The organism is Modestobacter caceresii, assembly GCF_000761485.1.
GTDB classification, from domain to species: domain Bacteria; phylum Actinomycetota; class Actinomycetes; order Mycobacteriales; family Geodermatophilaceae; genus Modestobacter; species Modestobacter caceresii.
In genome coordinates this window covers 1-57671 of record NZ_JPMX01000006.1, presented here as the reverse complement: position 1 = coordinate 57671, position 57671 = coordinate 1, and the positions used below count along the sequence as shown (strand labels likewise).

The 57671-nt window shown below is 74.4% G+C and carries 51 protein-coding genes and 1 riboswitch (1 of these 52 running past the window's edge); of the genes, 26 read left to right on the top strand and 25 right to left on the bottom strand.

Translation table 11 applies throughout. The features are described 5' to 3' along the window. From IN07_RS01930 to IN07_RS01915, 4 genes are all read right to left on the bottom strand, one after another. Nucleotides 1–675: the beginning of a protein kinase family protein gene (locus tag IN07_RS01930; protein WP_036333051.1), read on the bottom strand. Its footprint begins 957 nt before the window's first position; only the first 675 of its 1632 coding nucleotides appear in the window; it begins with the start codon at nt 673–675; its stop codon lies beyond the left edge, outside the window. Between the two features lie 70 nt (nt 676–745). Next, nucleotides 746–2773: a murein biosynthesis integral membrane protein MurJ gene (gene murJ / locus IN07_RS01925; RefSeq protein ID WP_231557941.1), complete on the bottom strand. Its 2028-nt coding sequence runs from the start codon at nt 2771–2773 to the stop codon at nt 746–748. Further along, complete coding sequence (locus IN07_RS01920) at nt 2770–5052, bottom strand: DUF6049 family protein (RefSeq protein WP_036333050.1); 2283 nt, start codon at nt 5050–5052, stop codon at nt 2770–2772. The genes murJ and IN07_RS01920 overlap by 4 nt, the downstream gene beginning before the upstream one ends. Further along, on the bottom strand, nt 5049–5525 hold the full coding sequence (locus IN07_RS01915; RefSeq protein WP_036333049.1) for an NUDIX hydrolase: 477 nt from the start codon (nt 5523–5525) through the stop codon (nt 5049–5051). Before IN07_RS01915 ends, IN07_RS01920 begins: the two co-directional genes overlap by 4 nt. Before the next feature lie 123 nt (nt 5526–5648). Here IN07_RS01915 and IN07_RS01910 point away from each other — a divergent pair, with 123 nt between their 5' ends. Beyond that, nucleotides 5649–7079: a CCA tRNA nucleotidyltransferase gene (locus tag IN07_RS01910; RefSeq protein ID WP_081975110.1), complete on the top strand. Its 1431-nt coding sequence runs from the start codon at nt 5649–5651 to the stop codon at nt 7077–7079. On the opposite strand, the gene IN07_RS01905 is transcribed toward IN07_RS01910, so the two are convergent. After that, nucleotides 7080–8405 carry an MFS transporter gene (locus IN07_RS01905; RefSeq protein WP_036333047.1) on the bottom strand — a complete coding sequence of 442 codons (1326 nt, stop codon included), beginning with the start codon at nt 8403–8405 and terminating at the stop codon, nt 7080–7082. It lies immediately after the preceding gene. Between the two features lie 109 nt (nt 8406–8514). Here IN07_RS01905 and IN07_RS01900 point away from each other — a divergent pair, with 109 nt between their 5' ends. Next, complete coding sequence (locus tag IN07_RS01900; RefSeq protein WP_081975108.1) at nt 8515–9186, top strand: YqgE/AlgH family protein; 672 nt, start codon at nt 8515–8517, stop codon at nt 9184–9186. Between the two features lie 132 nt (nt 9187–9318). On the opposite strand, the gene IN07_RS01895 is transcribed toward IN07_RS01900, so the two are convergent. The 3 genes from IN07_RS01895 to IN07_RS01885 all read right to left on the bottom strand — a co-directional run bounded on the left by IN07_RS01895 (nt 9319) and on the right by IN07_RS01885 (nt 11977). After that, the gene (locus tag IN07_RS01895; RefSeq protein WP_036333046.1) at nt 9319–10083 is read right to left on the bottom strand and encodes a hypothetical protein; all 765 of its coding nucleotides are present in this window, start codon (nt 10081–10083) and stop codon (nt 9319–9321) included. Nucleotides 10084–10175: 92 nt separating this feature from the next. Then, nucleotides 10176–11255, bottom strand: a complete 1080-nt coding sequence (locus IN07_RS01890) for an inositol-3-phosphate synthase (protein WP_036333045.1) — start codon at nt 11253–11255, stop codon at nt 10176–10178. A 74-nt stretch (nt 11256–11329) separates the two neighbouring features. Continuing rightward, nucleotides 11330–11977 carry a PadR family transcriptional regulator gene (locus tag IN07_RS01885; protein ID WP_052090537.1) on the bottom strand — a complete coding sequence of 216 codons (648 nt, stop codon included), beginning with the start codon at nt 11975–11977 and terminating at the stop codon, nt 11330–11332. A 374-nt stretch (nt 11978–12351) separates the two neighbouring features. On the opposite strand from IN07_RS01885, the gene IN07_RS01880 reads away from it, so the two are divergent. After that, the gene (locus IN07_RS01880) at nt 12352–14820 is read left to right on the top strand and encodes a transglycosylase domain-containing protein (protein WP_036333044.1); all 2469 of its coding nucleotides are present in this window, start codon (nt 12352–12354) and stop codon (nt 14818–14820) included. Between the two features lie 115 nt (nt 14821–14935). Then, nucleotides 14936–16363, top strand: coding sequence for a glycosyltransferase family 87 protein (locus tag IN07_RS01875; RefSeq protein WP_231557940.1), 1428 nt, complete (start codon nt 14936–14938; stop codon nt 16361–16363). Here IN07_RS01875 and IN07_RS01870 read toward each other — a convergent pair. After that, nucleotides 16318–17133: a deoxyribonuclease IV gene (locus IN07_RS01870; protein ID WP_197058310.1), complete on the bottom strand. Its 816-nt coding sequence runs from the start codon at nt 17131–17133 to the stop codon at nt 16318–16320. The two genes, IN07_RS01875 and IN07_RS01870, sit on opposite strands and share 46 nt — an antisense overlap. A 171-nt stretch (nt 17134–17304) precedes the next feature. On the opposite strand from IN07_RS01870, the gene rpsF reads away from it, so the two are divergent. The 7 genes from rpsF to IN07_RS01835 all read left to right on the top strand — a co-directional run bounded on the left by rpsF (nt 17305) and on the right by IN07_RS01835 (nt 22434). Further along, the gene (rpsF, locus tag IN07_RS01865) at nt 17305–17592 is read left to right on the top strand and encodes a 30S ribosomal protein S6 (protein WP_036333081.1); all 288 of its coding nucleotides are present in this window, start codon (nt 17305–17307) and stop codon (nt 17590–17592) included. 2 nt (nt 17593–17594) lie between these two features. Next, nucleotides 17595–18101 carry a single-stranded DNA-binding protein gene (locus IN07_RS01860; protein WP_036333042.1) on the top strand — a complete coding sequence of 169 codons (507 nt, stop codon included), beginning with the start codon at nt 17595–17597 and terminating at the stop codon, nt 18099–18101. 32 nt (nt 18102–18133) lie between these two features. Beyond that, nucleotides 18134–18370 carry a 30S ribosomal protein S18 gene (rpsR, locus tag IN07_RS01855; RefSeq protein ID WP_036333041.1) on the top strand — a complete coding sequence of 79 codons (237 nt, stop codon included), beginning with the start codon at nt 18134–18136 and terminating at the stop codon, nt 18368–18370. An 11-nt stretch (nt 18371–18381) separates the two neighbouring features. After that, complete coding sequence (rplI, locus tag IN07_RS01850) at nt 18382–18828, top strand: 50S ribosomal protein L9 (RefSeq protein ID WP_036333039.1); 447 nt, start codon at nt 18382–18384, stop codon at nt 18826–18828. A gap of 554 nt (nt 18829–19382) precedes the next feature. After that, nucleotides 19383–20753 (top strand): replicative DNA helicase, encoded by a 1371-nt coding sequence (gene dnaB, locus IN07_RS01845; protein ID WP_036333037.1) that lies wholly within the window; start codon nt 19383–19385, stop codon nt 20751–20753. Nucleotides 20754–20857: 104 nt separating this feature from the next. After that, the gene (locus IN07_RS23715; protein WP_052090535.1) at nt 20858–21454 is read left to right on the top strand and encodes a hypothetical protein; all 597 of its coding nucleotides are present in this window, start codon (nt 20858–20860) and stop codon (nt 21452–21454) included. 104 nt (nt 21455–21558) lie between these two features. After that, a complete protein-coding gene (locus tag IN07_RS01835; RefSeq protein ID WP_036333033.1) occupies nt 21559–22434 on the top strand; it encodes a GmrSD restriction endonuclease domain-containing protein in 876 nt (291 codons plus the stop codon). A 1-nt stretch (nt 22435) separates the two neighbouring features. On the opposite strand, the gene IN07_RS01830 is transcribed toward IN07_RS01835, so the two are convergent. Genes IN07_RS01830 through IN07_RS01820 form a run of 3 tightly spaced genes read right to left on the bottom strand, consistent with a single transcriptional unit; the run spans nt 22436 to nt 24029 of the window. Next, nucleotides 22436–22960 carry a DUF488 domain-containing protein gene (locus IN07_RS01830; protein WP_036333031.1) on the bottom strand — a complete coding sequence of 175 codons (525 nt, stop codon included), beginning with the start codon at nt 22958–22960 and terminating at the stop codon, nt 22436–22438. A gap of 8 nt (nt 22961–22968) precedes the next feature. After that, nucleotides 22969–23427 carry a cupin domain-containing protein gene (locus IN07_RS01825; RefSeq protein WP_052090533.1) on the bottom strand — a complete coding sequence of 153 codons (459 nt, stop codon included), beginning with the start codon at nt 23425–23427 and terminating at the stop codon, nt 22969–22971. Beyond that, on the bottom strand, nt 23424–24029 hold the full coding sequence (locus IN07_RS01820) for a class I SAM-dependent methyltransferase (RefSeq protein WP_036333029.1): 606 nt from the start codon (nt 24027–24029) through the stop codon (nt 23424–23426). Before IN07_RS01820 ends, IN07_RS01825 begins: the two co-directional genes overlap by 4 nt. A gap of 125 nt (nt 24030–24154) precedes the next feature. On the opposite strand from IN07_RS01820, the gene IN07_RS23710 reads away from it, so the two are divergent. The 3 genes from IN07_RS23710 (at nt 24155) to IN07_RS01805 (ending at nt 27430) form a co-directional block, all read left to right on the top strand. Further along, the gene (locus tag IN07_RS23710) at nt 24155–25060 is read left to right on the top strand and encodes a right-handed parallel beta-helix repeat-containing protein (RefSeq protein WP_052090532.1); all 906 of its coding nucleotides are present in this window, start codon (nt 24155–24157) and stop codon (nt 25058–25060) included. A gap of 35 nt (nt 25061–25095) precedes the next feature. Next, the gene (locus IN07_RS01810; protein ID WP_036333027.1) at nt 25096–26430 is read left to right on the top strand and encodes a DNA polymerase IV; all 1335 of its coding nucleotides are present in this window, start codon (nt 25096–25098) and stop codon (nt 26428–26430) included. Nucleotides 26431–26491: 61 nt separating this feature from the next. Further along, complete coding sequence (locus IN07_RS01805; protein ID WP_036333025.1) at nt 26492–27430, top strand: tetratricopeptide repeat protein; 939 nt, start codon at nt 26492–26494, stop codon at nt 27428–27430. A gap of 15 nt (nt 27431–27445) precedes the next feature. Here the strand turns inward: IN07_RS01805 and thiD are convergent, their stop codons facing one another. From thiD to thiM, 3 genes are all read right to left on the bottom strand, one after another. Beyond that, nucleotides 27446–28264, bottom strand: a complete 819-nt coding sequence (thiD, locus tag IN07_RS01800) for a bifunctional hydroxymethylpyrimidine kinase/phosphomethylpyrimidine kinase (RefSeq protein WP_036333023.1) — start codon at nt 28262–28264, stop codon at nt 27446–27448. Continuing rightward, nucleotides 28261–28926 carry a thiamine phosphate synthase gene (thiE, locus tag IN07_RS01795; RefSeq protein ID WP_036333021.1) on the bottom strand — a complete coding sequence of 222 codons (666 nt, stop codon included), beginning with the start codon at nt 28924–28926 and terminating at the stop codon, nt 28261–28263. The genes thiD and thiE overlap by 4 nt, the downstream gene beginning before the upstream one ends. After that, entirely contained in the window at nt 28923–29717 is a 795-nt protein-coding gene (gene thiM / locus IN07_RS01790; protein WP_036333019.1) for a hydroxyethylthiazole kinase, read from the bottom strand. Before thiM ends, thiE begins: the two co-directional genes overlap by 4 nt. After that, nucleotides 29711–29804, bottom strand: a riboswitch (TPP riboswitch). (Overlaps the previous gene by 7 nt.) A gap of 85 nt (nt 29805–29889) precedes the next feature. Between thiM and IN07_RS01785 the strand changes: the two genes are divergently transcribed. After that, nucleotides 29890–31302 carry an HNH endonuclease signature motif containing protein gene (locus IN07_RS01785; protein ID WP_052090529.1) on the top strand — a complete coding sequence of 471 codons (1413 nt, stop codon included), beginning with the start codon at nt 29890–29892 and terminating at the stop codon, nt 31300–31302. A gap of 20 nt (nt 31303–31322) precedes the next feature. Then, complete coding sequence (locus IN07_RS01780) at nt 31323–31769, top strand: GNAT family N-acetyltransferase (protein WP_036333017.1); 447 nt, start codon at nt 31323–31325, stop codon at nt 31767–31769. Here the strand turns inward: IN07_RS01780 and IN07_RS01775 are convergent. Next, nucleotides 31766–33562 carry a DEAD/DEAH box helicase family protein gene (locus IN07_RS01775; protein WP_036333015.1) on the bottom strand — a complete coding sequence of 599 codons (1797 nt, stop codon included), beginning with the start codon at nt 33560–33562 and terminating at the stop codon, nt 31766–31768. The two genes, IN07_RS01780 and IN07_RS01775, sit on opposite strands and share 4 nt — an antisense overlap. Nucleotides 33563–33653: 91 nt before the next feature. Between IN07_RS01775 and IN07_RS01770 the strand changes: the two genes are divergently transcribed. Both IN07_RS01770 and bluB read left to right on the top strand, forming a co-directional pair. Further along, nucleotides 33654–34496 carry an alpha/beta fold hydrolase gene (locus tag IN07_RS01770; protein ID WP_036333013.1) on the top strand — a complete coding sequence of 281 codons (843 nt, stop codon included), beginning with the start codon at nt 33654–33656 and terminating at the stop codon, nt 34494–34496. Beyond that, on the top strand, nt 34493–36220 hold the full coding sequence (gene bluB, locus IN07_RS01765) for a 5,6-dimethylbenzimidazole synthase (RefSeq protein WP_036333012.1): 1728 nt from the start codon (nt 34493–34495) through the stop codon (nt 36218–36220). The genes IN07_RS01770 and bluB overlap by 4 nt, the downstream gene beginning before the upstream one ends. Before the next feature lie 5 nt (nt 36221–36225). On the opposite strand, the gene IN07_RS01760 is transcribed toward bluB, so the two are convergent. Further along, entirely contained in the window at nt 36226–37998 is a 1773-nt protein-coding gene (locus IN07_RS01760; RefSeq protein WP_052090528.1) for a GAF domain-containing SpoIIE family protein phosphatase, read from the bottom strand. A gap of 163 nt (nt 37999–38161) precedes the next feature. Here IN07_RS01760 and IN07_RS01755 point away from each other — a divergent pair, with 163 nt between their 5' ends. Beyond that, nucleotides 38162–39007 (top strand): helix-turn-helix domain-containing protein, encoded by an 846-nt coding sequence (locus IN07_RS01755; protein ID WP_036333010.1) that lies wholly within the window; start codon nt 38162–38164, stop codon nt 39005–39007. Between the two features lie 4 nt (nt 39008–39011). Next, entirely contained in the window at nt 39012–39434 is a 423-nt protein-coding gene (locus IN07_RS01750) for a VOC family protein (RefSeq protein WP_036333008.1), read from the top strand. On the opposite strand, the gene IN07_RS01745 is transcribed toward IN07_RS01750, so the two are convergent. Further along, nucleotides 39427–42687: a DEAD/DEAH box helicase gene (locus tag IN07_RS01745; protein ID WP_036333006.1), complete on the bottom strand. Its 3261-nt coding sequence runs from the start codon at nt 42685–42687 to the stop codon at nt 39427–39429. The genes IN07_RS01750 and IN07_RS01745 overlap by 8 nt on opposite strands. 76 nt (nt 42688–42763) lie before the next feature. Here IN07_RS01745 and pgm point away from each other — a divergent pair, with 76 nt between their 5' ends. Next, entirely contained in the window at nt 42764–44398 is a 1635-nt protein-coding gene (gene pgm / locus IN07_RS01740; protein ID WP_036333003.1) for a phosphoglucomutase (alpha-D-glucose-1,6-bisphosphate-dependent), read from the top strand. A 40-nt stretch (nt 44399–44438) separates the two neighbouring features. Here the strand turns inward: pgm and IN07_RS01735 are convergent, their stop codons facing one another. From IN07_RS01735 to IN07_RS01705, 7 genes are all read right to left on the bottom strand, one after another. Beyond that, entirely contained in the window at nt 44439–45302 is an 864-nt protein-coding gene (locus IN07_RS01735; RefSeq protein ID WP_156118999.1) for a DUF559 domain-containing protein, read from the bottom strand. A 101-nt stretch (nt 45303–45403) separates the two neighbouring features. Further along, complete coding sequence (locus IN07_RS01730) at nt 45404–45955, bottom strand: HAAS signaling domain-containing protein (RefSeq protein WP_036332999.1); 552 nt, start codon at nt 45953–45955, stop codon at nt 45404–45406. Then, the gene (locus IN07_RS01725) at nt 45952–46305 is read right to left on the bottom strand and encodes a PadR family transcriptional regulator (RefSeq protein WP_197058309.1); all 354 of its coding nucleotides are present in this window, start codon (nt 46303–46305) and stop codon (nt 45952–45954) included. The genes IN07_RS01730 and IN07_RS01725 overlap by 4 nt, the downstream gene beginning before the upstream one ends. Before the next feature lie 123 nt (nt 46306–46428). Beyond that, nucleotides 46429–47946, bottom strand: coding sequence for a glycerol kinase GlpK (gene glpK, locus IN07_RS01720; RefSeq protein ID WP_036332995.1), 1518 nt, complete (start codon nt 47944–47946; stop codon nt 46429–46431). 60 nt (nt 47947–48006) lie between these two features. Further along, nucleotides 48007–48744, bottom strand: a complete 738-nt coding sequence (locus IN07_RS01715) for an MIP/aquaporin family protein (RefSeq protein ID WP_231557939.1) — start codon at nt 48742–48744, stop codon at nt 48007–48009. A 159-nt stretch (nt 48745–48903) separates the two neighbouring features. Further along, entirely contained in the window at nt 48904–50406 is a 1503-nt protein-coding gene (glpK, locus tag IN07_RS01710) for a glycerol kinase GlpK (protein WP_036332993.1), read from the bottom strand. Next, nucleotides 50399–51094: an IclR family transcriptional regulator gene (locus IN07_RS01705; protein WP_036333068.1), complete on the bottom strand. Its 696-nt coding sequence runs from the start codon at nt 51092–51094 to the stop codon at nt 50399–50401. The genes glpK (IN07_RS01710) and IN07_RS01705 overlap by 8 nt, the downstream gene beginning before the upstream one ends. A 160-nt stretch (nt 51095–51254) precedes the next feature. Between IN07_RS01705 and IN07_RS01700 the strand changes: the two genes are divergently transcribed. The 5 genes from IN07_RS01700 to IN07_RS01680 all read left to right on the top strand — a co-directional run bounded on the left by IN07_RS01700 (nt 51255) and on the right by IN07_RS01680 (nt 57619). Beyond that, on the top strand, nt 51255–52982 hold the full coding sequence (locus IN07_RS01700; protein ID WP_052090527.1) for a glycerol-3-phosphate dehydrogenase/oxidase: 1728 nt from the start codon (nt 51255–51257) through the stop codon (nt 52980–52982). A 158-nt stretch (nt 52983–53140) separates the two neighbouring features. Beyond that, entirely contained in the window at nt 53141–53767 is a 627-nt protein-coding gene (locus IN07_RS01695) for a TetR/AcrR family transcriptional regulator (protein ID WP_052090525.1), read from the top strand. Nucleotides 53768–53789: 22 nt separating this feature from the next. Then, complete coding sequence (locus IN07_RS01690; protein WP_036332989.1) at nt 53790–56030, top strand: MMPL family transporter; 2241 nt, start codon at nt 53790–53792, stop codon at nt 56028–56030. A gap of 75 nt (nt 56031–56105) precedes the next feature. After that, a complete protein-coding gene (locus IN07_RS01685) occupies nt 56106–57047 on the top strand; it encodes a hydroxymethylglutaryl-CoA lyase (RefSeq protein ID WP_156118998.1) in 942 nt (313 codons plus the stop codon). Between the two features lie 47 nt (nt 57048–57094). Further along, nucleotides 57095–57619 (top strand): flavin reductase family protein, encoded by a 525-nt coding sequence (locus IN07_RS01680; RefSeq protein WP_231557938.1) that lies wholly within the window; start codon nt 57095–57097, stop codon nt 57617–57619. The last annotated feature ends 52 nt before the right edge of the window (nt 57620–57671 follow it).

Here is a 57671-nt window from a genome sequence, read left to right as displayed (position 1 = left end):
GAGCAGCGAGACCATCGTGGTCACGCTCGACAGCCCGGTGGCCGGGTCGGTGGACCGGGCCCGGCGCACCAGCGCGGCGAGGTCGGGCGAGGAGATCTCGGCGGGCTGGGCGCCGGGCAGGCCGGTCAGGCACAGCTCCAGCAGCGCCCCCAGGGCGGTGATGTCGCCCTTCTCGGTGCCGCTGGCCGCCGGCACCGAGAGCAGGCCGACCAGGCCGCCGGGACGCAGCACGACGTGCTCGGGCGTGAGGCCGCCGACGGCCAGGCCCACCCGATGGGCCTCCGCGACCCCCTCGGCCAGCCGGCGGACCACCGCGCGCGCCTCGCGCTCGGACAGCGGGCCCTCGGTGGCGAGCCGGTCGGAGAGCCGGATGCCCTCGATCCACTCGTTGACGACGTAGGCGGCGCCGCCGGGCTCGGTGCGGCCGGTGCCCTCGGCGGCGTCGTAGACCATCGCCAGCGCGGGGGTGGCCAGCCCACCGGCGGTCAGCGCGCGGTTGATCCACTCCCGCGCGGCCGGGCCGCCGGGGGTGTGCACCCGCAACGCCACGTCACGGTTGAGCACCCGGTCACGGGCGCGCCAGGTGCGGATGACGCCGGTGGGCGTCTCCTCGTCGGGCGCCACCTGGTCCAGCGGGCGGTAGCGGTCGGGCAGGCCGGTTGTCGTCGACGTCACGGACGCTGCCGACCCCCTGCTCGTTCACGGCCGGGAACGGCGCCCCCGGTTCTGGCCCGAGATCGTCTGGTCACCGTGAGCGGCCGAGTCGAGCCCGGACCCCGGCCAGCACCCCACGGAGCTCCGGGACACCGGCCATCACGGCACCCGCGACGACCGCGCTGCCGATGACCACGGTACCGAGGACGACCGTCCCGAGCGAGCCCGGTACCGAGGTGCCCAGTGACCTGCCCGCGAGCGACACGGCGGCCCAGCCGAGGGCCCCGGCGACGGCCGAGACCGCGGTCATCCGCAGCACCGTGGTGCCTGCCTCGGCGCTGGCCCGCACCCCGAGCTTGCGCTCCAGGGCGATCGCGCCCACCACCCAGCCGGCCACGTAGGTGGCGCTGGTCGCGATCATCAGCCCGGCCACGACGTGCTCCGGGTCGACCAGCACCGGCACGAGCAGCAGCAGCGGCACCCGGACGGCGACCATCGCCACCTGGATGAGCGTCGGGGTCCGGGCGTCCTTCATGGCGTAGAACACCCGCAGCTGGAGCAGCGTCACCGCCATCGGCAGCAGCCCGAACGCGCCGAGCGCGAGGGCGACGCCCACCCCGCGGGCATCGGCGACGTCGGCGTTCCCCCGGGCGAAGGCCACGATGCCCACGGCGGGGCCCAGCACCATCAGCAGGGCGGTCACCGGCAGCAGGCCGGTCGCCGACAGGCGGGTGCCCAGCGAGAGGTCGGAGACGACGCCGTCCATGTCGCGGCGCGCTGCCGCCCGGCTCATCCGGGGCAGGAGTGCGGTGAGCAGTGCGACGCCGATGATCCCGTAGGGCATCTGGAACAGCAGGCTGGCGTTGGCGAACGCCATCGGCCCGAGGCCGCCGGCGTCGGCTGCGGCGTTGGCCACGATGCTGGCGACGACGACCCCGATCTGGCTGACCAGTACGTAACCGATCACCCAGAGCCCGAGCGTGCCGGCCTCGCCCAGGCCGGTGCCCCGCAGCCCCCAGCTGGGCCGCAGCGGCACGCCGTTGCGGCCCAGCAGCGGCAGCAGCACGAACGCCTGCACGGCGATGCCCAGGGTGGTGCCGATGCCGAGCAGCCAGACCTGGAAGGCGCTGATGGTGACCGGCGTCAGGTCACCCGGCCCGGACGCCAGGAGGAACACCGCGCCGGTGGCGATGACCACGACGTTGTTGAGCACCGGTGCCCAGGCGGGCGGCCCGAACACCTGCCGGGAGTTGAGCACCGCCGTCGCCAGCGCACCGATCCCGTAGAAGACGATCTCGACCAGCAGGATCCGGGCCAGCCAGTTGGCCAGCTCCACCTGCCCCGGGTCCTCCCGGATGCCCATCAGCCAGGTCAGCGCGGGGGCCGCGAGCACGGCGACGACGGTGAGCGCGGCCAGGCCGACGGTGGCCAGGGTGAGCAGCCGCTGGGTGTACCGCACGCCGCCGTCGGCGTCCCGTTCCTGGGCGCTGACCAGCAAGGGGACGACGACAGACGTCAGCACCCCGCCGAGCAGCAGCTCGTAGACGATGTTGGGCAGCGTGTTCGCCACGGTGTAGGCGTTGCCGACCAGCCCGAAGCCCAGCGCGGCGGTGAGCACCACGGTGCGCAGGAAGCCGGTCAGCCGGGAGACCAGGCTCGCCACGGCCATCGTCCCGGCCGCGCGCAGGATGCCGCCGCTGCCACCGGAGCGACCCTGGCGGACCTCGGGGTCCTCCGGCTCGTCCTCGAGGTAGCGCGGCACCGCCGGGATGACCGGGATGAGCTGGGTGTCGTCCGGGCCGGGCACGAAGCGCCGGGGCCGCGCCGGTGGCGGCACCGGGGGCAGCACGGCACGCCGGCGGGCGGCGTCGGCCGAGCGGTCCCCCGTCGGCCGCGCCGCCGGGTAGCCGGCGGGTGGCGGTGGCAACGGTCGCGGGGAGAGCGAGGGGGCCAGCGTCTCGGGCTGGTTGCCGACCACCGGCGCCGGGACGGCGGTGGGCGGCGGACCGGGCTGTGCCCCGCGGTACGGAGGCGGGGGCAGCGGTGCGGGCGTCCGGGGCCGGGCGTCGGGTGACCCGCTGCGCTGGTCCTCCGACCCGGCCGGTGGGCCGCCGCTCACACCGGGCTCCGGGTGGGCGGCAGGCCGGCCGCCCCGTCGGCGGTGGGGACCGGCTCACCGCGCCGGCGGCGCAGCACGAAGCGCACCGCCCGGCGGAGGAAGAGCAGGGCCAGCAGCGCGGCGGCGCCGAGGGTGATCGCCAGGGTGATCGGGCCGTACGCGGTGCTCCGCACCTGCAGCTGCACCGGCTCGCCCAGCGGGCCACCGGCCGGCGTGGTCAGCCGTGCGGTGACGGTGAACCCCCCGGACTGCTGGACGTCGGCGGGCACCTCGACCGTGGTGAGCGACTCCGGCCCCAGCGTCTGCACGCCGATGTCCTCGGTGGCGAGACCGACGTTGCTGCGGGTCTGCAGGTCCAGCCGCACGTCGACGGCGAAGGGCAGGTCGTTGCGCACGGTGAGCACCAGCGGGGCGTCGCTGGAGGCGAGGGTGTAGGTGCCATCGGCCGGGGAGACCAGGGTGACCTGCTCGCGGAGCCGGGCGACGGTGCCCTGCAGGTCGGTGACCACGGACGGGAACACCTCCGGCTCCCGCCGCCACTGCGCGGACGCCGCCCGGGCGATCGCCGCGTCGTACCCGGCGAGCGCCTCGTCGGCGTCGCCGACCACGGCGGCGGCGAAGTCGTCCCGCACCCGCGAGGTCTCCACGATCCCGGCCACCGTCGCGGCCGGCAGCCGGACGTCCGGGTCGGTGCCGGTCAGCTCCCCGACGTCGGCGGCCGGGCCGTCGGCCGCTGCGGCCACCGAGAGCGGGACCAGCCACGGTTGGGTGTACGTGTCGGTCATCATCGCGGCCACGGTGTCCGGGTCCGGGTCGACCCAGCGGGGTGGGGCGACGAGCACGGTGGAGCCGACGCCGTCGGCCTGCTGGGCGTGCAGCGCCGCGAGCTCGGCCAGGTAGCGCTGTTCGACCAGTCGGCTCGCCCCCGGCTGGAGGGCCGCGGCCTCGACGGCCTCGGCCAGTTCCCCGTCGGCGACCAGCGCGGTGACCGGCCCGCCGTCGGTCGTCAGGTCGCCGCGGGCGGCGGCCGGGTCACCGTCGTCCCCCACCGCCCGGCTGCCGTCGGTCAGCGCGTCCTCGGCCAGCACCGCGGCGCGGATCCCGCCGGCGACCAGGGTGGCGAGGGTGGTCTCGTCGACGGTGCCACCGGCCGGCCAGACCAGGTCGGTGCGCGGCTCCACCCCGAGCACCTCCTCCACGATCGCGGCCCCGGCGCCGGTCTCCCCGGCCGGACCGGCCGCCGCGGGCGCCGGGACCAGGGCGCCGTCTGCGGTGCTGGGCTGACGGGCGGTGCCCTCACCGGGCAACGTGCGGAGGAGTGCATCCGGCCGGCCGGCCGCGACCAGGGCGTCGGCGTCGGCGTCGGCGTACGGGAGGGCCACCACGTCGTGGTCGGCGGCCAGCCGGCGCAGTCGCTCCAGCAGTCCGGCCGCGTCGGCGGTGCCCGTGCCCTCCTGGCCGGTCACCAGGTAGGGGCCGGCGGCCATGGCCGACAGCTCCTCGAGCAGCGCCGGGTCGACGGCGAGGGTCACCGGCACGACGGGCTCGGTCTCCGCCGGCGTCGGGGCCGTGGTGCGCGGCAGCTGCTCGACGGTCTCCAGGACCCGGTCCAGCCGGCCGCCCTCGGCCACCTGGGCGGCCAGCGCGTCGTCGGTGAAGGCGCCGGTGGCGTCCCGGTGCGGGCGGTCGGTGATCGGCCAGAGCCACGCCACGCCCGTCCGGGTGGCCGGCACCGCAGGCTGGACGACGAGGTGGGTGGACAGCTCGGCCACCCGCTCGGTGACCCCGTCGGACCGGGTGCCGTTGACGTTGACCAGGAGCGGGTACACGCCGTCGGCGGTGAGCTGCAGGGCGTCGGCGGTGCTGGGGTAGGTGAACGAGACCTCCTCCCCTGGCTCGAGCTCGTCCGGGGACACCCCGAGGAAGGGCGTGGTCGCCGCGGTGTGGTCACCGGGCCGGGCGAGGTCGGCGGCGAGCCGGCCGCGCGAGGTCAGCACCTCTCCCCGCTGCAGCCGCACCTCCAGGTCCTCGTAGGTCTCGGTGCTCTCGTTGCGCAGGGTGGCGGTGACCTCGACGGCGGCACCGGGGGTGACGGCGCGCGGCTCCAGCCGGTCCAGGGTCAGCTCCAGGGGCCGGTCGGCCGACGAGCCGGTCGCGCGGCCGGTGTCGCCGGGCGCGGCGGACGCGGCCGGGACGCCCAGCAGCCCGCCGACCACGGTCACGAGGGCGCCGAGCAGCACTTGCCGGCCGCCGGCGCGGCCGGCGGCCCGCCGGGTCACGCGCTGTCGGCCAGGAGGCCGGGCGCGCGCTCGACCAGCGCACGCTCGTCGGCGTAGGCCAGACGCCCGCCGAGCTCGGTCAGCGGCACCCAGGCGACCTCGGTGACCTCGACGTCGGCGTCGGACAGGGCGCCGCCGGTGGCCCGGAGCAGGAAGTGGTGGACCGTCTTGTGCACGCGGCGGCCGTCGGCGACGAACCAGAAGTCGATGATGCCCAGCGGGGCGACGACCTGGCCGATGATGCCGGTCTCCTCCGCGACCTCGCGGACGGCGGTGTCCTCCGGGGTCTCGCCCTGCTCGATGTGCCCCTTGGGCAGCGACCAGAGCAGGCGCCCGCGGCGGTCGGTGCGGCCGATCAGCGCGGCGCGCGGCCCGGTGACCTCGTCGTCTGCGACCACCAGCCCCCCCGCCGAGGTCTCGTCGACCCGACGCAGCCGGCGGCCGGGGCGCTGCCGCCCGCCCGTCCCAGCCATGTCAGCAGGGTAGCGCGCGACACGGCACTACCCTCGACCGTCGTGTCAACCGAGCCGTCGCGTCGCGCCCCCTCCGGCCCGACCCAACCACCCCCGCCCGTCCCCGCGGCGGTGCAGCAGACGGTGCGCGAGCTCGTCGAGGTCTCCCCCGTGCTGGTCGCTCTCGGCGAACGGTTCACCGCAGCCGGCCACAAGGTGCACCTCGTGGGCGGTTCGGTGCGCGACGCCCTGCTGGCGGCCGGGACGGGACGGCCGCTGCCCACCGGCGACCTGGACCTGACCACCGACGCGCGGCCGGAGCAGACCCTCGAGGTGCTCCGGGGCTGGGCCAGTTCCACGTGGAACACCGGCATCGCCTTCGGCACCGTCGGCGCCGAGGTGCGCGGCGAGCGGGTGGAGATCACCACGTTCCGCGCCGACCGCTACGACCGGGAGTCCCGCAACCCGGAGGTCGCCTGGGGCACCTCGCTCACCGACGACCTGGCCCGGCGCGACTTCACCGTCAACGCGATGGCGGTCTCGCTGGGCCCCGACCGGACGGTCACCGACCCCTTCGGTGGGCTGGGCGACCTGCTGGCGCGGCGGCTGCGCACCCCGGGGCGGGCGGTCGACTCCTTCGCCGACGACCCGCTCCGGATGCTGCGTGCCGTCCGGTTCGTCGCCCAGCTGGGGCTGACCCCGGACGACGAGGTGGTCGAGGCGATGACCGCCCTCGCCCCCGAGCTCGGCCGGATCACCGCCGAGCGGGTGCAGCACGAGTTCTCCCGCACGCTGCTCAACGACGCCCCCGGCCCGGCGCTGGACCTCTTCGTCTCCACCGGGCTGGCCGACGTCGTCCTGCCCGAGCTGTCCGCGCTGCGGATGGAGATCGACGAGCACCACCAGCACAAGGACGTCTACGTCCACTCGCTGACCGTGCTGGACCAGGCGATCGCGCTGGAGAAGGCCGACCCTGCTGCGGGGTCCCCCGACCTGGTGCTGCGGCTGGCGGCGCTGCTGCACGACGTCGGCAAGCCGGCCACCCGCCGGCACGAGTCCCGGGGCCGGGTCTCCTTCCACCACCACGAGGTGGTCGGCGCGAAGCTGGTGCGCAAGCGGCTGCTGGCGTTGAAGTACCCGAAGGACGTCGTCGAGGCGGTGTCCCGGCTGACCTTCCTGCACCTGCGCTTCCACGGGTACGGCCGCGGCGAGTGGACCGACTCCGCCGTCCGCCGGTACGTCACCGACGCCGGTGACCTGCTGTCGCGACTGCACAAGCTGGTCCGGTCCGACTGCACCACCCGCAACCGGAAGCGGGCGGCGGCGCTGTCGGCGACGTACGACTCGCTGGAGCAGCGGATCCAGGAGCTCTCGGAGCTGGAGGACCTGGCCCGGGTGCGGCCGGACCTGGACGGCAACCGGATCATGGAGCTGCTGGAGATCCCGCCGGGTCGCGAGGTCGGGGAGGCCTGGCGCTTCCTCAAGGACCTGCGCCTGGAGCGCGGGCCGCTGGAGCCGGAGGAGGCCGAGGCGGAGCTGCTCGCCTGGTGGCGGGGCCGCGACCAGGTCAGCTGACTACGGGGTGAGCGACACCCGCAGGGCGAGCGGGGCGTCGTCGGTGCGCCGGGCCTCGGCGCGGGCCCAGCGGCTGAACACCACGGCGGTGAGCAGGTAGCCGGCGGCGATGCCGACCAGCAGCACCCAGCTGACCCCCGACGCCGGCATCAGGAACGCCCCGGCCAGCAGCGCCACCACGAACGTGGCGTTGAACAGGGTGTCGTACACGGAGAAGACCCGGCCGCGGAAGTCGTCGTCCACCGCCTCCTGGAGCGTGGTGTCGACGCAGATCTTGATGCCCTGGGCGACGAACCCCAGGACGAGGACGGCGGCCACGATCGCCACCGGCCGGAACAGCCCGCCCAGCACCAGCTGGCCGGTGCCGCCGACCACCAGCAGCCCGACCACCCAGGCCGCCTTGCCCCACCGGCGCACCGCCCACGGCGTCACCGCGGCCGCCAGGAGGGTGCCGCCGGCGCCCGCCGCGAGCACCTGCCCCAGCCCGGCCAGCCCGCCCGGGAAGAGCCCGGTGACGTCGGCGAAGGAGTTGCGGTAGAGCAGCAGCGTCATAAGGGTGAGCAGCCCGTACATGAGCCGGTGCACCGCCATCACCGACAGGATGGCCGTCGCCGGGGGGTGCGCCAGCATGTGCCGGGCGCCGGCCACCATCCCGTGCAGCACGTCACGGGCGCTGACCGTGGCGGCCAGGCTGAGGTGGTCGGGGCCGAGGTGGCCGCGCGGGAAGCGGGAGACGACGGCGGAGGCCACCAGGTAGGGCACCGCCGAGGCCAGGGCCAGGCCGGCGTAGCCGCCGCTGCCGGAGCCGACGAGCGCGGTCGCGCCGATGGCGACCCCACCGCCCAGCACGCCGGCCACCGCCCCGGACGTCGTGGACAGCGCGTTCGCCGAGACCAGCGAGGGTGCGTCGGTGACGTGCGGCAGCCCGGCGGAGAGCGCGGAGAGCACGAAGCGGTTGACCGAGAACACCAGCAGCCCGGCGACGTAGAACCCGATCCCCTGGATCCCGGCCAGCACGAGCGCAGCGACCGCCACCACGAGGACCGCGCGCACCACGTTGGCGACCAGCAGCACCTGCCGGCGGCTCCAGCGGTCCAGCCACACCCCGGCGAACGGACCGACCAGCGAGTACGGCAGCAGCAGCACGGCGAAGCCGGCCGCGACGTCGATGGGGTTCGTGGCCTGCTGGGGGTTGAACAGCACCGTGCCGGCCAGCGCGGCCTGGAAGACGCCGTCACCGAACTGCGAGGACAGCCGGGTGGCCAGCAGCCGGCGGAAGTCGGCGCGCAGCAGCAGGTGCCGCACGGTGGTGGGCGCCTGCTGCATCCCAGCCACACTACGTCGCCCGTGGCCGGGCGGCAGCCGAGGTCGGGCGGTCAGGAGGCGGGCGGATCGGCCACCCCTCCGGGTCCTCCCTGATGCACACTGGGAGGCGATGAACCCGGTGCCCTCGTCACCCGACCCCGAACGTCGTCCCGCAGCTGATCAGGCTGCGGGGCCGGGCCGGCGTGCCGGCGTACCGGCCCTGTCGGTCGGCTCGCTGGACGACGTCCGGCCGGGCTCCCTGCTGGTCGCGATGCCGGCCCTGACCGATCCCACCTTCGCCGGGGCGGTCGTCTACGTCCTGGACCACGCCGACACCGGCACCATCGGCGTCGTGCTCGGCCGGCCGAGCGAGGTCCGGATCGGCGACGTCCTGCCGGGGTGGTCGGAGCTGGCCGTCGAGCCGGGTGTCTTCCACGTGGGCGGGCCCTGCGAGGCCGACACCGCCCTGTGCCTGGCCACCCGCCGGGGCAGCACGCCGCTGCCGGACGACAGCGGGCTCCGTGAGGTCGCCGGCGCGGTGCACCTGGTCGACCTGGACAGCGACCCGGCGGAGCTGGACGGCGAGATCGGTGGCCTGCGGGTGTTCGCCGGCTACGCCGGGTGGTCGGCCGGGCAGCTGGCCGGCGAGCTGGCCGAGGGCGCCTGGGCCTGCGTCACCGGGATCCCCGCCGACGTGCTGACCGGCGCGTCCGGGCCCGAGCTGTGGCGGTCGGTGCTGCGCCGCCAGTCGGGCCGGCTGGCCGTGCTCTCCACCGCCCCGGCGGACCCCTCCGCCAACTGAACCCACTCCCGGGCAGCCATGACCGCGTGTCGACTCCCGGATCCGGTCGCGGGCTGGTAGGAAGGGGACCGCAGGAGGGGGCGACCTGGGGAAGAGGCCGCCCCCTCCTGCTCTGTCTCCAGCCGGTCGTGGCTACAGGCCCAGCGCCGCCGCGAGGTCCGGGTGCTCGACGAGGCTCACCGTGTCGCTGTCGGCCGGGAGCGTGATCTCCCGCTCGCCGTGGTCGGCCAGGGTGATGGTGACCGGGACGTCCTGCAGCGTGGTGGAGTACTGGACCAGCAGCTCGCTGTCGGCGGCCACGGCGATCGTCGTCCCCGTCGGGTTCTGGAAGACCGAGGCCAGCTCCCCGTTGATCGACTGGCTGCCCGCCCAGGTGTAGCCCGCGAAGGACCGCGGGTCGTCGGCCGTCGGGGCGGCGAGCTTGGGCACCATCTGGACCAGCACGTCCAGCAGCGAGGCCGTGCCGCCGGCCTGCGTGGTGGCGATCGGGCGGCGCACGTACGTGGCGGGCGGGAGGCCGGCCTCCTCGAGCGCCTCGGTCAGCCCGGGGACGTCGCCCTGCCACAGGTCCTCACCGGTGAAGAAGAGGGTGCGGGTGTCCTCGGGGCGCCCGTCGGCGTAGCTGGTGACGGCCTGCGCCCGCCCGATCCCCTCGGCGAAGTCGATCTCGCCGGTGAGCGTGAGGACGGCGCCCTCGGCATAGGGGGCGGTCACCTCGAAGTCGGCGCCGCCCTCCTCGAGGTCGGCGGCGAGCACCTGACCGAGGACCTCGGCCTCCTGGGTGGTCACGGGGTCGCCGGGCACGCGCTCGGCGGTCTCGTCGTCCCCGCACCCGGCCAGCAGGGCCAGTGCCACCAGCAGGGAGGGCACGACCAGGGGCGGGCGACGCAGCGGCATGCCCCAACACTAGGAGCCGGGCCGGGGCCCGGACGCGGAACGGCCCGCACCCCCCGAGGGGGCACGGGCCGTCCGCTGACCGTGGTGCTTCGTCAGCGCTCGACGTCCCCGCGGATGAAGGCCTCGACGGCGTCCCGGGCCTCGCTGTCGCTGTACTGCTCCGGCGGGCTCTTCATGAAGTAGGACGACGCGGACAGGATCGGCCCGCCGATGCCCCGGTCCTTGGCGATCTTCGCGGCCCGGACGGCGTCGATGATGATGCCGGCCGAGTTCGGGGAGTCCCAGACCTCGAGCTTGTACTCCAGGTTCAGCGGGACGTCGCCGAACGCGCGCCCCTCCAGGCGGACGTAGGCCCACTTGCGGTCCGAGAGCCACGGCACGTGGTCCGACGGGCCGATGTGCACGTTGCCCTTGCCCATGTCCCGGTCGACCTGGCTGGTGACCGACTGGGTCTTGGAGATCTTCTTGGACTCCAGGCGCTCCCGCTCGAGCATGTTCTTGAAGTCCATGTTGCCGCCGACGTTGAGCTGCATCGTGCGGTCCAGCTGCACGCCGCGGTCCTCGAACAGCTTGGCCAGCACCCGGTGGGTGATGGTGGCGCCGACCTGGCTCTTGATGTCGTCACCGACGATCGGCACCCCGGCGGCGGTGAACTTGTCCGCCCACTCCTTGGTGCCGGCGAGGAAGACCGGCAGCGCGTTGACGAAGGCGACGCCGGCGTCGATCGCGGCCTGGGCGTAGAACTCCGCGGCCAGCTGGGAGCCGACCGGGAGGTAGCAGACGACGACGTCGGCGCCGGACTCCCGCAGCGCGGTGACCATGTCGACCGGCTGGTCGTCGGACTCCTCGACGATCTCGCGGTAGTACTTGCCCAGCCCGTCGAGGGTGGTGCCGCGCTGCACGGTGACGCCCAGCGGCGGCACGTCGGCGATCTTGATGGTGTTGTTCTCGCTGGCGACGATCGCCTCGGAGAGGTCGCGGCCGACCTTCTTGGCGTCGACGTCGAACGCGGCGACGAACTCGACGTCGGAGACGTGGTAGTCGCCGAACCGGACGTGCATGAGGCCGGGGACCGACGCGGTCTCGTCGGCGTCCCGGTAGTACTCGACGCCCTGGACGAGCGACGCGGCGCAGTTGCCGACGCCGACGATGGCGACCTTGACCGATGCCATGGACTGACTCCCTCCGACGGACCCGACCCGGGCCCGGACGATGTGCGTGGACGTGGTGCTGGCGGTGCGGTGGTTCAGGTGGTGCCGTCGTTCGGTGGTGGAGGCGGGGTGGGCGTCTGCGCTGGGGGGGTACGGGTGGGCGACTGCTCAGCCCGGGCTGCTTCGGCGCGTGCGTCGTCGCGTTCGCTGTCGATGAGCTCGGTGAGCCAGCGGACCTCGCGGTCGACCGAGTCCAGACCGTGCCGCTGCAGCTCGAGGGTGTAGCGGTCGAGCTTCTCCTGGGTGCGGCGCAGGGAGTCCATGAGCCGGTCGCGCTGGCGCTCGACGGTGCGCCGGCGGCCCTCCAGGATGCGCAGCCGCACGTCGGCGGCGGTGTGCCGGAAGAAGGCGAGGTGGACGCCGAACCGGCCCTCGTCGTCGTAGGCCTCGGGACCGGTCTGGCTGACCAGGTCGGCGAAGCGCTCCTTGCCCTCGGCGGTGATCGCGTAGACGACCTTCCCGCGACGACCGGTGAGCGCCGGGGCGTCGGCAGGCAGCAGGGACCGCGGGGTCGGGTCGTCGCTGGCGATCAGGCCGGCCGCCTGCAGGCGCTTGAGCGCCGGGTAGAGCGAGCCGTAGGAGATCGAGCGGAGCCCACCGAGGACGGCGGCCAGTTCCTTGCGGAGCTCGTAGCCGTGCATGGGCGACTGCTGCAACAGGCCCAGGATGGCGAACTCGAGCACGGCGCCACCTCCTGGTCTGCCGGCGTTCACCGGATCGATGTATCGGCACGATACATCCGAGCGCTGCACTGCACGCAAGTCGGACAGCCAGTTGACGGGTGTCCCACCCGTCCCATGTCGACCTGTGGAGGAGGTCGTGAACCGCTGGTCAGTGCGTACATTGGCGGCCGTGCCCGGACGTCGTTCGGTGGTGGACCACGCACTGGGTCGCCGGGACGCGCACCACGTGAGGACCGCCGCAAGGCGTCGTCCCGCCCGGCTGAGCTGACGTGCTCCCAGCCGACACACAGCTGAAGACGCCACCCTGGGCGCGCAGGCACCGCGAGCAGTCCGGCGCCTGAGCACCCCACGACCTGCAGGAAGGGGCCCACCGCGTGCCTCCCCACGACGAGACCGCCCGCGTCACCCCCGGTGGCGGCGCGGTCCGCCGTCCCCCGCCGGCCCGGGGCCGCGCCGGCTCCGGCGGCAGTGGTGCCGGCGGTGTCCGCCGCCCGCCGCCCGCCCGGGCCCGGACGACGGCGTCCCGTGACGGTGGTGGGCGTCCGGCGGCCCGGTCCGGTGGCGGCGGTGGCGGTGGCCGTCCCCCGGTGAAGCCGCCGACGGGCGGTCGACGGCCCGGGGGCAGCAGCCGGCCGCCCGGTGGTGGGAAGAAGAAGGGTGCGAAGCAGAAGCGCCGGCGCTGGCCGAAGGTGCTCGCCGGGGCGTTCCTGAGCATGCTGGTGCTGCTGGGCGTCTTCGTCGGCGTCGTCTACGCCACGACCGAGGTGCCCACGCCGGAGTCGGTGCAGAACGACCAGACGACGGTCGTGTACTACGCCGACGGCGTCACCGAGATGGCCCGGCTGGGCAACGAGAACCGGACGAACGTCACCCTCGGGCAGGTCTCCGAGCCGGCCCAGAACGCCATCCTGGCCGCGGAGAACCGCGCTTTCTACACCGACCCGGGCATCTCCTTCACCGGCATCGTGCGGGCGGCGTGGAACAACCTGACCGGTGGCTCGACCCAGGGTGGCTCCACCATCACCCAGCAGTACGTGAAGAACGCCTTCCTGACCTCCGACCAGACGTTCAGCCGGAAGTTCAAGGAGCTCTTCCTCGCCGTCAAGCTGGACAACGAGTACTCGAAGGAGCAGATCCTCGAGAACTACCTCAACACGATCTACTTCGGCCGCGGGGCGTACGGCATCGAGGCGGCGGCCAACACCTACTTCGGGGTGTCCGCCGCGCAGCTCACCCCCGAGCAGGGCGCGGTGCTCGCCGTCCTCATCCGGAACCCCAGCGCCAACGACCCGGAGACCAACCCGGAGGGTGCCCAGCAGCGCTGGGGCCCGGTGCTGGACGCGATGGTCGAGCAGGGCTGGCTGGACGCCGCGGCACGCGAGGCCGCCGTCTACCCGGCGGTGCTGCCCAACACCGGCAGCAGCTCCGGCATCCCGGAGGGCCCCGAGGGGCTGATCGTGCGCCAGGTCCTCGACGAGCTGCAGCGGCAGCCGTTCAGCTACTCGCGCGACGACATCTACTCCGCCGGCCTGCGGATCACCACGACCGTGGACAAGGCCAAGCAGGACGCCGCGGTCGCCGCGGTGAACGACGTGATGGCCGGTGAACCGCAGAACCTGCAGGAGGCACTGGTCGCGGTCGACCCGGCGACCGGCGGCGTGCTCGCCTACTACGGCAACGCGTTGAGCAGCAGCGAGGACCCGGCGGTCGACACCACCGACTACGCGCAGGCGCTCAAGCCGCCGGGCTCGTCGTTCAAGCCGTACACCCTCGCGGCCGCGCTGGAGAACGGCTACAGCGTCAGCACCCGTCGCGACGGCAGCTCGCCGCAGGAGTTCGAGGACCGGCCCGGGCTGCCGGTGGTCAACTCCGGCAACGCGCAGTGCGGAAACTGCACGCTCAAGGAGGCGATGACCAGGTCGCTGAACACCACGTACTACGGGCTCGCCTACGAGGTCGGCCCCGAGGTGGTCGCCGAGACGGCCCGGGAGATCGCCGGTCTCCCGGCGACGTGGGACCCGAACCGGGACGACCCGACCGTGCCCACGGACCTGACCGGGTTCGAGACGCTCAGCATCCCGACGACCAACACCACCGGTGGCTCGATCGGCATCGGGGAGTACGCGGTCCGGCCGATCCAGCAGGCCGCCGGCTTCGCCACCTTCGCCGCCGGCGGGGTGCACCACGCGACGCACTTCGTCGCCTCGGTCGCCGACAGCGCCGGGACGGTGCTGGGCACGGGGACGACCGCCTCCACGCAGGCGATCTCGCCCGAGGTGGCCAACGACGTCACCTTCGCGCTGACCGACGTGGCCGCGAGCTCGAAGCTCGCGCTGGACGGCAACCGGCCGGTCGCGGCGAAGACCGGCACCCAGGGCCTGGACCGCACCGACAACTCCGACGCCTGGATGGTGGGGTACACGCCGTCGATCTCCACCGCGGTGTGGATCGGGGCGAAGGGCACCGAGGCCATCACGAACGCCCGGGGCAACATCATCTACGGGTCAGGGCTGCCGGGGGAGATCTGGCAGCAGTTCATGAACACCGTGCTCGAGGGCACGCCGGAGCAGCCCCTCCCGTCGAAGGCGCTGATCCAGGGCGACCCGGACCGGAGCATCCCGGAGCCGACGACGGAGACCCCGGCCCCGACCACGAGCGAGGCGCCGGCGCCGGAGCCGGCACCGGTCACCAGGCAGGCTCCGGCCCCCACCAGGGCACCGAGCAGCAGTTCGGCTCCGGTCACCAGTCAGGCGCCCGAGGTGGAGGAGACGGTCGCACCGGCGCCGTCGGTCACCCCGGTCCCGTCGACGACGGCACCGTCCCCCACGGGTCCGAACGGCTGACCGGGGCAGCAGGCAGACTGACCCGGTGAGTGCGACACCGACGGGCCCGTCCGTCCCGGCCGACCGGCCGGGGGGCGGGCCCGAGGTGTCTGCACCGCCGGGACCGGACCGCATCGTGCCGTCCTGGACCGACCCGGTGGCGATCCAGGCCAGCGAGGCAGTGGGCGGTCCCTGGGGTCGGCACGCCGTCACCGGGGGCGCCCGCTTCTGGACGCCGCTGCGGGTGTGCCTGCTGTTCACCGTGGTGGTGCTCGGGCTGGCCTGGGCCAAGCAGGCGCCGTGCGCCACCGGCAACTGGACGGGCAGCAAGCAGTACACCCACTTCTGCTACAACGACGCCGTCCCGCTGTTCTTCACCCACGGGATCGACGACGGGCAGGTGCCCTACCTCGACTCCGCCGTCGAGTACCCGGTGCTCACCGGTGCGCTGATGCAGCTCGCCGCGGTGGTCGCACGGGGCTGGGACGGGCTCGCGGCGGGCATCTCCACCGTGCCGGTGGCGAGCTTCTACGTCGTCACCTGTCTGCTGCTGTCGTCACTGGCGCTCCTGGTGACCCGCGGCGTCCTGGGTCTGGCCGGCCGCCGACCCTGGGACGCCGCGATGGTCGCGCTGTCGCCGCTGCTGCTGGTGCACGCCTTCACCAACTGGGACCTGCTCGCCATCGCCCTGACCACCCTCGGCATGTGGGCCTGGGCGCGCCGGCACCCGGTGCTGGCCGGCGTGCTGATCGGGCTGGGGATCGCGGCGAAGCTCTACCCGGTGATCGTCCTCGGCGTGCTCTTCGTGCTGTGCCTGCGCGCCGGCCGGCTGCGGGCGTGGCTGTCGGCGATCGTCGCCGCCGGGCTGGCCTGGCTGGCGGTGAACCTGCCCGTCGCCCTCGCCGCGCCGGAGAACTGGGCCCGGTTCTTCACCTTCAGCGACGTCCGGCCGGCGAACCCGGAGAGCGTCTGGGCGATCGCCCTGGACCTGACCGGTGACCGGATCCTGGACGGTCCGCTGGCCGAGGGGCAGACGCCGTCGGTGCTCAACACGACCGTCGCGGTCGTGCTCCTGCTGTCGGCCGCTGCCGTGGCCTGGCTGGCCCTGGCGGCCCCGCTGCGGCCACGGCTGCCCCAGCTGGCGTTCCTGCTGGTGGCGGCCTTCCTGCTGCTGAACAAGGTGTGGAGCCCGCAGTTCTCGCTGTGGCTGCTGCCGCTGGCCGTGCTGGCCCGTCCGCGGTGGCGTGCGCTGCTGCTCTGGCAGGCGACCGAGGTGCTGGTCTGGATGACGACCATGCTCTATTACCTCGGGGCGGACGAGAACGGCCTGGACGTGGAGTGGTTCTACCTCGCCGTGGTGGTGCGCGACGTCGCCGTCCTCGTCCTGATGGCGCTGGTCGTGCGGGAGGTGTGGTCCCCGGACCGGGACCTGGTGCGGCGCAGCTGGCCGGGCACCGACGACCCCGCCGGCGGCGTCCTGGACCAGGCCCCCGACCGGTTCACGTTGCGCCGCAGGCCTCAGCCGGCGAGCGCTCCGCGCAGCAGGGTGATCTCCTCGGCGTGACCCGCGGTGTCCCCAGGGGTCTCCAGGACGACGGGGGCGCCGGCGGAGCGCGCCACGCCCACCAGCAGCTCCAGCGGGATCTCCCCGGCGGTCAGCGGTGCATGCCGGTCGCGACCGGAGCCGGCGGGGTCGCGGCTGTTGTTCAGGTGCACCAGGTCGATCCGGCCGGTGATCGCCCGGACGTCGTCCACGACCCGGGTCAGGTCCCAGCCCGCGGCCCAGGCGTGGCAGGTGTCCAGCACGAACCCCGCGCCGAACTCGCCCACGGCCTCCCACAGCCGGGCGACGGCGTCGAGCTCGCGGGCCATCGCGTTGTCCCCGCCGGCGGTGTTCTCGATGAGCACCGGGAGGCCGAAGCCGCCCTCGTCGGCCTGCCGGGCGAAGGTCTTCCGCCAGTTGTCGACCCCGGCCGACGGGTCGTCCTTCGCCAGCACGTGCCCGCCGTGCACCACCATGCCCCGGGCCCCGACGGCGGCCGACGCCTGGGCGTGCTGGCCGAGCAGCTTGCGGCTGGGGATCCGGATCCGGTTGTTCGTCGAGGCGACGTTGAGCACGTACGGGGCGTGCACGAACACGGCGACGTCGGAGTCGAGCAGCGCCTCGGCGTCCGGGCGCGGCTTGGGTGCCTTCCAGCCCTGGGGATCGGCGAGGAACACCTGCACCGCGTCGGCGTCCAGCTCGGCGGCGCGGGCCAGCGGGCCGCCGTCGGCCAGCTCGTTGTCCTCGCTCAGGCCCGGTCCGACGTGTACGCCGATCAGCTGTTCGGTCACCCGGGGAGCGTAGATCGCCGGTCCGACGCATACGTCCTGTCGAGGGCGCTGGTATCGTGGCCGGTGCGCGTCCTCTCCTGCTCCGAAGCAGGTCCGGGCGCGCGACGCATGTACGACCCTCCTGCTGCAGACACCCTGCGGCCGCTGAGACCAGAGGAGGTGGGGTTCTCCGTGCGTAACTACGAACTGATGATCATCCTCGACCCTGAGCTCGAGGAGCGGACCATCGCTCCCAGCCTGGATCGTTTCCTGACCGTCGTCACGAACTCCGGTGGCACCGTCAAGACGGAGATCTGGGGCCGCCGTCGGCTGGCCTACGAGATCGACAAGAAGGCCGAGGGCATCTACGCCATCGTCGACATCCAGGCCGAGCCGGCCGCCGTCGCCGAGCTGGACCGTCAGCTGAACCTCAACGAGTCCATCCTGCGCACCAAGCTGATGCGCCCCGAGGCTCACTGACCATGGCCGGCGAGACCGTCATCACCGTCATCGGGAACCTGACGGCCGACCCGGAGCTGCGGTTCACCCCGTCCGGTGCCGCCGTCGCCAACTTCACCGTCGCCTCGACGCCCCGCACCTTCGACCGTCAGTCGCAGGAGTGGAAGGACGGCGAAGCGCTGTTCCTCCGCTGCAACGTCTGGCGCCAGGCGGCGGAGAACGTCGCCGAGTCGCTCACCCGCGGTTCGCGGGTCATCGTGTCGGGCCGGCTGAAGCAGCGGTCCTTCGACACGAAGGAAGGCGAGAAGCGCACCGTCATCGAGCTGGAGGTCGACGAGATCGGCCCCTCCCTGCGGTACGCCACCGCCAAGGTCACCCGCGCTGCGCGCAGCGAGGGTGGCGGCGGCGGGTTCGGCGGCGGCGGCGGCAACAGCGGTGGCGGCAGTGGCGGTGGCGGTGGCTTCTCCGGTGGCGGAGCCAGCGACCCCTGGTCCACCCCGCCGGCGTCCTCCGACGAACCGCCTTTTTGATCCCCCCTCTGTACTGATCTCTGGAGAACCCAGTGCCCAAGCCTCCCCCCCGCAAGATCAAGAAGAAGGTCTGCCAGTTCTGCAAGGACAAGGCGACCTACATCGACTACAAGGACACGACCCTGCTGCGGAAGTTCATCTCCGACCGCGGCAAGATCCGTGCCCGCCGCGTCAGCGGCAACTGCAGCCAGCACCAGCGTGACGTCGCCGTGGCCGTGAAGAACAGCCGCGAGATGGCACTGCTGCCCTACACCTCCACGGCGCGCTGATCATGAGCACCATGAAGCTGATCCTCACGCAGGAGGTCACCGGTCTCGGGTCCTCCGGCGACACTGTCGAGGTCAAGGGCGGGTACGCCCGCAACTACCTCCTGCCCCGCGGGCTGGCCATGCTGGCCACCCGAGGTGCCGAGAAGCAGGTCAACAGCCTGCGCCGGGCGCGCGCTGCGCGCGACGTGCGTTCGCTCGAGGAGGCCCAGGCGGTCGCCGGTCAGCTCGCGCAGCTGACCGTCACGCTGCCGGCCCGCTCCGGTGACGGTGGCCGGCTCTTCGGCCGCATCACCACCGCCGACGTCGCCGCCGCGGTGACCTCGGCCGGTGGCCCGGAGCTCGACCGTCGCCGGATCGAGCTGCCCAGCAGCATCAAGAGCCTCGGCACCCACACCGTCACGGTGCGGGTCCACCCCGAGGTCTCCGTGCCGGTGACCGTGGACGTCGTCGCCGGCTGATCCACAGCACTGTCCCCACGAGGGGCGTCGGACTCCGGTCCGGCGCCCCTCGTGGCGTTCCCGGGGTCTCCTGGGCGTCCTCCCGTGTCGACACGGGCGCCGTCCCTCCGTGGACGGCAGGTGAACGGCGCCCCCGACCCGGGTGGCACCGCGCAGCGCCGCCGAGCCTCGGGGACGACGCCCCTACCACCGACCCGTTACGCGTGTGACCTGCGGGGATCCGCCGACACGCCCGGGCGGCGAGTTCTGCGACGAGTTCCCGGATTTCTCCTGTCCACACCCCGGGAGAGGCTCCGGCGCAGGTGACGAGGGGATGGCGGGGACGCGACGTCCGCGGGTCCACCACGGTCTCCACACGGTGACCGCCTCTGTCCACCGACTTGTCCACAAGTTGTGCAGATCGGCGTGCACAGCGGTGTTGGACGCGCCCCCTCCCGGGTTCCTAACGTCACCCCCAGCTACCGCCGGGCACGAACTGTCGGCGCCCGGTGGTAGCTGTTGTCCGAACGCACGTTCGAACGGCAGCAAGAGCAGGGGACGAGGAGAACATCAGCGTGGCGGTCGTCGACGACATCAGCAGGCCGAGGGTCACGGCTCCGGAGTACGACCGGCAGCCCCCTCAGGACGTCGCTGCCGAGCAGTCGGTCCTGGGCGGCATGCTGATGAGCAAGGACGCGATCGCCGACGTGGTCGAGGTCCTGGCGGGCCCGGACTTCTACCGCCCGGCCCACCAGGTCGTCTTCGACGTCATCCTCGACCTGTACGGCCGGGGTGAGCCCGCCGACGCGATCACCGTCGCCGCGGAGCTGAACCGCACCGACCAGCTGTCGAAGATGGGCGGCGCGGTCTACCTGCACACGCTCATCGCCTCCACCCCGACCGCGGCGAACGCCGGGTACTACGCGGCGATCGTCGCGGAGCAGGCGGTGCTGCGGCGGCTGGTCGAGGCCGGCACCCGGGTCGTGCAGCTCGGTTACGGCGCGGCCGGCGGGAAGGGCGACGTCGACGACATCGTCGACCGTGCCCAGCAGGAGATCTACGACGTCACCGAGAAGCGGATGAGCGAGGACTACTCCCGCCTCGCCGACGTCTTGCAGCCGACGATGGACGAGCTCGACGCGATCGCCTCCCGTGGCGGGACGGCGCGGGGTGTCCCCACCGGCATCCGTGACCTCGACGAGCTCACCAACGGCCTGCAGTCCGGCCAGATGGTGGTCATCGCCGCCCGTCCCGGTGTCGGCAAGAGCACGCTGGGGCTGGACATCGCCCGCTCGGCCACGGTGAAGCACCACATGCCGGCGGCGATCTTCTCGCTCGAGATGAGCAAGCACGAGATCACCATGCGTCTGCTGTCGGCCGAGGCGAAGGTGCCGCTGCACCACATGCGCGCCGGCACGCTGTCGGACGAGGACTGGTCGAAGCTGGCCCGCCGGATGGGCGAGATCGCCGACGCCCCGCTCTACATCGACGACTCACCGAACATGACGATGATGGAGATCCGGGCCAAGGCGCGGCGGCTCAAGCAGCGCAACGACCTCAAGCTCATCGTCATCGACTACCTGCAGCTGATGACGTCGGGCAAGAAGGTGGAGAGCCGCCAGCAGGAGGTCTCGGAGTTCTCCCGTGCGCTGAAGCTGCTGGCCAAGGAGCTCGAGCTGCCGGTGATCGCGATGAGCCAGCTGAACCGTGGCTCGGAGCAGCGTCAGGACAAGAAGCCGATGCTCTCCGACCTCCGTGAGTCCGGCTCGATCGAGCAGGACGCCGACATGGTGATGATGATCCACCGCGAGGACATGTACGAGAAGGAGTCCCCGCGGGCCGGCGAGGCCGACATCATGCTGGTCAAGCACCGCAACGGCCCCACCGCGAACGTCACCGTCGCCTTCCAGGGCCACTACAGCCGCTTCGTCGACATGGCCAACTGACCGGCGTTCACTCGATCGGGGATACGAGACCCGGGCGACTCAACCTGCGGCGCCCTGCTGCCGATGCTCCAGGCAACGCTCCATCCACGACCTGGAGGTCACCTGTGTTCTCGCTCCTCTCCGGCCTGCTCGCCAAGGCCCTCTCCGCCTCATTGGCCGCCAAGGTGGCCGCCGGCGCGACGGCCGTCGTCGTGGCCGGTGGCGGCGCTGCTGTGACCACCCAGGTGGTCACCGCCGCCGCCGAGCCGACGACGTCGGAGGTCAGCACCACGGAGGACACCGACGTCACCGACCCCACGGACGTCGGTGACCCGACCGTGACCCCGGAGACCACGGAGCCGACCGCCACCCCCGAGGCGCCGGAGACCGAGGAGCCCACGGCCGACCCGGTCACCGAGCCGGCGCCCGAGCCGGAGCCGGAGGGGACCGAGGAGCCCACGGCCCCCGAGGTGCCGGCCGAGCCGTCGGCCCCGGCCAACCACGGGCAGGCCGTCTCGTCGGTCGCCAAGTCCAGCTTCGCCACGGGCCGGGAGCACGGCGAGGCCGTCTCCTCCGCAGCGCGCAACAAGGCGAGCAAGAACGAGCCCGCTCCTGCCCCCGTGCCCGCCCCCGAGGCCGACACTGCCGAGGCCGTCGAGGTCGCCAGCACCGCTGACGCAACCGGCAACGGCAACGGCAACGGTCGGGGTGGTCGGGGCTGATCGCCCAGCGCCGGGCGACACGTCGCCCGGCGCGCCCGGCAGGTCCGCCGATCCGGGCCGCACGGAACCTACCGTCGGGGCTGGCCGACTCCCGGGGGCTCCACGTGAAACACCGCATCACCGCGCTGGCCGCGCTCGCCGTCGTCGGCACCGCCGCCTGCGCGCCGGCCGACACCCCAGCGACCCCGGCCGCGGACGCCGTCTCCGAGGCCGCCCAGCAGTCGACATCCGGCGCCCCCACGGCCGGGCAGCCCGCCGCCGACGTGCTGGCCACCCTCCCGGTCAAGGGCCGCGCGGTGAAGACCGGTTACGACCGTGACGAGTTCGGCGCCACCTGGGCCGACGTCGACCGCAACGGCTGCGACACCCGCAACGACGTACTGGCCCGCGACCTGACGCAGGAGCAGTTCCGGCCGGGCACCCAGGACTGCGTGGTGGTCAGCGGCACCCTGGTCGACCCGTACACCGCACAGACCATCGCGTTCGAGAAGGGTGATGGCAGCAGCGTCGACATCGACCACGTCGTCGCGCTCAGCAACGGCTGGCAGACCGGCGCGTTCGGCTGGGACGAGACCCGGCGCACCGCCTTCGCCAACGACCCGCTCAACCTGCTGGCCGTCGACTACGCGGCGAACCGGCAGAAGGGCGACGGCGACGCCGCCACCTGGCTGCCGGCCCACCGCGGCTACCGCTGCGCCTACGTCGCCCGCCAGGTCGCGGTGAAGGCCACCTACGGGCTGTGGGTCACCCAGGCCGAGCACGACGCCATCGCCCGGGTGCTGGACACCTGCCCGGGCGAGCCGGTCCCGACGTCGACCGCGCCGGTCCCGGTGGACGTTCCCGCGGGAACGTCCACCGCGGTCGAGCCCTTCGCCAACTGCGACGCCGCCCGGTCAGCCGGCGCGGCACCCCTGCACCGCGGCGACCCGGGGTGGTCCGACCGGATGGACGGCGACGGGGACGGCACCGCCTGCGAGTGACTCACCCCGGCCAGCGCACCGACCCGTCGGCTCCGCGCACGGCGCCCTCGGCCGGGCGGTGGAGGGTCAGCCGTCCGTCGGGCATCAGGTGGTCCACCGGCAGCTCCCGGCCCAGCACGACGACGTCCGCGATGAGCCGTCGGTGGCAGCGCCACCACACGCTCTCGCTGCACATCACCGCCACCGTGCGGTCGGCCGCGGCGGCCAGCACCTCGTCCAGGGCGTCGGCGAACTCGGCGGTGCGGGTGTGCGCGGCGTACGCGGCGAACTGGGCCACCGTCCACCAGCCGTCGGCGACCGGCTCGTCCGCGGGCAGCCGGCGCCGACCGCCCAGCCGCTCCTCCCAGCGGTAGGCGACGCCCGCCGCCGGGAGCCACTCGCTGAGCGCCTCGCGCCGGACGTCGGGGTTGACCCGGCTGCCCGGGAACCGCCGGACGTCGACGAGCTGCTCCACCCCCGCGCCGGCGAGCCGGGCGAGCAGGCGGGCCTGGTCCCCGGGCCCGTGGCCGACGGTCAGCAGCGGCACGATCGGGTTCAGTCCCGCAGGTTGAGCTGGTCGTGCCGGAGCGCGAACGCGTCGATCTCCGCAGGGGTCGGGGTCCGCCCGTTCGCGTGCAGCTCCAGCAGCCCGGTGAAGTACTCCTCCCGCGGGATGCCGGGGGTGAAGAGGATGAGGAAGCGGGCTCCGACCTCCGGGCCCACCGACCGGAAGCCGTGCACCCCGGAACGGGGGACGTAGACCAGGTCGCCGGCGTGCGCCGTCGTCCACTCGCCGTTCGCCAGCACCGCCAGCGACCCCTCCAGCACGTGGAAGGACTCGCTGAACGTGCGGTGCAGGTGCGGCCCGGGGCCGCTGCCGCCCGGGGCCATGGTCACCTCGAACAGCCCGAAGTCCCCGCGGGTCTGCGCGCCGGTGGCGACGAACCGGGTCCGGCCCGCCGCGCGCTGGGCGTCGCGCCGGGAGAAGGTCGCCGGGTCCGGCAGCAGGGTCATGCCGGACGCAGGACGGCGACCAGGAAGTCGGCGTCCGGGGAGTAGGGCCGCAGGTCCCAGGTGGACAGCAGGACGTCGGGGGTCAGCCCGGCGGCGTCGGCGTCGGCCAGGAACTCCTCGAAGGCGTAGCCGCGCCCGGCACCGAAGCCGATCGCCGCCCGCCCGTCCGGGCGCAGGTGGGTGCGCAGCCGGCGGAGCACCTCGCCGCGGGTGCTCGGTGCGAGGAAGGCCATCACGTTGCCGGCGCAGACGATCCCGTCGAACCGGTCCGTGATGCCCAGGGAGGGGAGGTCGAGCTCGGCGAGGTCACCGACGAGCCAGCGGGGCCCGGGGTGGTCGGCCTCGGCGGCGGCGATCAGCACCGGGTCGGCGTCCACCCCGACCACCTCGTGCCCGGCGTCGAACAGGACGGCGCCGACCCGGCCGGGACCGCAGCCGGCGTCCAGCACCCGGGCGCCGCGAGGCAGCAGCGCATCGACCAGCCGCGCCTCCCCCGCCAGGTCGGTGCCCTGGGCGGCCAGCCGGCGGAACCGCTCGACGTAGGCGGTGGAGTGCGCCGGGTCCTCCTGGGACATCCGGCTCCAGCTGCTCTGCTCGACCATGCGGATCTGGACTCCTCTGTTCGGGTGCGGGCCGGTCGTTGACGGTTGCACCGGTCCCCCGTAGCTTCCTCCCACCCCGGCTGCCGGCGAAACGGTGTCCAGGTCCCCCGATGACTGGAGTCCCCGTGTCCAAGCGCGTTCTCGCCGGGGCGGTCGTCACCGCCGCCGCCGTCCTCGGGACCCCCTCGGTGGCCTCCGCGGCCGAGGAGCTCACCGTCTGCACCGCCGGCTGCGACCACCCGACCCTCGCGGCCGCCGTGTCGGCGGCGTCCGCCGGCGACACGATCCGGGTCACCGAGGACCTGACGGTCGCCGGTGCCACCACGGTCGGCAAGGCGGTCACGATCACCGCCGACGCCGGGGTGACGGTCACTCAGACCGGCACCAACGCCCGCACCTTCACCGTCACCCCGGCCGGCAGCGGGGCGACGATCTCCGGTCTCGAGCTGACCAGCGCCGACCTGGTCCGCGGGGAGTTCATCGGGGTCAACGGCGCCGACGACGTGACGATCTCCGGCAACACGGTCCACGGCCCGGTCCAGCAGGGGCCGATGAGCGGCTGGGTCACCAACCGCGCCTGGACCAACAACGACGTCGACGGGCTCACCGTCACCGGCAACACCCTGCACACCCTGCGCACCGGCGGGTACGTCGACGGCGGCTCCGGGGTGATCGCCGGCAACGTCACCTGGAACACCAAGGGCGACTACCTCCTCGGCGAGCAGGCCGACTTCGAGATCGCCGGCAACAGCGCGGGCGACCCGAGCCTGCCCAGCGAGTGGGGCATCGTCGTCTTCGCGGTGAACGAGACGCCCTACGACGTCCAGGCGCTCGGCGCGGCCAACGACTGCCTCACCGTCTGGGACCAGGCGACCGGTGAGACCTTCATCGACGGCGACTGCGACGGCACCGCCGACACCGCACCCCCGGCCGGCAAGGACGAGTGCAAGCAGGGCGGCTGGGCCGGCTTCAACAACCCGTCGTTCCGCAACCAGGGGCAGTGCGTGAGCTGGGTGGTCGCGCGCGGCTGACCCCGCCCCCGTGCACGGCGCGGCATCATGGAGGCGTGCGTCGGGAGCCCAGCATCCTGCACCTGGACCTCGATGCGTTCTTCGCCGCCGTCGAGCAGCGGGACAAGCCCTCGCTGCGCGGCCGCCCGGTCGTCGTCGGGGGAACGGGCGGCCGCGGCGTCGTCTCCACCGCCTCCTACGAGGCCCGGGCGTTCGGCGCCCGCAGCGCCATGCCCACCGCCGAGGCACGCCGGCTCTGCCCGCCGGGCACCGCCTTCCTCGGCGGCCGCTTCGCCGCCTACCGGCGGACGTCGGAGGTGGTGATGGCGCTGCTGCGCGAGCTCTCCCCGCTGGTCGAGCCGGTCTCCATCGACGAGGCCTACGTCGACCTGGCCGCCGGTGACCACGACCTGTCGGTCCCCGGCGTCACCGCGCTGGCGGCCGACCTCAAGGCCCGGATCGCCGTCGCGACCGGCGGCGTCACCGGGTCGGTCGGGATCGGCACCTCCAAGGCGGTGGCGAAGATCGGCTCGGAGCTGGACAAGCCGGACGGGCTGACCGTCGTCCCGCCCGGGGAGGAGCTCGCCGTCCTGCACCCCCTGCCGGTGCGCGCGCTGGGCGGCGTCGGGCCGGCGACGGCCGAGCGGCTGGCCCAGATCGGGGTGAAGACGATCGGCGACCTGCACCGGCTGTCGCTGGTCGACCTGACCAGCCTGGTCGGCCAGGCGCACGGCGCCGGGCTCTACCGGCTGGCCCGCGCGGACGACGACCGGCCGGTCGTCACCGACCGGGAGGCCAAGTCGGTCAGCGCCGAGGAGACCTTCGCCCGCGACCTGACCGACCCGGCCCGGCTGGCCACCGAGATCGAGGCGCTGGCGATCCGGGTGGGCAGCCGGCTGCAGCGCTCGGGGACCTCGGGGCGCACCGTGACGCTGAAGGTCCGCCGCTACGACTTCAGCACCCTCACCCGGTCGCAAACGCTGGCCCACGCCGTCGACGACCCGCGGCAGATCGCCGAGATCGCCCACCGGCTGCTCGGCGCCGTGGACCGCAGCGGTGGCCTGCGGCTGCTCGGCGTCGGCGTCTCGGGGCTGTCGCCGTACGCGCAGGGCGACCTGTTCGCCGAGCCCACCGAGGTGGTCGAGCCCGTCGAGGTGGTCGAGCCCGCGGAGCTGCCGGCCGACCCGGAGCCGGGTCCCGCCGTCGTCGCCTGGTACCCGGGGCAGGACGTCGTCCACCCCGACCTCGGCTCCGGCTGGGTGTGGGGCAGCGGGCTCAACCGGGTGACCGTCCGGTTCGAGGGCCCGCGCACGACGCCCGGTCCGGTGCGCACGCTGGCCGCCGACGACCCGGACCTCCAGCCGGCCGACCCACCGGACTGGACCCCCTGAACGGGTGGACCCGCCCCTTCGGGGCATGCGCCGGACCCGATGATCACGACAGACTGCCGACGTGCCCCTGGACCCCGAGAACGGCCCCGACGTCGACGCCCTCGTCGACCGGGGCTGCGCGCTCGCCGACCTGGGCGACCACGAGCAGGCGGTCGAGCTCCTCGGGACGGCGGCAGCACACGGCGACCCGGTCGCCCTCCGCCACCTGGCCGGCTGCCTGGGCGTCCTCGGACGCTGGGCGGAGGCCGCCGTGGCGTACCGCCGGGCGGCCGACGCCGGACAGGACGACGCCTGGCTGGACCTGGCGCGGGCGCTGCTGCGGCTGGGGTGCTGGTCGGAGGCGGAGACCGCCGCCCGCACCGCGGTGGACCGGGGGGAGCCGGGAGGCTGGGCTGCGCTGAGCGTGGCGCTGCAGGGCCAGGACCGGTCGGCCGAGGCCGAGCGGACGTTCCGGGTGGCTGCCGAGCGCGGCGCGCACCCGGCGGCGCTGGAGCTGGCGTACCTGCTGCGGTCGTCCGGGCGGCAACTGGCGGCCTGGCACTGGGCGCAGGTCGCTGCGGACGCCGGCAACCCGGTGGCCCGCGCCACCCTGGCCTGCTGGCGCTGGCAGGAGAGCCACGACCGGGCTCTGGAGCCGGAGCTGCGGGCGGGCGCCGACCACCACCAGCACGCCCGTACCGGCCTGGCCGACCTGCTGCGGAGCACCGGACGGGTCGAGGAGGCCCGGGCTGTCCTGGAGCGGGGCGCGGCCCGTGGTGAGGTCGCCACCTGGCTCCCGTTGGGCAACCTGTACCGCGACGAGCTGGACGACGCCGTCGCCGCCGAGGCCGCCTACCGGGCCGGGGTCGAGGGCGGTGACCTGCACGCCCACCACAACCTGGCCGTGCTGCTGCTGGAGACCGGCGACGTCGACTCCGCCGTCGAGCACTTCTCCATCGCCGCCGCCGGCGGCGACGAGCTGGCCGCCCGGGTGCTGCGCGAGGTCCTCGGCGACAGCTGAGTCAGCGGGTTCGGCTCACCACCGGCCGGCGAAGTGGTGCACCGGACCGTGCCCGGAGCCGACGCCGAGGGACTCGCCGGCCTCGAGCGCGGCCTGCAGGTAGTCCCGGGCCCCGTCGACCAGCGGCGCCCAGTCCAGGTCGTCCCCCGCGAGCCGTGCGCGGGCGGCCAGCGCCGCGAGCGCCGAGGACAGCGTGCAGCCGGTGCCGTGGGTCGACGTCGTCGCCACCCGCGGCCGCCGGGTCTCCAGCACCCCGGCCGCCGTCGCCAGCACGTCGACGCTCTCGTCCCCGCCCAGGTGCCCGCCCTTGAGCAGCACCGCCGCCGGCCCCATCTCCAGCAGCGCGCGGGCCTGCGGGGCCAGCTCCTCGACCGTCGTCGCGGGCGCGACGTCCAGCAGGGCCGCGGCCTCGGGCACGTTCGGGGTGAGCAGGTCCGTGACCGGCAGCAGGTCGGTGCGGACGGCGTCCACCGCCTCCACCGAGATCAGCCGGTCACCGCTGGTCGCCACCATCACCGGATCGCAGACCACGGGACCGCCCGGGCGGTCGGCCAGCGCGGCGGCGACCGTCCGCACGACGTCGGCGGTGCCCAGCATGCCGAGCTTGGTGGCGTGCACGGTCACGTCGTCCAGCAGGGTGGCCAGCTGCGCGCCGACGAAGTCGGCCGGCACCGGGTGCACCCCGGTCACCCCGCGGGTGTTCTGTGCGGTGAGTGCGGTGAGCACTGCGGTGCCGTAGACGCCGAGCGCGCTGAAGGTCTTCAGGTCGGCCTGGATGCCGGCGCCGCCGCTGGGGTCACTGCCGGCCACGGTCAGCGCCACTGCTGCGTTCATCGGGCCACCAGCTCCCCGGCCATCGCGGCGCGCAGCGTGCGGGCGGCGGCCGCCGGGTCGGCGGCGGCGCAGATGTCGGAGACCACGCAGATGCCGTCGACCCCGGTGCCGGCCACCGCGGCGGCCGTGGCGGCGGAGATGCCGCCGATGGCCACCGACAGCAGGCCCCCGGCGCGGGCGCGGGAGGCCAGTGCTCGGGTGCCGTCGAGCTCCAGGGCGGCGCCGGCGTCCGGCTTGGTGGGGGTCGACCAGACCGGGCTGAGGCCGACCAGGTCGGCGGTGCCGGCTGGGAGGGCGAGCACCTCGTCCAGCTCGGCCGGGCTGCCGACGGAGACGCCGATCAGGGCGTCGGGGCCCAGCAGCGTCCGGACGTCGGTGGCCGGCAGGTCGTCCTGGCCCACGTGCACGCCGTCGGCCCCGGTGAGCAGCGCGACGTCGACGGCGTCGTTGACGACCAGCCGCACGTGCGGGGTGGGCCGGAGCACCTCCTGCACCGCGCGGGTGAGGGCCAGCAGGTCGCGCCGGCCGGCGGTCTTGTCCCGCACCTGGACGGCGGTCACCCCACCGGAGACGGCGGCGGCGACCACCTCGGGCACCGACCGGGGCGCGCAGAGCAGCGTGTCGGTGACGAGGTAGAGCCGCGGGTCGAAGCCGGCCCTCATGCGCTGCGGACGTCGGCGCGGGCGAGCGCGTCGCCGTCGACCGCGTCCAGCGCGTCCAGCCACAGCGCGGCGAACGTGCCCGGCCCGGCGGCGAGCCCGGCGGCGGCCTCGGCGGCCAGCGCCACGTGCGCGTGGGCGGCGACCACGGCGGTGAGCGGGTCACCGGTGGTGGCGGCGTAGGCGGCGACGATGCCGCCCAGCGCGCAGCCGGCGCCGGTGGTGCGGGTGAGCAGCGGGGAGCCGCCGCCCACCCGGACGACCCGCTCCCCGTCGGTGACGACGTCGACCGGGCCGCTGACCGCGACGACGCCGCCGGTCCGGCGGGCCAGCTCCTGCGCCGTCTCCAGCGCGGCCTCCGGGGAGTCGGTGCTCTCCACGCCACGGCCGCCCTTGCCGGCGCCGGCCAGGGCCAGCACCTCCGAGGCGTTGCCCCGGACGACGGTCGGGCGCAGCTCGACCAGGTCGGCGGCGAGCTCGGTGCGGAAGGTGAGCCCGCCGACGGCCACCGGGTCCAGCACCCACGGGGTGCCCACCTCGCCGGCGGTGCGGGCGGCGAGCCGCATCGCCTCGGCGGTGCGCTGCTGCACCGTGCCCACGTTGACCAGCACCGCGGAGGCGACGGCGGCGAACTCGCCGGCCTCGGCGGGGTCGTCGACCATGGCCGGTGCAGCGCCGATCGCCAGCAGCGCGTTGGCGGTGATCGTCTGCACGACCGTGTTGGTCAGGCAGTGCACCAGGGGTGCGGAGTCGCGCAGCGCCGTGCCGGCGGCACGCAGATCGATGGCGTCCATCGCCGTGACATCCCTTCGCCAGTACCAACTGGAGCAGGTTCGACGGGTGTGCTCTCAGTCCCCGGTGGGACACCCCGTGTCAGCTCCCGACGCTAACACCGCTCCCGGCGGCCCTTCCACCGACGGGTCGCTGAGCTGCGGTTCTGTCGTACCCGGGTGCCAGCGTCGCGGCATGGGTGCAGCCGTGGCGGTGCAGGACGTGTCTGGGTTCGACGTGACGGAGCTCGACCTGACGGGTCAGCGGTCGGTCGAGGAGCTGGCCCGGGAGATCCGGTCGGGGGCGGTGCGGCTGGCGGCGGCGACCGCGGCCTGGCTGCATCTGGTCGCGGAGTTCGACGCCCGCGAGGGCTGGGGCGAGGTCGGCGTGCAGAGCTGTGCGCACTGGCTGGCCTGGCAGTGCGGGATGAGCCCGGGCGCCGCGCGGGAGCACGTGCGGGTCGCCCGGGCACTGGGCTCGCTGCCGGTGACGGCGGAGGCGTTCGCCGCGGGGCGGTTGTCGTACTCCAAGGTGCGGGCGATCAGCCGGGTGGCCGACGCCGGCACCGAGGTCGAGCTGGTCGAGCTGGCGCGGCACGCCACGGCGTCCCAGGTGGAGCGGGTGGTGCGCGCATGGCGCCGGTCGGACGCCGTCGACGAGGAGCTGGTCGCGGAGAAGCGGTCCTTCCAGTGGCACTGGGACGCCGACGGGATGCTCGTGCTGCAGGTCCGGATGGACGGCGAGGCCGGTGCGGCGCTGCTGGCGTCGGTCGAGTCGCTGGCCGAGCGCGACGCCCGCCGGGAACGCGACGCCCGCCGGGAACGCGCCGCCACGACCCGGGCCGCTGCCGCCGCCGACTGCCCGGCGGACCCGGAGACGTTCCCGCGGGAACGGATGAGCGCGCGTCGCTGCCGGGCGCTGGCCCAGCTGGCCGAGGTCGCCGCCGACACTGGGCGACGGGCGGGCGACCCGCCGCGCCGGGAGGTGGTGGTGCACGTGGACGCCGACGTCCTGGCCGACGACGCCGCCGCGGGGCGGGCGCACCTGGAGGGCGGCCCGGCGCTCACCCCGGCGCAGGTGCGGCGGATGGCCTGCGAGGCGGCGCTGACGGTGATCGTCGAGCGGAACGGTCAGCCGCTCGCGCTCGGACGGCGCCGGCGGCTGGCCACCGTGACGCAGCGACGGGCGCTGCTGGCCTGGGACGGCGGCTGTGCCCGGCCGGGCTGCACCGAGACCCGGATCGAGCGGCTGCACGCCCACCACCTGACGCCGTGGCGGCTGGGTGGTCGCACCGACGTGTCGGCGATGGTGCTGCTCTGCGACGTCGACCACGGCCTGGTGCACGACGAGGACCTGGTGCTGGACCGCCGGAGCCGGGAGCTCGTGGCCCACGACCGGGCCGGGCAGCGGGTCTGGGGTCCGGCCGACCCGGCCTTCGCCGTCGGTCTGCCCGCGAGGGAGGCCACGTCGCCGCGGCCGCTGCTGACCCTGGTGCCGGACGCCGCGCTACCGGGCGCCTGGCCGGCCGGCGGGGAGCGGATGGACCTCGGGCACGTCGTCTGGGCGCTGCTGGCCCACCGCGAGCACCTGCGGCGGGCGGCGTCCTGACCGCTTGCGACGATGCACCGGTGACCGATGCACCCGCCCTGCGCGAGGCGGCCTTCGCCGAGCTGACCCCGGCCGAGCTCTACGGGATCCTGCGGCTCCGGGTCGACGTCTTCGTCGTGGAGCAGGCCTGCCCGTACCCGGAGCTGGACGGCCGGGATGCCGAGCCGACCACCGTGCACCTCTGGCACGAGGCGGACGACGGCACGGTGCTGTCCACGATCCGGGTGCTGAGCAACGGCGAGGACCGCGCGATCGGCCGGGTCGCGACGGCGGAGGGCGCCCGGGGTCGGGGCCTGTCGGCCCAGCTCGTCGCTCGCGGCATCGAGCTGTGCGAGGGCCGCACCGTCGACATCGGCGCCCAGGCGTACCTGGAGTCCTGGTACGAGCGGTTCGGGTTCCGCCGCTCGGGGCCGGACTACGTCGAGGACGGCATCCCGCACCTGCCGATGCGGCTCGCTCCCCGCTAGTCGGCTCCGGTCAGCGAGGTGGTGGGCAGCCAGTCGGCGTCGAGCAGTTCGGCGATCTGCTGCAGCCCGGCGGTGTCGCCGCCGGCGGTCGAGCCGGTGACGGCCAGCCGCTCGACCATCACCCGGGCGACGTCCTCCTCCACGGTGTCCTGCGCGAACGCGACCCGCCACGGTGAGACCTGGTGGTCGCGGTGCGTGCGGCCGGTGACCTGGCGGGCGGCGATCCCGGAGAACCGCGGCTGGTGGAACAGCCCGACCCGCGGCGTGGTCGACGCGGTGTGCCCGCCGGGCAGCACCTCCCCGGCGTGCAGGCTGATCGACGCGGTCACCGTGAACACGCAGACCGGCGCCTCCCCCGTCTGGAAGCGGAGCCGCTCGGCCTCCACGTCGAAGCGGTCCCGACCGTAGATCGAGGCGACGGCCACCCCGCCGTCCAGCAGCGCCTCGCGGATCGGGTCGGCTGCGGTCTCGACGAACTCCACCGACACCGCGACCTGCCGGTCGGCCTCCACCTGAGCCTTCGCCCAGTCGACCGTGGCCTGCGCGCGGATCAGCCCGGCCTTCTGCCGGAACCGCAGCAGCGCGGCGCGGCCGCGGGCGGTCTCCCGCTTCCGGCGGGCCAGCTGCATCTCCGCGCGGAACTCCGACCACTCCGCCTCGTACTGCGCGCGCTCGGCCGGGGTCAGCTCGACCGGGGTGCCGGTGACCGAGACCGGCCCCCACGGAGCGGGGCGGTGCAGCGTGGCGGGCGGGTCGGTGTCGGCCAGCCAGCTGCGCAGTCGGGTCAGGTCGGCCCGCCGCTCCTCGGCGTCCTCGGTCCAGCTCCAGCCGTACCGGGCACGTTCCACGTGGAACCCGTGCGCCGCGAGCCGGCTGGGCAGGTCGTTCCAGTCCTTCAGGGGCTCGCCGTGCACCGCGGCGAAGTGCGGCGCGAGGTAGGGCAGCTCCAGCGGGGTGTGCGCCGGGGTCGCGGTCGCCAGCAGCACGTAGGGGGCGTCCTTGACCCGGCCGGCGCCGGACACCGACCGCCAGTGCTTCCACCGCTGCGTGGTGGTGTGCCGGACCATGTGCGCCTCGTCGGCGACCACGACGTCGAACCGCTGCCCGGTGGCCTTCGTCAGCCCGGCGACCTTGCCCAGCCGGTCCCAGGTGGTCACGCACCAGCGCAGGCCCTGCCCCTCAGCTGCGGTGCCCCCGAAGGCCGCGATCGAGCGGGCCCAGTGCGGCACCGTGATGGCGGCCGGCCGGTCGGCGACCACGAGCACGGTGCGCACCGGCCGTCGGGCGGCGATCTGCTGGATCGCGAGGACGGCGGTGCCGGTCTTGCCCACGCCCGGGTCGTCGCCGAGCAGGAACATCCGCCCGCCCGCGGCCTCGTGCGCGGCGATGACCGCCGCACCGGTGACCTGCTCCGGCCGCGGGGACATGGGGCGGCCGGTCGGCACCGGGCGGGGCTCGGCGTTCAGCTCGTCCTCGAGGAACCGCTCCAGGCTGTACGGCGGCGGGTCGTAGGGCGCCAGCGCCGCGGGCAGGGTTGCGCCCACGTACACGTGCGCGGACAGGCCGGCGTGCCAGCTGGCCCCCGGTGCCGGGGCGCGGAACGGGACGGCGAGCACCCAGACCCGCTCCCCCGGCCCGGCGACCGGCAGCTCGCTCCCGGCCTTCTGTGCGGTCTTCGGGGCAGCCTTCCGGGGGGCAGCCTTCTTCGCGGCTGCCTTCCGCGGCGCCGCCGTCCGGGTGGTCGTCGTGGTGCTGCGGGTCGAGCTGGTGGAGCGCCGTCGGCGTCCGGGCACGGGTGTTCTCCTGGGGGTCGACGACCGGTCCACCCGACGCTACGGGCGCCCACCGACAGCCAGGCGCAGCGACATGTGCTGCGATCAGCGCATGACCGAGGACATCCGCCTGTCGGCCCGCACGCTCGGCGACACCGGGCCCCGCGTGGTCTTCGTGCACGGACTGTTCGGCCAGGGCCGCAACTGGACGACGATCGCCAAGGCGCTGGCCGCCGACGGACACCGGGTCACCCTGCTCGACCTGCCCAACCACGGGCACTCCCCGTGGACCGACCGGGTCGACTACGTCGACATGGCCGAGTTCGTCGCCGCCGAGCTGGCCCAGCTGGGCGAGCCGGTGACGCTGGTCGGGCACTCGATGGGCGGCAAGGTGGCGATGCAGCTGGCGCTGCGCCGTCCCGAGCTGCTGCGCGCCCTCGTCGTCGTCGACATCGCCCCGACCGACTACCCCGAGTCCGGCGGCCGAACCGAGGACCCCGACGAGGAGGCCTCCCCGTTCGCCGCGTTCATCACCGCGATGCAGGGCATGGACCTCGACCGGCTGGAGACCCGGGAGGACGCCGACGAGGCGCTGCGCGCCGCCGTCCCCAGCACGATGGTGCGGTCGTTCCTGCTGCAGAGCCTGGTCCGGGACGGCGTCGGGGAGGGCGACGGCTGGCGCTGGCGGCTGAACCTGGAGACCCTGGCCCGCGACCTGGGCGAGCTGCGCCGGTTCCCCGACCCACCGCCGGGGGCCAGCTACGAGGGTCCGGTCCTCTGGATCGCCGGGGCCAACTCCACCTACGTCCTCGACAGCGACCGGCCGCGGATGGACGAGCTGTTCCCGACGACCCGGCTGGTGCGGGTGAAGAACGCCGGGCACTGGGTGCACTCCGAGCAGCCCGAGGTCTTCCTGGAGACGGTCCGCCGGTTCCTGCGGCAGGTGGAGGGATGACGTACCCGCGGCCGGTGCCGCTGATCGGCGACGGCACCGCGGCCACCGAGCGCGCCGCCGACCCCGCCGGCTGGGCGCTGCCGGACGCCGACCGGGCCGGGCTGTACCGCACGGTCGAGGCCCGCCGCGACGTCCGCCGCTACCGCCCGGACCCGGTGCCCGACGAGGTGCTCACCCGGGTGCTCACGGCCGCGCACCAGGCGCCGTCGGTGGGGCACAGCCAGCCGTGGCGCTTCGTCGTCGTCCGGGACGCCGGCATCCGGGACACCGCCGCCGTCCTCACCGACCGCGAGCGGCTGCGCCAGGCCGCCCAGCTCGACCCCGACGCCGCCGCCCGGCTGCTGGACCTGCAGCTGGCCGGTGTGCGGGAGGCGCCGCTGGGCGTCGTCGTCTGCTGCGACCGGCGGGCGCCCGCGGCCGGCGTGCTGGGCCGGGCGACCTTCCCCGACGCCGACCTGTGGAGCTGCGCCACCGCCGTCCAGAACCTGTGGCTGGCCGCCCGGGCGGAGGGCCTGGGCGTCGGCTGGGTGACGCTGTTCCGCCCCGAGGAGCTCGCCGCGCTGCTCGGCCTGCCCGACGGGGTGGTCACGCTGGGCTGGCTGTGCCTGGGCTGGCCCGACGAGCGCCCGCCGGCGCCGGGTCTGGAGCGGGCCGCCTGGTCGCGCCGGCAGCCGCTCTCCGACGTCGTCCTGGCCGACCGGTGGCCGGCGGAGGAGGCCGCGCCCGCACCACCGCCGTCCCGGCTGCGCAGCCCGGTGCCCGAGCAGGTGGTCGGCGCCCGGGACGACGCCGACCGGCTGCTCACCCCGCCGGGGTCGCTCGGCGTGCTGGACGGCGCGGTCGCCCGGGCGGTGGCGCTGGGCCGGGGAGGTCTGACCGGTGGTGTGCTAGTGCTCGCCGCCGCCGACCACCCGGTCACCGCGCACCGCGTCTCGGCCTACCCGGCCTCGGCCACCCGGGACGTCGTCACCGCCGCGGTCGCCGGGGTGGCGATGGGGGCGACCGCCGCCCGGTCGGCGGGGCTGGACCTGGTCGTGGTGGACGCCGGGGTCACCGGCCCGCCGGTGCCCGGTGCGGTCGTGGCCCGGCCGTCGGGAGTCCGCGGGGACCTGGTGACCGAGCCGGCGATGACCGCGGCGGACGCCGCTGCGCTGCTGGCGGCCGGCCGGGCACTGGGCGTCGAGCACGGCCGGGCGGGGCTGGTGGCCCTCGGTGAGGTCGGCGTCGGCAACACCACGGTCGCCGCCGCACTGGCCGCCGCGCTGTTGCACGTGGAACCAGCCGTGGTGGCCGGGCTCGGGTCCGGCGCGGACGCGGCCATGGTCGAGCGCAAGCGGGACGTCGTCGCGGCGGCGCTGACCCGGGCCGGCACCGACCTGGACCCGCTGACGGCGCTGGCCGAGCTGGGCGGACCCGAGCTCGCCGTGCTCGCCGGGGTGGTGCTGGGGTCGGCGGAGGCCGGGGCGGTCGTCGTCCTCGACGGTTTCGCCACCGCGGTCGCGGCGCTGGTCGCCGTGCTGCTGGAGCCCGCAGCGCAGTCGGCGCTGGTGGCCGGGCAGCGGAGCCGGGAGCGCGGCAGCGACGCCGTCCTGCAGGCCCTCGGCTGCGAGCCGCTGCTGGACCTGCGGCTGCGCGCAGGCGAGGGCGTCGGGGCGGTGCTCGCCGCCGGCCTGCTCCTGCATGGGCTGCGGATGCGCCGGGAGACCGCCCGGGTCGACTCCTAGGGCTCCTAGGGCGGCGCGGCGCCGACCCGGATGGCGATGAGGGCGACGTCGTCGTCGGCCCCGGCGGCGGGCAGCAGCGTCCCGACCACCCGGTCGCAGAGCTCGTCCAGCCCCAGGGCGGCGGCGTCGGTGAGCGCCTCGACCAGACGCTCCAGACCCTGGTCGAGGTCCCGGGCGCCGGCGGGGCCGGCGCCGTTCTCGATCAGGCCGTCGGTGTAGAGCAGCAGCGTGGACCCGGCCGGCAGCGCACACCGGTGCTCCGGACGCGGCTGGTCGGGCAGCACGCCCAGCGGCAGCCCCACCGGGTCGGTGAGGACGTCGACGCGGCCGTCGGCGTGCAGCAGCAGCGGCGGCGGGTGCCCGGCCGAGGACCAGCGGATGGCCCGGGCCCCACCCGGTGCGGCCGCGGGGTCGCCGTCGATCTGGGCGACCAGGGCGGTGGCGAACACCCCGTGCTCCAGGGTGTCGCAGGCGGCGTCCACGGCGGTCAGCACGGCGCCGGAGGAGGCCGTGCCGTCGTGGCCGGCCATCCGCAGCATCGTGCGCAGCTGCCCCATGGTGGCCGCCGCGTCGATGTCGTGGCCGGCGACGTCGCCGATGACCAGGCTGGTGGTGCCGCGCGCGTCCAGGAAGGCGTCGTACCAGTCGCCGCCGACCAGCTGGGCGTCGCCGGCGGGCTGGTACCGGGCGGACAGCTGCAGGTGGGCGGGCCGGGGCAGCACCGGTGGCAGCAGCGCCCGCTGCATCGTCTCGGACACCGAGCGCTGCCAGGCGTAGGCGAGGGCGTTGTCCACCACGAGTGCGGCCCGGTCGGCCATCGCGGTGACCAGTTCCTGCTCGACCGCGGTGTAGGGCACCGCTGCCCCGGTCCTGGCCACCGCCAGGACGGCCAGTACGGCACCACGGCTGGTCAACGGCGCGATGAGCGCGCTGCGCACCCCGAGCCGGGCGGCGGCGGCCTGCTGGGCGGAGGTCAGGTCGGTGACGGTCGGGACGTCGATCAGCTCCACCCGGCCGGTGGCGGCGACGCGACCCGGCCCCGAGGACTCCCCCACCCGACGTCCGGCGCCGTGCACCCACTCCTCCAGGTCGGCGAGCCGCGCGGGGTCGACGTGGCGGACGGCCACCGGGGCGAGACTGCCATCGCGCTCCACGGTGCAGACGTAGGCGAAGTCGCCGAGGGCCGGGACGGCCAGCCGGGCGATCGCCTGCCACACGCCCGCCGGCTCCAGGCCCGCGGTGAGCAGCTCGCCGATGCGGGCCAGCAGCGCGGCCCGGTCCGCTTCCGCCCGGGCCTCGGCGCGGGCCTGCTCGGCGCGGGCGCTGGACACCCGGAGCGCGACCTCCCGCGAGGCGATGGCCGCGAGGTCCTCCAGCAGCTCGATGTCGCCCGCGGTCCACTCGTGGGCGGCGGTGTCGACCACGCAGAAACTGCCCAGCACCTCCCCGTCGGGGGTGTGCACCGGGAAACCGGCCCAGGCGCGGACGCCCAGCTCGTCGACATGTGGGTTCCGCTTCGTCCGCTCGTCGGCGGTCACGTCGTCCAGGACCAGGGGCTCCCCGCCCAGCACGTACTGGCAGAAGGACTCCTCGAGGGTGCTCTGCACCGGGCCACCCGGCTCCGTGCCCTGGCGGCTCAGCCAGTAGGACCGCTGGTCGTCGACGACGGTGAGCAAGGCCACCGGTGCCCCGGTCAACCGCCGGGCGAGGGCGGTCAGCCGGTCGAAGGACTCCTCGGCGGCCGCGTCGAGCAGCTCGGTGGCGCGTACCGCGGCCACCCTCGCCCGGGTACCGGCGCTCTCCGCAGCGGTCACCGGGTGGGGCACGGACGAGCCGTCGGGTCTCCGGGGTGCACGGCACCATTGAACACAGCAGGGACGACGACCGGTGGCCGGTGCCGCGAGAGGTGACGTGCCGGATCGCGACGGCCATCCTGGTGCGGTGTCCGACGAGTGGGTGCACGTCCGCCCGCACCCGGCGCTGCGCCCGTTCGTCCCGAGTGCGGTGGGCTACCGGTACGGCGGGTCCGCCTCGGGGGTGCACCGGGGGCTGCCCTCCCCCTTCCTCACCTTCGTCGTCACCGTCGACGAGCCGCTCGTGCTCGTCGCGCACCCCGATCCCCAGCAGGCGCCGGGCCGGTACGACGCGCTGCTCGGTGGGCTGCACACCCGCCCGGCGCTGATCACCCAGACCGGGCGGCAGACCGGCCTCCAGCTGGCGCTCACCCCGCTGGGCGCCCGGGCGCTCCTCGGCCTGCCGGCCGGAGAGCTGGCCTCCCTCGACTGCCCGGTCGCCGACGTGCTCGGGGCCGACGGCGCGGAGCTGACCGAGCGGGTGCGGTCCGCGCCGGACTGGGCGGGCCGGTTCGCCGCCGTGGAGGACGTGCTGCTGCGTCGGGTGCGGACGGGGGCCGGACCCGCGCCCGAGGTCACCGAGGCCTGGCGGCTGACCCTCGCCTCCGGTGGGCGGCTCCGGGTCGCCGACGTCGCCGGGCGGGTGGGCTGGTCGGAGCGGCACCTGCTCGCCCGGTTCCGCACCGAGACCGGCCTGACCCCGAAGGAGGCGGCCCGCGTCGTCCGGTTCTCCCGCGCGCGCTCGCTGCTCCAGGCTCGAGCTGTGGCGGGCCGGCCGCTGGACCTCGCCGGGCTGGCCGCCGCCACCGGCTTCGCCGACCAGGCGCACCTGACCCGCGAGTGGCGGGCGTTCAGCGGCCTCCCGCCGACCCGGTGGCTGGCTGCGGAGCTCGGATTCGTCCAAGACGGCCCGACGCCCGTGTCGACATCCTGAGTCCATGACCGACACCACTGAGATCACCACCGCTCCCCCGCCCACCGTCTGGCCCGCCTTCCGGGCCCGGGACGCCCGCGCCCTGATCCGGTTCCTCGTCGACGCGCTCGGCTTCGAGGAGACCGCCGTGTACGGCGAGGGCGACGTCGTGCAGCACGCGCAGCTGGACTGGCCGCCCGGCGGCGGGATCATGCTGGGCTCGGTGCGCGACGACGGTGGCTGGACGGTCGCCCCGGGCAGCACCGGCTGCTACCTGGTCAGCGACGACGTCGACGTGCTGTTCCATCGCGCGGTCGCGGCCGGCGCCGAGGTCTTCCGGCCACTGCAGGACACCGACTACGGCGGGCGCGAGTTCGCCGTCCGGGACCCGGAGGGCAACCTCTGGAGCGTGGGCAGCTACCGGGGCGAACCCCGCCAGGTCAGCTGAAGAGACCGCGCACGTCGTCAGCGGTGAGGGCACCGGACGCGAGCGCGCCGTCGTCGACGACGCGGGAGAACAGGGCCTGCTTGCGCGCCTTGAGCTCCATCACCTTCTCCTCGATGGTGCCGACGGCGACCAGCCGGTAGACCATCACCGTCTTGTCCTGCCCGATCCGGTGCGCCCGGTCGACGGCCTGGGCCTCGCTCGCCGGGTTCCACCACGGGTCGAGGACGAAGACGTAGTCGGCCTCGGTGAGGGTGAGCCCGAAGCCGCCGGCCTTGAGGCTGATCAGGAACACCGGGGCGCTGCCGGTGCGGAACTCCTCGATCCGGGCGTCCCGGTCCCGGGTCCGGCCGTCCAGGTAGACCCAGTCGATGCCCTCGGCGGTCAGCCGGTCACGGATGCTGCCCAGGAACCGGGTGAACTGGCTGAAGACCAGCACCCGGTGCCCCTCGGCGACCACCTCGCGCAGGTGGTCGAGGAACGCGTCGGTCTTGCTGGCGCGCACGTCGGCGTAGGCCGGGTCGATCAGTGCCGGGTCCAGGCTGAGCTGCCGCAGCAGGGTGAGCGACCGGAAGATGGTCATCCGGTTCTTCGACATGTCCTCGACCAGCCCGAGGACCTTGCTCCGCTCCCGCTGCAGGTGGGTCTGGTACAGCTTCTCGTGCCGCGGGTTCAGCACCACCTCGAGCACCTGCTCCTGCTTCGGTGGCAGCTCTGCGGCGACCAGTTCCTTGGTCCGCCGGCGCACCAGCGGGCGGATCCGGCGGCGCAGCAGGGCCAGCTTCGCCGCGTCGCCGTCCCGCTCGATCGGTATCCGGTAGAACTCGGTGAACCGCTCCGGGTCGGGGAAGAGGCCGGGCGCGACGATCGACATCAGTGCCCAGAGGTCCATCACGCTGTTCTCCAGCGGCGTCCCGGTGAGCGCCAGTTTCACCGGCGCCGGCAGCATCCGGGCGACCTGGTAGGTGCGGGCCTGGTGGTTCTTCACGAACTGCGCCTCGTCGAGCACCAGCCCGCGCCAGGACAGCGACGTCCACGAGTCGGCGTCGATCCGGAACAGCGCGTAGGAGGTGACGACGACGTGCGCGCCGGCGACCCGGTCGTGCAGCGCGGTGCCCGCCTTGCGCTCGGTCTCGCCGACGGCGACCACCCGCAGCCCCGGGGCGAACCGGGCCGCCTCCCGGGTCCAGGTGGAGACGACGCTGGTCGGCGCCACCACCAGCACCGGTGCGGCGTCCAGCTCGCCGGCCTCGTGCGCCCGGCACAGCAGGGCGAGGGTCTGCAGCGTCTTGCCCAGCCCCATGTCGTCGGCGAGCACCCCGCCGAGCCGGTGGTCCCAGAGGAACGCCAGCCAGCCGTAGCCCTCCCGCTGGTAGGGCCGCAGCTCCGCGGCCAGCCCGGCCGGCACCGGTGGCGGCTCGGCCGTCTCGACGTCGATCAGGCCCCGCACCTCGCGGGTCCAGCGGTCGCTCTGCTCGGTCACCACCCCCAGCCCCAGCAGCTGCTCCCACAGCCCGGCGGAGAAGCGGCTGACCTGCACCTCGTCACCGGGCAGGTCGCGCAGCTCGCGGGCCTCCTCGATCAGCAGCCGCAGCTGCTCGAACTCCGGGCGCTGCAGGGAGAACCAGGTGCCGCTGATCAGCGCCAGCCGGGTGCGGCCGGCGGCCAGTGCGGAGAACAGCGTCGCGAACGGCACGTGCTGGCCGTCCATGGTCACCGAGATGCCGAGGTCGAACCAGTCGGACTCCCGGCTGTCCTTCGCGGTGAAGCTGATCTGCGGCGCCGAGGTGGTCTGCCGGTAGGACGTCGGGGTGCCCACCACGGTCACGTCGACGTCGGGGTCGGCGCGCAGGGCCGGGAGCACCTCGGTGGTGAACTCCAGCGCCTCCATGCCGGCCAGCTCGACCCGCTCGGCCAGCCGCCGCTCCGGCGTCCACAGCTCCGGCAGCCCACCGACCGGGCCGGGCAGCGCCTCGACCAGCAGCTGCTCGGCGGCCGGGTCGCGGCCATCGGCCGGGCCGGCCGTGGCCGACGGGGCGAACGACCGGTCGCCGTACCGCACCGACCAGGCCACCGTGACCGTCGCGTCACCGGGGTAGGTCACCTCGGCGGCCAGCCTCGGGGGTGCGACGTCGGGCAGCTCCACCGAGCCGTCGGCCGAGATCACCGGGACGGCGCGTCGCAGCCCCGGGTAGAAGTCGCGCTGGAAGCGGTCGACGTCGCCGGCCGGGATGCCGATCACCCCACCCCGGGCCACCAGGCCGGCCAGCACCGGGGGCACCGGGGAGTCCAGCCGCGCGAGCACCAGCCCCGGCGCGCCCTCGGGTGCCTCGTCGCGGGCCGGACCGTCGACGGTGACCCCGTGCGGGGGCATGCCGAGGAAGGAGAGCGCCGCCGGGTCGACCGCCCGCCCGGCCACCCGCAGCACGGCCGACAGCTCGGTGCGATCACCACTGTCGCGCAGGTCGACGGCCACGTCGGCCTCGCCCTCGGCCAGCACCACCGGACGGGGCTGGCGGTCGGCGGTCACCAGGGGGACGCCGTCGGCCACCGCCTCGGCCAGCAGCCGCCAGAGCCCGGGACCGAACTCGTGCAGGTACACGTCGACCGGGGCGTACGAGTAGAACTGGTTCCGCGCTGCCTGGTGGGTGGCGTGCAGGGCGCGCATCGCCGCCACGTGCGCCGGGTCCCAGCCGGACCGGCTGTTGTCGTACTGCAGCTGACGCCAGGAGATCCCGCTGCGCACCCACTGCCCCCGCTTGCCCGGGACCACCGGCCGCAGCCGCACCAGCCGCTGCAGGGTGCCCGGTGCCCCGACCGAGCTCCGGCCCCGCCCGGGCGCCTGCTCGACCAGCTCGAACTGCAGCCCGATCGGCACCGCGGTGCGCGGTCGGCGGTCGGCGGCGGCGGCCACCAGCTCCTCGAGCTCGGCCTCCCAGCCGGCCGCCACCGGGGACGCCTTCAGGTTCGAGCGCAGGGACAGCAGGACGGCGACCGCGTGCTTGCAGTCGTCGCCGACCGGGCAGGTGCACGCACCCGCCCAGCCCACCCGGCCGCCGTCGGTGCGCACGACCGTCGTCCGGTAGGGCTCGGCGGCGCCGCCTTGGACCAGCCCGGTGAGCCGGCGTGCGTCGTCGGCCAGCCGGAGGTCGAGGACGCCGCGGGCGACGTAGCGGCGGGCCCGGTCGAGCACCTCCGGTCCGACGGCGTCGGCCAACGCCGCGTCGGTGACCATCTCCCGCCAGTCCCCGAGCACCCGATCAGGCTACGGCGAGGCACCGACAGAGCTGCCCGGGTCGCGGTCACCGGTGCTCCGGCGCGAAGATCACTGCATGAGCTCCGACCGCGCCGGCCAGCCGGCCCAGCCCTCTGACCTGGTCGACGTCCCGCACCTGCTCACCGCGTACTACACGGTCGAGCCGGATCCGGACGACGTCGCCCAGCAGGTCACGTTCGGCACCTCCGGGCACCGGGGCTCCTCGCTGGACGGCGCCTTCAACGAGCCGCACATCCTGGCCACCACCCAGGCGATCTGCGAGTACCGCGCGCAGCAGGGGTACGACGGCCCGCTGTTCGTCGGCCGGGACACCCACGGGCTCAGCGAGCCGGCCTGGGCGAGCGCCCTGGAGGTGCTGGTCGCCAACGACGTCACCGTGCTCGTCGACGCCGCCGACCGGTACACGCCCACCCCGGCGGTCAGCCACGCGATCCTGCGGGCCAACCGGGGGAAGACCACCGGGCTGGCCGACGGCATCGTCGTCACCCCGTCGCACAACCCGCCCCGGGACGGCGGCTTCAAGTACAACCCGCCCTCGGGCGGCCCGGCCGACACCGACGCCACCGGCTGGATCGCCAAGCGGGCCAACGAGCTGCTGGCCGCCGGCCTGGACGGGGGGCGCCGCGTCCCGTTCGCCCGGGCCCGCGCCGCGGCCCAGTCCTACGACTTCCTGGGCACCTACGTCGACGACCTGCCGAGCGTGCTCGACCTGGACGCCGTCCGGGCCGCCGGGGTGCGGATCGGCGCCGACCCCCTCGGCGGCGCGAGCGTCGACTACTGGGGCGCGATCGCCGAACGGCACCGCCTCGACCTCACCGTGGTCAACCCGCTGGTCGACCCGACGTGGCGGTTCATGACGCTGGACTGGGACGGCAAGATCCGGATGGACTGCTCCTCGCCGTCCGCGATGGCCTCGCTGATCGGTGCGAAGGACGAGTTCCAGATCGCCACCGGCAACGACGCCGACGCCGACCGGCACGGCATCGTCACCCCCGACGGCGGGCTGATGAACCCCAACCACTTCCTGGCCGTGGCGATCTCCTACCTGTTCAGCCACCGCGAGGGCTGGGGCGCCGAGACGGCGGTGGGCAAGACGCTCGTGTCGTCGTCCCTGATCGACCGGGTGGTCGCCTCGCTGGGGCGCCGGCTGGTGGAGGTGCCGGTCGGCTTCAAGTGGTTCGTGCCCGGGCTGCTCGACGGGTCGGTCGGGTTCGGTGGCGAGGAGTCGGCCGGGGCGTCGTTCCTCCGCCGCGACGGCGGGGTGTGGACCACGGACAAGGACGGCCTCCTGCTCGCCCTGTTGGCCTCGGAGATCCAGGCCGTGACCGGGAACTCACCCTCGGAGCTGCATGCGTCACTGACGCAACGGTTCGGCGAGTCGGCCTACGCGCGGGTCGACGCCGCGGCGACCCGGGAGGAGAAGGCCGCGCTCGGCAAGCTCTCCCCCGACGCCGTCACCGCCACCGAGCTGGCCGGCGAGCCGATCACCGCCAAGCTCACGAAGGCCCCGGGCAACGACGCCGCGATCGGTGGCCTCAAGGTCACCACGGAGAACGCCTGGTTCGCCGCCCGCCCGTCCGGCACCGAGGACGTCTACAAGGTCTACGCCGAGTCCTTCCGCGGGCCCGAGCACCTCGCCCAGGTCCAGGAGGAGGCCAAGGCCGTCGTCTCCGCCGCCCTCACCCCCTGACCCGCCCCGCTGCCGACCACCAAAATGGCCATTTTGGTGGTCAGCAGCCCGCCAGGGCGTCGCGGACCCGGCGGACGACGGAGTCCAGGTCGCGCAGGTCCGGAGCGCTCAGCCGGATGACCCGCCAGCCTGCCGCGACCAGGACGGCGTAGCGCTGGTCGTCCGCCACGATCTGCTCCGCCTCGAAGTGATGCGCTCCCTCGTACTCCACGATGAGCTTCGCCTCCGGCCAGGCGAAGTCGACCTTGGCCAGGAACTCGCCGTGGTGTTGCACGTGGAACTGCGGCACCGGCGCCAGCCCGGCGAGCACCAGCGCCACCCGCACCCTCGACTCCGGCGCCGACTCGGCCCGTGGATCCACCAGGCCGAACGCCCGGCGGACCTTCGCCACGCCCCAACGTCCGGTCCCACGCTCGGCCAGGTGCTCGAGCTGGGGAAGGCGGACCGACCCGGCCCGGACCATCGCGTCCAGGGCGGCCACGGCTGTGCCGAGCGGCTCCAGTGCAGCGACGTCCCACGCAGTCCGCAGTGCGGTCGTGACGGGGACGTGGTCCACCAGCTCGACGTCCGTCGTGGCCAGGTCGGTGCGGTGCACCCGCACCTGCCGTGGGCCTTTCCACTCCACCTCGGCCGGCCGGACGACGGTCACCGCCTCATGCACGCCGGCGAACGGGGCACCGTGCCACGCGGCTGCGGAGTGCCCGCCGATGGCGGTGCCCGCCGGGAGGAGCAGTGCGACGCCGCACGCGCGGAGTCGGTGGTCGACGTCCAGCGCGGGATCTGCGTAGACGCCCTGGACCAGTCGCCGGTACCCGAGGGAACGCAGCCGCTCGCGGGTCAGTCGGCCCTCGGCGATGGCGTGGCTGCCGATGAACACTCCGGTGAGGTGACGGTCGCGAGGCACCGGCAGAGAGTGCCGGGTGTGAGGTCGTCCCCGCTGTCGCCGTCCACAGGCGCCTGACCCACCAAAATGGCCATTCTGGTGGTGAGGGGAGGACGGCGCTGTCAGCGGGTGAGGAGGCCGCCGAGGAGCATTAGGGTCAGGGCCAGCACCGGGGCGCCGATCAGGACGGCGAGCTGCCATCGCCCGAGGCGGGCCATGTCCTCGCCGGTGCGCGGGTCGCGCACGGTGTCGTCCGGCTCCCGGCGGGTCGCGGCGGCGATCCAGGCGGCGCAGCCGGCCAGGACGACGACGGCGCCGGCCGCCATCAGCCCGGACGGGACGCCGAAGGCCGCGTCGTCCCCCGCGCCGAGCCCCCACAGGCTGTCGGCGAGCAGGAAGCTGGCGACGCCGATGACCACGGTGACGACGAGGTGCGCCCACGACAGGCCGCTGAGCAGGTGGCGCCAGCCGCGGCCCCGCTGCAGACCGAGCGCCTCGGCCACCTCGTCGGCGTACTGCTTCGGGTCGCCGAACGCCTGGCGCGGGTCCTCCCCGGTCTCGGCCACGTGGCTCTGCACCTCGGCGAGGACCTCGCCGATCCGGGTGCCCGGGACCTCGCGCAACCGCAGCGCCAGCAGCAGGTCGTCGCTCCAGGCCTGGTCGGTGCTCTTCATGGCGTGCTCCTCGCAGCGGGCAGGGGGGCCAGCAGGCCGGCGGCCCGCTCGGTGAAGACGTGCCAGAGCTCGGTCCGCTCGCGGAGGAACTGCTCGCCGGCGTCGGTGAGGGTGAAGAACTTGCGGCCCGGGCCCCCGTCGCCGGCCTCCCACGACGAGGACACCAGGCCCTCGGTCTCCAGGCGGGCCAGGATCGGGTAGAGCGTGCCGCCCTTCACCGGGCCGAGCCCGGCCTCGGCGAGCCGGGCGGCGATGGCGTAGCCGTAGGTCGGGCCGTCGGCGACGACGCGGAGCACGCACAACGACAGGACGCCGCGCATCCACTCCCCGGGCCACCGTTCTGCTGACACGCGCTAGACAGTACGACTGCCTAGTCAGGCGCACAAGCTAGTCACCCGGCTGGGTGGGCCCGGACGCACGGCAGGCCCGCCGGAGGGGACTCCGACGGGCCTGCAGTGCGCGACGAGGAGGCGTCAGCTGACGTCCTCGTCCACCCAGTCCAGCGACTTCGTGACCGCCTTCTGCCAGTTGCGGTAGAACCGCTCCCGCTCGTCGGTGGCCATCTGCGGGTCCCAGCGCTTGTCCTCGGCCCACTTGGCGGTGAGCTCGTCGAGGTCGGACCAGAAGCCGACGGCGAGGCCGGCCGCGTAGGCCGCGCCCAGCGCCGTCGTCTCGGCGATCTTCGGCCGGATCACCGGGACGCCGAGCAGGTCGGCCTGGAACTGCATGAGCAGCTCGTTGCCGACCATCCCGCCGTCCACGCGGAGCTCGGTGAGGTCGACCCCGGAGTCGGCGTTCATCGCGTCCAGCACCTCACGGGTCTGGTACGCGGTCGCCTCCAGGACGGCGCGGGCCAGGTGCCCCTTGTTGACGAACCGGGTGAGCCCGACGACGGCGCCGCGGGCGTCAGAACGCCAGTGCGGGGCGAACAGGCCGGAGAACGCCGGGACGAAGTAGGAGCCGCCGTTGTCGTCGACCGAGCGGGCCAGGTCCTCGATCTCGGGGGCGCTCGAGATCATCCCCAGGTTGTCCCGGACCCACTGCACCAGCGAGCCGGTGACCGCGATCGAGCCCTCGAGTGCGTACACCGGCTTGGCGTCCCCCAGCTGGTAGCACAGCGTGGTGAGCAGCCCGTTCTGCGACGGGACGGCCTCCTCGCCGGTGTTGAGCAGCATGAAGTTGCCGGTGCCGTAGGTGTTCTTGGCCATGCCCTTGGTGAAGCAGACCTGGCCGAACGTCGCCGCCTGCTGGTCGCCGAGGGAACCGGCGATCGGCACCCCGGCCAGGAAGCCGGCCTTGCGGCCCTTGCCGTACTCCTCGGAGTTGGAGCGGATCTCCGGGAGCATGGACATCGGGATGCCCATCTCCTCGGCGATGTCGGCGTCCCAGGCGAGCTTCCGGTAGTCCATCAGCATGGTGCGGGAGGCGTTGGAGACGTCGGTGAGGTGCAGCCCGCCGTCCGCGCCGCCGGTCATGTTCCAGATCAGCCAGGAGTCGATGGTGCCCATCAGCAGCTCGCCGCGCTCGGCGCGCTCCCGGGCGCCGTCGACGTTGTCCAGGATCCAGCGGACCTTGGGGCCGGCGAAGTAGGTGGCCAGCGGCAGGCCGACCTTGTCCTTGTAGCGGTCGGCGCCGCCGCCCAGCGCGCCGAGCTCCTCGATGATCTTCGTGGTGCGGGTGTCCTGCCAGACGATCGCGTTGTAGACCGGCTCGCCGGTGCTCCGGTCCCAGACCACCGCGGTCTCCCGCTGGTTGGTGATCCCGACGGCGACGATGTCGGAGGTGCCGGCGTCGCTGCGGGCCAGCGCCTGGCCGACCACCTCGCGGGTGTTGCGCCAGATCTCCATCGCGTCGTGCTCTACCCACCCGGCGCGCGGGAAGATCTGCTCGTGCTCCTTCTGGCCGACGGACACGACGGCGCCGTCGTGGTCGAAGATCATGCACCGGGTGCTGGTGGTGCCCTGGTCGATCGCTGCTACGTACTGGGCCATGAGGTTCCTCCTGCGGGTGGAGGGGCTGGAGTCGCGACTCCGGCCCCGACGGGGGTCGGGTCAGACGTTGACGTGGGAGAGCAGGCCGGCGAGGACGGCGCCGATGACCGGGCCGACGATCGGCACCCAGGCGTAGCCCCAGTTGCTGCCGCCCTTGCCGCGGATCGGCAGCACGGCATGGGCGAGGCGGGGCCCGAGGTCACGGGCCGGGTTGATGGCGTAGCCGGTCGGGCCACCGAGCGAGGCGCCGATGCCGACGACGAGCAGGGCGACGGCCAGCGGGCCGAGCTGGCTGGGGGTGTCGCCGAACCGCAGGATGATGTAGACGAGGACGAACGTGCCGACGACCTCGGTCACCACGTTGTCCTTGACCGTGCCGATGGCCGGGCCGGTGGCGAAGGTGCCCAGCTGGGTGCCGGCGGCATCCGGGTCGTTGTAGTGCCCGTAGTAGGCCAGGTAGGCCACGACCGCGCCGAGGAAGGCGCCGAGCAGCTGCCCGGCGAAGTACACCAGCGTGCTGGCGACGCTGACCTCGACGCCGGGGGCGTACTCCTCGGTCCCGCTGACCAGCAGGCCGACGGTGACGGCCGGGTTGATGTGCGCACCGGAGGTCGCCCCGGCGAAGACGCCGGCGAAGACGGCGAGCCCCCAGCCGAAGATGATGACGATCCAGCCGCTGTTGTTGCCGTTGGTCTTCGGCAGCACGACGTTGGCGACCACGCCGACGCCGAGCAGCAGCAGGATCCCGGTGCCGAGTACTTCACTGCCGAAGACGGTCCACAGACCGACGGTGTCCACGAGTAGGCGCTCCTCACGACGGGCCCGCGGCGTCGCGGGCCGTGCTGATCGAGGACGGGGCTGTGGCGGTGGTCACCACGCGTCCCGTCGTGCGAGGACCGTAGGAGGCAGGCTGTGAGCTGGACAACAGTGGCGGTGCGACATCGTCGGACGACGACGTCAGGGGGCTCCCCAGGCGATGCTCAGCTCCACCGCCCGCTCCCAGCGGGGGTACTCCGCGGTCAGTGCCCGCGCCCGCTCCGGCGTCGGCGTCCACTGCGCCGACCGGTGCCAGTTCCGGCGCAGCGCCTCGACGTCGGACCACACCCCGACGGCCAGGCCGGCGGCGTAGGCGGCCCCGAGGGAGACCGTCTCCCCCACCATCGGCCGCACGACCGGGGTGTCCAGCGCGTCGGCCACGAACTGCATGAGCAGGTTGTTGGTGGTCATCCCGCCGTCCACCCGCAGGGCCGGCAACGACAGGCCGGAGTCGGCGGCCATCGCCTGCACCACGTCACGGGTCTGCCAGCCGGTGGCCTCCAGCACCGCGCGGGCCAGGTGCCCCTTGGTGACGTAGGAGGTGAGCCCGGCGACCAGGCCGCGGGCCTCCCCCCGCCAGTGCGGGGCCAGCAGCCCGGAGAACGCCGGGACGACGTAGCAGCCGCCGTTGTCGCCGACCGTGCGGGCGAGGGTCTCCACCTCCGCGGCCGAGCTGATGAGGCCCAGCCCGTCCCGCAGCCACTGCACCAGTGCACCGGCGACGGCGACCGAACCCTCCAGCGCGTACCGGACCGGCTCCCCGGCCAGCTGGTAGGCCACCGTGCTGATCGACCCGGAGCGGGTGCGCACCAGTTCGGTGCCGGTGTTCTGCAGCAGGAAGCTGCCCGTGCCGTAGGTGCACTTGGCCTCGCCGGGGGCGAAGCAGGCCTGGCCGAACAGCGCCGCCTGCTGGTCGCCCAGTGCCCCGGCGATCGGCAGCGCCCGGTTCAGCGCGGTGGCCGTGCCCAGGACGCCGACCGACGGGCGGATCTCCGGCAGCATCTCCGCCGGGATGTCGAAGAAGGCGAGCAGGTCGGGGTCCCACCGGCAGCTGCGCACGTCCATCAGCAGGGTGCGGCTCGCGTTCGTCACGTCGGTGACGTGGACGCCGCCGTCCGGCCCGCCGGTGAGGTTCCAGATCAGCCAGGTCTCCATGGTGCCGAACAGCAGCTCGCCGCGTTCGGCGCGCTCCCGGGCGCGGGGCACGTGGTCGAGGATCCAGCGCAACCGCGGGCCGGAGAAGTAGCCGGCGATCGCCATCCCGCTGCGCTCGGCCACCAGGCCGGCGTCGGGCCGGGCGGCCAGCTCCGTCACCAGGTCGGCGGTGCGGGTGTCCTGCCAGACCAGCGCCCGGGTCACCGGCCGGCCGGTGACCCGGTCCCAGACCACGGTGGTCTCCCGCTGGTTGGCGATGCCCAGTGCCACGACGTCCCCGGCGTCGGGCATGTCGCCGAGCACCTGCGCGGCGGTCCGCTGGGTGTTCGCCCAGATCTCCATCGGGTCGTGCTCGACCCAGCCGGGGCGGGGGAAGTACTGGTGGTGCTCGCGCTGGCGGACGGCGACCATCCGGCCGCCCCGGTCGAACACCAGCGACCGCGTCGACGTCGTCCCCTGGTCGACGGCCAGCACGTAGCGGTCAGCCACCGCCGTGCCCCAGCTCGCGGGACACCGCGTGGGCGGCGTCCACGACCATGGCCAGCAGCAGGCTGCGGGGTACGCCGCGAGCGTCGAACAGCGAGGTCAGCGCCCCGCTGACGCCCAGGGCGGCGACCACCAGGCCACCCGCGTCGCGGACGGGAGCGGCGATCGCGCCCACGCCCGGCTCCTGCTCGCCCCGCTCCGCCGCCCAGCCATGGGCGCGCACCTCGGCCAGCTCGGGCGGGTGGGTGGCCCCGTACGCCAGCAGCACCTTGCCCAGTGCGGTGCTGCGCGCAGGGAGGGCGGTGCCGACCTCGAGCACCTGAGCGGAGTCGTCGGGGCGGAAGACGTGGTGGACGACGACGACCTCCGTGCCGGCGAGGGTGGCCAGCCGCACCGCCTGCCCGCTGCGGGACGCCAGGGCGTCGGCCCAGTTCGAGGAGCGGGCCCGCAGCTCGTTGACGTCCAGGGGCGTGCCCAGCCGGAGCAGTCCGGTGCCCAGTGCGTAGCGGCCGGTGGCCGGGTCCTGCGCCACGAAGCCGACGTGCAGCAGGGTGCGCAGCAGGCTGTGCGCGGTGGTCTTGGCCAGCCCGACCGCTGCGGCGATGTCGGTGACGCCCAGCGTGCCGCCGGAGCCGGCCACCACGCGCAGGATCGCCGCTGCCCGCTCGATGGACTGCACGGTGCCCGGCACGGCGCCCGACGCTAGGCCATCGCGGGCCCGGGTGGTGACCCAGCGCACGTGAGTTGTCCGACCATGTCAGACAGCGGCCGTCGACGGTCCGTCACGGACCGACCTACCGTGGGTGCATCGTGCGCCGTCGTCGGCGATGGCCCGTACCGAGGAGTTCGCAATGACGGCAGTCCGCCCACTCGGCCCCGAGCAGCGCGCCCAGGCCTGGGCCGACCTCGCGGCCGGTGACTTCGAGGTCCTGGTGATCGGTGGCGGGGTGACCGGCGCCGGGGTCGCTCTGGACGCGGCCACCCGCGGCCTCAAGACGGCGCTGGTCGAGGCCCGCGACTTCGCCAGCGGCACCTCCTCGCGCTCCTCCAAGCTCTTCCACGGCGGGCTGCGCTACCTGGAGCAGTTCGACTTCGGGCTGGTCCGGGAGGCGCTGCACGAACGCGACCTCGCGGTGAACCGGATCGCCCCGCACCTGGTCAAGCCGGTGCCCTTCCTCTACCCGCTGACCCGTCACTGGGAGCGGCCCTACGTCACCGCCGGGATCACGCTGTACGACGCGCTGGCCCGATTCGGCGGGCTGGCCGATCCGATGCCCGCGCAGAAGCAGCTGACCCGGACCGGTGCCCGGCGGCTGTTCCCGGCGCTCAAGCCGGAGTCCCTCGTCGGCGCGATCCGCTACTACGACGCGCAGGCCGACGACGCCCGCCACACGCTCACCGTCGCCCGCACCGCCGCCGCCTACGGGGCCACGGTGCTGAACTCCGCCGAGGTCGTCTCCTTCGAGCACGCCGGCGGCCGGGTGGTCGGGGCGAAGGTGCGCGACGTCGAGACCGGGAACGAGGTCGACGTCTGCAGCGAGGTGGTCGTCAACGCCACCGGGGTGTGGACCGACGACGTCCAGACCCTCGTCGGCGGCCGCGGCCGGTTCCACGTGCGGGCCAGCAAGGGCGTGCACATCGTCGTCCCCCGCGACCGGATCAACGGCGAGACCGGCCTGATCCTGCGCACCGAGAAGTCCGTGCTGTTCGTGATCCCGTGGGGCAGCCACTGGATCGTCGGGACGACCGACACCGACTGGGAGCTGGACAAGGCCCACCCGGCCGCCAGCAAGGCCGACATCGACTACATCCTCGAGCACGTCAACGAGGTGCTGTCGGTCCCGCTGACGCACGCCGACATCACCGGGGTCTACGCCGGGCTGCGCCCGCTGCTGTCCGGTGAGCAGGAGTCGACCAGTCAGCTCTCCCGGGAGCACGCGGTCGCCCGGCCGATGCCCGGCGTCATCGCCGTCGCCGGCGGCAAGTACACGACCTACCGGCCGATGGCCGCCGACGCCGTGGACGCCGTGGCCGAGGACGTCACCCGCCGGGTCCCGCCGAGCGTCACCGAGAACATCCCGCTGGTCGGCGCCGAGGGCTACGCGGCGATGGTCAACTCCCTCGACGGGCTCTCCGACCGGTGGGGCATCCCGCGCTTCCGCGCCGAGCACCTGATCAACCGGTTCGGGTCGCTCACCCCCGAGGTGCTCGACCTGGCCACCGACGCCCCCGAGCTGCTCGAGCCGGTGCCCGGCGCCGAGGAGTACCTGATGGTGGAGATGGTGTGGTCGGCCGCGCACGAGGCCGCGCTGCACCTGGACGACCTGTTGGCCCGGCGCACCCGGATCTCCATCGAGACCCCGCACCGCGGGGTCGAGTCCGCCGAGCCGGTCGCCCGGGCGGTCGCCGGGGTGCTGGGCTGGGACGACGAGCGGATCGCCAGCGAGGTCGAGAGCTACACGGCCCGGGTGGAAGCCGAGCGCCGCTCGCAGGAGGCTGCCGACGACCAGGAGGCCGACGCCGCCCGGGTCGCCGCACCGGACACCCGCGCCGTCGCCGTCGGCCGCGCCCTGGGCTGAGCCCCGCCGGGATCAGGTGACCTGATCCCACGGGGACCTACCGGGTGGCAGACCGCCGGGTAGGTCCCCACAGGGCCAGGTAGGAGGCCCGGCCGGCCCGGCCGGGGTGACGCAGTTCGCATGTCGATGCACGGCTGTATCCAATACAGTCCTGCATCGTGACCGACGTCGACCTGCAGCGGCCCAAGCGCCGTCGCGAGGCGACCGTCGAGCGGCTGTTGGACGCCGCCCTGCAGACCTTCGCCGAGCAGGGCTTCGCCGCGGCCAGCGTCGAGGACATCTGCAGCCGCGGTGGGTTCACCCGCGGCGCCTTCTACTCCAGCTTCAAGACCAAGGACGAGCTGTTCGAGGCGTTGATGACCCGCGAGGTCGAGCGCGACCTCGCCCGGGTCGCCGAGCTCCTCACCGGTCTCGCCGACGAGCCGGATCCCCTCGCCGCTGCGGTCGACCGGGTGCTGGGTGCCTTCCGCTGCGACCGCACCTGGGCCCTGGTGGTCACCGAGTACACGCTGCACGCCGCCCGGAACCCCGAGGCCGCCGAGGTGCTGCGCCGACACGACGACCAGCTCGGCAGCCGGCTCGCCGACCTCGTCGACCGGATGGCCGCCGAGGCGGGACTGACCTTCACCCTGCCGGCCGCCGACCTCATCGGGGCGGCCACCGCGTTGCTCAGCGGGCTCACGGTCATGTCGCTCACCGCGCAGGGCGACCTCGAGCCCCTGCGCCGCACCGCCCTGCTCTCTCTCGTCCGCGGCGCGGTGTCGCCCCCCTCGACCACCCCCTGACCGGCTGAAACCAGGAGAACCGATGTCCACCCTGCTCTACCGGATCGGCCGCGCGGCCTACCGCCGCCGCGGGCTGTTCTCCGTGGCCTGGCTCGCGGTCCTCGGCCTCGTCGTGACGCTCTTCCTCACCATCGGCGGGGAGTTCGACGACGAGTTCACCATCCCCGGCTCGGAGTCCCAGGCGGCGCTGGACCGGCTCGACGAGGTCTCCCCCGCAGCCGCCGGGGTCGGCGCGCAGCTGGTGTTCGTCGCTCCCGAGGGCGCCACGGTGGCCGACCCGCAGTACGCCGCCGCGATCGCGGAGACCGTGGCCGCGGCCGGCCAGGTCGACCAGGTCGCCGGGGTGCAGGACCCCTTCGCCACCCAGTCGATCAGCCCGGACGGGCGCGCAGCCCTGGCGCCGGTGCAGTACTCGGTGCAGGGCCCCGAACTCGGCGAGACCGCCCTGGAGGACATGCAGGCGGCCACCACCGCGGCCACCGACGCAGGCCTGGAGGTCGAGGTCGGCGGTGCCGCCTTCAACACCGGGGCGGTCACCGTCGGCCCGCTGGAGCTCATCGGCGTCGTGGTCGCCGTCCTGGTCCTCGTGATCACCTTCGGCTCCCTGCTCGCCGCCGGCATGAACCTGCTGACCGCGCTGGTCGGCGTGGGCATCGGGCTCACCGGGCTGCTGGCGACGTCCGGGCTCATCACGCTGTCCTCGACCGCCCCGACGCTGGCGCTGATGATCGGCCTGGCGGTCGGCATCGACTACACGCTGTTCATCCTGTCCCGGCACCGCTCCCAGCTGGCCGCCGGCATGGACCCCGAGGAGTCCGCGGGGCGGGCCGCCGGCACGGCCGGGTCCGCCGTCGTCTTCGCCGGCCTGACCGTGATCATCGCGCTCTCCGGGCTCGCCGTCGTCGGCATCCCCTTCCTCACCGTGATGGGCCTGGGCGCCGCCGGGACCGTGCTGGTCGCCGTCCTGGTCGCGCTCACCCTGCTGCCCGCGCTGCTGGGCTTCGCCGGCTCCCGACTGGTGCCCAAGCCGGGGTCCCGCGCCGCCCGCCGCGAACGCGCGCTCGCCGAGCACGAGGGGGCGCCGGCCCGCACCGGGGGTGCCCGCTGGGGCGCCTTCGTCACCCGCCGGCCGCTGCTCACCGTGCTGGTCACGGTCGTCGGTCTGCTGGTGGTCGCGATCCCCGCGCTGCAGCTGCGGCTGGCCCTGCCCGACGCCAGCACCGCCGCGGAGGAGAGCACCACCCGGCAGGCCTACGACGCGGTCAGCGAGTTCTTCGGTCCCGGGGCCAACGGCCCGCTCATCGTCTTCCTCGACGGGCTGGAGCCGGCCACCGCCGAGCAGGCGGCCGGCCAGGCCGCCGCCGCGATCGGCGGCACGCCGACCGGGCAGCCCGGGGAGTTCACCGGCGGCCTGGACGACGTCGCCTTCGCCGCGCCCCAGGTGCTGGCCGACGGCACCGCCGCGATCGTCCAGGTCGTGCCGGAGAGCGGCCCGCAGGACGAGGCGACGACCGCACTCGTCGCCGAGCTGCGCGACCTCGCGGACGACCTGGCGGCCGACACCGGCGCCGACGTGACGGTGACCGGGCAGACCGCCGTCGCCATCGACGTCTCCGACCGGCTGGGCGACGCGCTGCTGCCGTTCACCCTGGTCGTCGTGGGGCTGGCGCTGGTCCTGCTGCTGCTGGTCTTCCGCTCGGTCCTGGTGCCGATCAAGGCCGCGCTGGGCTTCCTGCTGTCGGTCGGTGCCTCGTTCGGCGCCGTCGTCGCGGTGTTCCAGTGGGGCTGGCTGATGGACGTCTTCGGGGTGCCGGCCACGGGGCCGGTCATCAGCTTCATGCCGATCCTGCTGATGGCGGTCCTCTTCGGCCTGGCCATGGACTACGAGGTCTTCCTCGTCTCCCGGATGCGCGAGGAGTTCGTGCACGGGGCGGCGCCGCAGGCGGCGGTCGTCGCCGGCATGCGGCACGCGTCCCGGGTGGTGGTCGCGGCGGCACTGATCATGTTCTCGGTGTTCGGCAGCTTCGTGACCATCGAGGACGTGACCGTCAAGGCGATCGCCTTCGGGCTGGCGGTCGGCGTCCTGGTCGACGCGTTCGTCGTCCGGATGACGCTGGTGCCCGCCGTGCTGGCGCTGCTGGGCCGCTCGGCCTGGTGGCTGCCGCGCTGGCTGGACCGGCTGCTGCCCGACCTGGACGTCGAGGGCGCCAAGCTCGGCCGGACCGTGGAGGCCGAGCGCATCCCGGAGCCGGTGGGCAGCTGAGCACACCCGGGTCCCGGTTCCACGTGGAACCGGGACCCGGGGGCAGGATGGGGGTCGACGGCGAGGAGGCCTGGCGTGAACGAGTTCGACCTGGTGCTGCCGACGGCGGTCGACATCCGTGAGGTCGGGATGCGGGACGGGCTCCAGCTGGAGGACCCGGTCCCCCTGGCCGACAAGCTGGCCATGCTGGAGTCGCTGGTGGCCACCGGCGTCCGGCGGATCGAGGTGACCTCCTTCGTCTCACCGAAGGCGGTGCCCGCCCTGGCCGACGCCGACCAGGTCGCCGCCGAGCTGCACCGCTTCGACGGCGTGCACTTCTCCGCCCTGGTGGCCAACCCGCGGGGCGCGGTCCGGGCGGTCGACGCGGGCATCGCGCACCTGGAGTACGTGGTCTCCGCCGCCGACTCGCACAGCCGCGCCAACGCCGGCCGCTCGACCGCCGAGGCCGTCGCCGCGGTGGGGCAGATCGCCGAGCTCGCCCACGGCGCCGGCGGCTCCCTGGAGGTCATCGTCGCCACCGCCTGGGACTGCCCGTTCGACGGGCGGACGCCGGTGGCCCGCACCGTCGACGTCACCCGGGCCGCGGTCACCGCCGGCGCCGACCAGCTGTGCCTGGGCGACACCATCGGGACGACCACCCCGGCGCGCGTCGTGCGGCTGCTGGACGAGGTCCGCCGGGCCTGCCCGGGCGTGCCGCTGGGCGTGCACTTCCACGACACCCGCGGCACCGGCCAGGCCAACGCGCTGGCGGCCCTGCAGGCCGGCGTCACCCAGCTCGACTCCTCGGTCGGCGGCCTGGGCGGGTGCCCGTTCGCGCCGGGCGCCAGCGGCAACATCGCCACCGAGGAGCTCGTCTACTGGCTGGCCGACGCCGACGTGGCGACCGGCATCGACCTGGACGCCGTCCTGGCTGCGGCCGCGGTCACCGAGCGGGCCGTCGGTCATCAGCTGCCCAGCTCCCTGTACCGGGCCGGTGGGCGCAACGCGCCCCGCGGCGCGGTGGTCAGCGGTGGGTGACTGGTCGCACGGTGCCCCACCGGGTCGCGCGTGATGGGATCGACGGCGTGAACCCAGGAGCGGACGTCCCCCCGGCAGTGGTCGACCCCTCGGTGATGCGGGACGTGCTCGGGCACTTCGTCTCCGGCGTCACCGTGGTGACGGCGATGGCCGCCGACGGCCCGGTGGGCTTCACCTGCCAGTCGTTCAGCTCGCTGTCCCTGGACCCGCCGCTGGTCGCGTTCGCCCCGGCCCGCACGTCCCGCACCTGGCCGTTGCTGCGCGAGGCCGGCCGGTTCTGCGTCAACGTGCTCGCCGACGAGCAGAGCGGCCTGTCCCGGCAGTTCGCCCGCTCCGGCGCCGACAAGTACGCGGGCGTGCAGTGGGCGCCCAGCCCGCACGGCTCCCCCGTGCTCGCCGACGTCGTCGCCTGGATCGACAGCGAGCTGTGGGCCGAGTACGACGGCGGTGACCACACCATCGTCGTCGCGCGGGTGCTCGACCTCGGCGCCGACGCCTCCCGCACGCCGCTGCTGTTCCACCGCGGCGCCTACGGCCTCCAGCAGGCGCGGCTGGGCCCCGAGGAGAGCTAGTGCCGCGGCTGCGAACCTTCGCCCCGCTTCGGTGACACACCCGCTGGGGTCC

Excerpts from the sequence above, each read along its gene's own strand:
- thiM (WP_036333019.1), bottom strand. The coding sequence starts at position 29,717 with ATGGACGCCATCGATCTGCGTGCCGCCGGCACGGCGCTGCGCGACTCC.
- IN07_RS01895 (WP_036333046.1), bottom strand. The coding sequence starts at position 10,083 with ATGCCGCTGCGTCGCCCGCCCCTGGTCGTGCCCTCCCTGCTGGTGGCA.
- IN07_RS01785 (WP_052090529.1), top strand. The coding sequence starts at position 29,890 with ATGGGTGCAGCCGTGGCGGTGCAGGACGTGTCTGGGTTCGACGTGACG.
- IN07_RS01690 (WP_036332989.1), top strand. The coding sequence starts at position 53,790 with ATGTCCACCCTGCTCTACCGGATCGGCCGCGCGGCCTACCGCCGCCGC.
- rplI (WP_036333039.1), top strand. The coding sequence starts at position 18,382 with ATGAAGCTGATCCTCACGCAGGAGGTCACCGGTCTCGGGTCCTCCGGC.
- thiD (WP_036333023.1), bottom strand. The coding sequence starts at position 28,264 with ATGAACGCAGCAGTGGCGCTGACCGTGGCCGGCAGTGACCCCAGCGGC.
- IN07_RS01750 (WP_036333008.1), top strand. The coding sequence starts at position 39,012 with ATGACCGACACCACTGAGATCACCACCGCTCCCCCGCCCACCGTCTGG.
- IN07_RS01825 (WP_052090533.1), bottom strand. The coding sequence starts at position 23,427 with ATGACCCTGCTGCCGGACCCGGCGACCTTCTCCCGGCGCGACGCCCAG.
- IN07_RS01730 (WP_036332999.1), bottom strand. The coding sequence starts at position 45,955 with ATGAAGAGCACCGACCAGGCCTGGAGCGACGACCTGCTGCTGGCGCTG.
- IN07_RS01860 (WP_036333042.1), top strand. The coding sequence starts at position 17,595 with ATGGCCGGCGAGACCGTCATCACCGTCATCGGGAACCTGACGGCCGAC.
- IN07_RS01890 (WP_036333045.1), bottom strand. The coding sequence starts at position 11,255 with ATGGCATCGGTCAAGGTCGCCATCGTCGGCGTCGGCAACTGCGCCGCG.
- IN07_RS01900 (WP_081975108.1), top strand. The coding sequence starts at position 8,515 with ATGAACCCGGTGCCCTCGTCACCCGACCCCGAACGTCGTCCCGCAGCT.
- IN07_RS01915 (WP_036333049.1), bottom strand. The coding sequence starts at position 5,525 with ATGGCTGGGACGGGCGGGCGGCAGCGCCCCGGCCGCCGGCTGCGTCGG.
- glpK (WP_036332995.1), bottom strand. The coding sequence starts at position 47,946 with ATGGCCCAGTACGTAGCAGCGATCGACCAGGGCACCACCAGCACCCGG.
- IN07_RS01770 (WP_036333013.1), top strand. The coding sequence starts at position 33,654 with ATGACCGAGGACATCCGCCTGTCGGCCCGCACGCTCGGCGACACCGGG.
- IN07_RS01820 (WP_036333029.1), bottom strand. The coding sequence starts at position 24,029 with ATGGTCGAGCAGAGCAGCTGGAGCCGGATGTCCCAGGAGGACCCGGCG.
- pgm (WP_036333003.1), top strand. The coding sequence starts at position 42,764 with ATGAGCTCCGACCGCGCCGGCCAGCCGGCCCAGCCCTCTGACCTGGTC.
- IN07_RS01700 (WP_052090527.1), top strand. The coding sequence starts at position 51,255 with ATGACGGCAGTCCGCCCACTCGGCCCCGAGCAGCGCGCCCAGGCCTGG.
- bluB (WP_036333012.1), top strand. The coding sequence starts at position 34,493 with ATGACGTACCCGCGGCCGGTGCCGCTGATCGGCGACGGCACCGCGGCC.
- IN07_RS01905 (WP_036333047.1), bottom strand. The coding sequence starts at position 8,405 with ATGCAGCAGGCGCCCACCACCGTGCGGCACCTGCTGCTGCGCGCCGAC.
- thiE (WP_036333021.1), bottom strand. The coding sequence starts at position 28,926 with ATGAGGGCCGGCTTCGACCCGCGGCTCTACCTCGTCACCGACACGCTG.